We start from the raw sequence: 56,668 nt of genomic DNA, 5'->3' as shown, positions 1-56,668 counted from the left end.
GCCTCGAACACCTCGCGCACGGCCGGGGTGACGCGGTGCGGGGCGAGCCGGGCCAGGACGGTGGCCTCGTATCCGAGCCAGTCCCGCGCGTCCTTGCCGTCGAGGCCGGCGCCGATGTGCGGGCGTGCCTCCTTGAGCAGGACGTCCTCACCGGTCCGCCGGTCGTGCGCGCGGTAGACACCGCCGCGGTTGGAGTGCCGGACGGCTTCCCTGACGAGGTAGCGGCCGGCGAGCAGGACGGGCCCGCCGCGCGGGCGGCCGGGTGTGGCCGGCGCGGGCGGGTCGAAGGGTGGCACGGCCCAAGGGGGCGGTTCGAACCAGGGGTTACGGGTGTCGGTGACGAAGGTGCCGTCGGGGGCCTGCAGCCGCCCTTCGTAGAAGCCCTCGTCGCCCAGTTCGTGGGGCCGGGCGAAGCAGCCGAAGCGGTAGTGGACGAGGCTGCCCGGCCGGTAGCACCGGTCCGAGAGGATCGTGGGCCCGGCGAGGCCGAGGGTGGCGCGGTGGAGTTCCTCGGCGAGCGCGCGCAGTTGGTCGTCGTCGGCGGGGTAGGCGGTGAGGAACTTGCCCGACTGTGCCCGGGAGGCGCGGACGGAGGTGAGTTCGGCGGCGACCCGGGGCGAGACGGCGAACTTGAAGGCGCATCCGTGCGCCACCAGGACCGGAGCCGCGCGTTCCAGGACGTGGGGCGCGGACGCGGGCGTCGCCGACAGGTGCAGCTTCCAGCCCTGCGAACGGCGGTCGTGGTGCGGTGGGGTGACCATGCACCAGGTCGCGCCGTCCCGGAGGGTCCAGTCGGGGCCCTTGTCCCGCAGAGCCCGCAGAGTGATCGACTGATAGCTCAGTGCCACGGCACTGATGATGACACCGCCAGGGGCCGTTAGCGAGGGGCCGGCCCGGCCGGTTGGCAGGCAGGCGCGCATCCCTTCCGGCCCGGTGGCGCACGCCGGGGAACCCCGTCGGCTGACGGACCGTCTCCCAGCGCGACAGACCCGATCATTCCGAGGAGAACCATGCGCGCTTCGAAACCGCTCGGGCGGCTGTCCGCCGTCGCCCTCGCCTGCGCCGTAGCCCTGGGCGCGGCACCGTCCCCGGCGACGGCGGCCGCACCGGCCACGGCCGAGGTGACGTACACGGCGAAGGAGCGTCAGGAGGTGCTGGCCTACTGGACGGCCGCGCGGATGTGGAAGGTCAGCGAGAGCGTGGACCTGGGGCCGACCGGGCCGCTGACCAAGGAGTGGAAGGGCGCGCCGGTGAAGACGGTCGGCCGCCTCTTCTTCGTCAACGCCAATGGCGACGACACCTGGTGCACGGCCACGGCGGTCAGGAGCGGCAACCGCTCGGTCGTGCTGGCCGCCGGTCACTGCGTACGGCGCGGCGCCTCACCCGCCAACACCCATATGGATCTGGTCTTCGTGCCCGGCTACGCGAAGAGCGCGCAGACGCCCCACGGCGTCTTTCCCGTACGGGCCACGGTCACCCCCGCATCGTGGGCGCAGGACGCGCGCACGGACGTCGCGGCGCTGACCGTCGACCCGGTCGGGGGCAAGCGGCTGACGGATGCGGTGGGCGGTCAGCAGGTGGCATTCGACCGCGAGCCGGGCGGGCAGGTGACCGCGTTCGGCTATCCGGCGACGCGCCCGCAGCGTGGTGAGCAACTGCTCTCCTGCACGGGCCCGGCGACGGCCGCCCCGGATGACGAGCTGCGGATGCCCTGCGACATGACGGGCGGGGCCAGCGGCGGCCCGTGGCTGGCGGACTTCGACGCGAAGTCGGGCCTGGGCACGCTGGTTTCGGTCAACAGCCACGGGGACGCGCTGGAGCACAGCACCGCCATGTTCGGCCCCGTGCTGGGTGCGGCGGCGCGCGCGGTCCACGATCGGGCGCAGCGGCTCTGACGCCCGCTCACCCGGAGCCCGTCTACCGGGGGTCCACCAGGTCACCGGGGTCGGTGTTCGCCCCGCACAGCACCACCGCGACCTTCTCCCCCTCGGCCGGTGCGTAGGCGGGCGCGGGGCCCGAGAGCGCCGCGAGCGCCGTCGCCGCCGCGTGTTCGACCGCGAGGCGGCGGTCGTCCCACAGGGACCGGCGCGCGTCGACGATCGCGGCGTCCGGCACCAGGACCGAGGTGACGCCGTCGTCCTGCGCGGCTGCGAGTGCCGTCTCGGAGGCGCGCCGGGCGCCGAGGGCGTCCGCGGCGACGGAGTCGACCGGCACTTCGGTGACCCGCCCGGCCTCCAGGGCGGCGTGCAGGGCGCGGCAGTTCTCGGGCTCGACGGCGACGGTCCGCACCCCGTGGTGCCGGGCGGCCGTGGCGACCCCGGCGAACAGCCCGCCGCCGCCCACCGCGACGACGACGGTGTCGAGGCCGGGCACCCGCTCCACGATCTCCTCCAGCAGGGTGCCGGCCCCGGCGGCGATCAGCGGATGGTCGTAGGCGTGGCTCGCGAGGGCTCCCGTGGCGGCCGCGAACTCCTCGCAGGCGGCCAGGGCTTCGGCGTACTCGGTGCCGACGAGCCGGACGTCCGCGCCGTAGCCGCGGAGCCTGGCGACCTTGACGTGCGGGGCGGTGGCGGGGAGGAAGACCGTCGCCCGGACGCCCTGCCGCCGGGCGGCCCAGGCGCAGGCCAGCCCGGCGTTGCCGCCGGAGGCGATGGTGACGCCCGCGGCGGGCAGGGTGCCGGCCTCGCGGTGGGCGGCGAGGAAGTTGTGCGCGCCGCGCGCCTTGAAGGACCCGGTGTGCTGCATGAACTCCATGGCAAGCCACAGCTCGTACGCCCCGGTGGGGTCCGCCGGGGCGAGGGTGACGGGCCGGACGTGCCCGGTGGTCCGCCCGGTCGCCTGCTGGATGTCGTCGTAGGTGAGGCGGTGCACTGGGAAGTCCCCCTTGAATCGCGTGCCGGCCGTCGGGCCGATCGTTGCGTGACAGCGTACGTTACAGTGTTACAATGCCGCGACACTCCCCTTCCCTGAGCCTGGCCACCCCCGACCGCATCGCCCGCACCGCCCTCGCGGTCATCGACGAGGAAGGCCCCGCGGCCCTGAGCTTCCGCTCGGTCGCCGAGCGGCTGGGCGTCTCCCACGCGACCGTCCACCGCCGCTGCACGGATCTGGGCGGGCTGCTCGACCTGTGCACCGACCACCTCGCCGCCGAGCTGCCGGACATCCCCCCGGGCACACCGTGGGCCGAGGCCACCGAGGCGCGCTTCACCGCGCTCTACGCACTGCTGACCGCCCACCCCGGACTGGTCGCGCTGCGCGGCTCCCGGCCCTGGCTCGGTCCCCAGCTGCTCGCCCGGCTGGTCGAGCCCGCGCTCGCCGACAGCATCGCCGCCGGAATGACCCCGGAGCAGGCGTTCCACACCTACCGGCGGATGTATCTGCTCACCCTCGGCAGCGCGGCCTTCGTGGACCACGGGGATCCCAAGGCCACCGTCACCACCACGCGCACCGCCCTGGCCGCGCTCGACCCGGAGCAATTCCCGGTCCTGACCGGCCACATGGGCGTCATCCTGCCCGCCATGACCGACCACGAGGTCTTCCACGGCGCCCTGCGCCAGCTCATCGCCGCCGCCCGCCCCTGAAAGCGGCGAAAAGGGCTGGATCGGCCGTGTTCCACGCAGGGTTGGGGAAGCAAATCCGGCTGCTTTACGATGAGGGGCATGACGACAGCGCGCCCATGTTCGATCGCCGACGCACTCGGCGTGGTCGGCGAGAAGTACTCCCTGCTGGTGCTGCGCGAGGTCTTCTTCGGCGTCCGGCGCTTCGACGCGATCGCCCGCAACACCGGAGCCCCTCGTGACATCCTCGCCGCGCGGCTGCGCCGCCTGGTGGAGGCGGGGGTCCTGGAGAAGGTTCCCTACCACGAGCGCCCCGCCCGCTTCGAGTACTGCCCCACCCCCGCCGGGCAGGACCTGCGCCCCGTGCTCCTGATGCTGATGCGCTGGGGCGACCGCCACCTCGCGGACGTGCCGCCGACCGTCCTGGAGCACACCTGCGGCGCCGACCTCGACTCCGTCGTCGTCTGCCGCTGCTGCGGCGAGGAGGTCGCGAGCGCGGACCTCACGCCCCGCTTCCAGGTCCCGGGGTGGACGGCCGAGGGCGCGGCCTGATCACCGGCCGTCCTGCGGCCGCGAGGGCGCCCGGCGGCCGGGAGCGGCCCCGCTCCTGAGGCCGTTCCCCTATCCGGTGCAATGTCCTCGACCGCTCGCTTGCCGTACCCGTCCGGGGGGCATGACAGGGACCCGCCCCTCCCCTCAAGACGGGAACACCGCATGCCTCTTCCGGAACAGATCAAGCCCGGGGACGTCGTCCTGACCCGTGGGACGGAGGCCGTCTCCCGTGCGATCTGTCTCATGGACGGCTCCGAGGTCAGCCACGCCGCGCTCGCCGTCGGCGAGGACGCGCTGGCCGAAGTCGTCGGGGAGGGGCTGCGCACCGTCACGTTCGCCCAGGCCATGGACGGCCACGACCTGACGGTCGGCCGCGCCCTGACCACCCCGGCGGACACGGGCCCCGTCCTCGACGTCGCGCGCCGCTATCTGGCGGGTCACACCTCGTACGCGCACCAGCAGATCGTGCTGCTGGCCGTCCTCTGCGTCACCCGCCACATCCCGCTGCCCCTGGGGGGACGTCGGCTCGTGCGTACCGTCCTGGACCAGGCGGCGGCAGCGGTGAACGCGATGGCCGAATGCGGCCGACAGCCCATGATCTGCTCCGAGTTCGTCTACCGCTGCCACCACGAGGCCCGGCCCCGCGCCCCCTATGCCCTGAGGACGGCCGACGACGACACCCACCCCGACGGCACCCTCCTGGGCTGGGCACGCGCCCACCCGGCCGTCCCGCGCCTGCCGCTGCCCGCCGGGCCCGCAGCCGGACGGCTCGCCCCGGCGGACGCAGAGGCCGCGCTCGCCCCGCTGGTCTCCGCCTATGCCACGGCCCTCGGCAAGGCCCGACCTCCTGGCGCGGCACGTTCCCGTCCCGGCCGGTCTTTCCGACCCGAGCGACGAGGAACTGCTGTCGTCCATGGTCGCCTTCGGCACCGCCCTGCACCGCGCCGACGGTCAGGACGGATCCGGCGCGCCCCTCCCGCCCGCGCGGGCCCTGGAGAAGATCAGGGCCATGGAGGCCGAGCCGAACTTCGTCACCCCCGGCGACCTGCTGCGCAGCCCCTCGCTGACCGAGAGGCTCCGGATGCCCGCCGGGAAGAAGAGCACGGGTGAGGCGCTCAAGGGCCTGCTGAACCGCCGGTAGCAACTGCCGGCAGCGCCGTGCGCCGGGACAGCCGGGAAGGGGCAGGGGCAAAGCCGCGGATTGACCCTAGACTTGAGGAATCCTTCCCACCGTTCCCCTTGGGGGCGCCGTGAGCGTGTTCGCCGAAGCGATGCGGCAGCGGGTCCGCGAAGCCCGGGCCGCGCTGGTGGCAGCGCGGGCGGCGGCCGATGCCTATGGGACCGAAGTGGCGGAGGTGGAGCTGGAGGACGCGCTGCGGATGGCCCGTGAGCACGGCATCGACCCCGATGACGAGGAAGCCTGATCCCCCTGTCGGACCTTTCGGAGCCTCACAGGTCGTTGCCCGCGTAGGACAGGTTGAAGCTCTTGTTGGTCAGCGGGAAGTCCGGGACGATCGTGTCGGCCAGCGCGACCGGCAGCGCCGGCCAGTTGAAGAAGGACGGGTCGGCCGTCTTCACCCGGGTCAGCGTGTGGTCGCGGCCGCGCAGCTCGACGCGCGTGGTGATCGTGCCGCGCCAGCCCTCGACGATGCCGGTGCCCGCGGCGGTGGCCCCGGGCCTGCCGGGCGGGAGTTCCGCCACCCAGCGGCCGGTGATGAGCCGCTCGTTGAGCTCCTCGACGAGGGCGAGGGAGGCGTCGATCTCCTCGGCCCGTACGAGAAAGCGGGCCAGGACGTCCCCGGCGGTGTGGACGGGCACGGTGAGCGCCGGCCCGTAGTCGTGGAACGGGTGGCGGGTCCGGGCGTCGGCGGACAGTCCGCTGGCCCGCGCGACATAGCCGAGGCAGCCCAGGTCGCGGGCGGCGGCCACGTCGAGCCGGGCGGTGCCGGTGAAGCGGTCGCGGACGGTGGTGTGCCCGAGCGCGAGGGTGACGAGGTCGCCGATCTCCCGGCCGAGCACCCGCATCCGCGCCGTGCCGGGCACCGAGCACAGGGCCGCGCCGCCCGGGACGACGGCGCCGCGCAGCAGCCGGTGGCCGGTGACCTCCTGGTTCAGGCGCAGCAGCTGCTCGCGGACGTGCTGGGCGCGGGCGTTGAGGATGCCGTGGCCGACGTCGTTGCACAGGGCGCCGAGGTCGGCGACGTGGTTGTGGAGGCGCTCCAGTTCGAGGAGCAGCGCCCGGGCACGCCGGGCGTCCTCGGGCACCCGGGTGCCGGTGGCCTCCTCGACGGCCAGGCAGTAGGCGAGGGCGTGGCCGACGGCGGTGTCGCCGCTGACGCGCTCCGCGAGCGGCAGCCCGCGGTCGGGGGTGCGGCCCTCCATGAGCTTCTCGATGCCCTTGTGGACGAACCACAGGCGGGCCTTGAGCTTGATGATGGTCTCGCCGACGACGGAGAAGCGGAAGTGCCCGGGTTCGATGAGCCCGGCGTGCACCGGCCCGACGGGGATCTCGTAGACCCCCTCGCCCTCGACCTCCAGGAAGGGGTACGGGCCCTCGGGCTCGGCGAAGGGCGGCGGGGGGCCCGCGTCGGGGTGCATCGGGTACCAGCCGCGCGGCCAGTGGAAGTGGCGGACGAGGCGGTGGGGCAGGGGGTGGTCGAGGGGCACGATGCCGTGCAGGTCGCGCATCTCGCGCTCGAACCGCCCGGCGGGGAAGGACAGATGGGCCAGGGTGGGCAGTTCCGGGGCCTTCGGATCGAGGCGTACGTGCAGTTCGGTGCGGGTGTCGGGCGGGCCCGAGGCGAAGAGGTAGACGACGCGGACGGCGGGGCCGCCGGGGGCGGAGGGGCCGTCGTGGTGAGCGGCCACCAGCGCGAGGCGGTGGCCGTCGACGAGCAGGTCCGCGGCGCGCTCGGGCAGTTCGTCGGGGCCGATGTCGGTCACGGTCCGGGGCATGGGTCAGTGCCTTCCGATGATCTCGCCGGCCGCGGAGAGCAGCCGGGTGAGGGGACCGGTGGCCATCCCCAGGGCCGCGGCCGCGACGAGCCCGGTGACCAGGGGGGCCGCGGCGGCCGCCCCGAGCCGGACGGGGCCGTCGGCGACGGCCTCCGGCTCGGGCGGGGGGCCGAGGACCATGCGGGCGGTGCGGGTGACGAGCGCGGCGAAGGAGACGAGGGTGAGGACCAGGGCGACGGCGACGACCTTGCCGTGTCCTGCGGCGAATCCGGCGCGGGCGAGGCCGAGTTCGGAGGCGAAGAGGCTGAACGGCGGCAGGCCGAGCAGGGCGACCACGGCCAGCCCGAAGGTGGTGCCGAGGGCTGGGGCCTCGGCCAGCAGCCCGCGCACCCGCCCGATGCGGGCGGTGCGCCGGATCCGCAGGATGTGGCCCGACGCGCAGAACGCGACGGTCTTCGCCAGCCCGTGGCCCGCGATGTGCAGCAGGGCGGCGGAGACGGCGAGCGGGGTGCCGATGGCGGTGCCGAGGGCGATCAGGCTCATGTGTTCCATGCTCGAATAGGCCAGCATCCGCTTGTAGTCGCGCTGGGCGAGCAGCAGGATGGCGGCCAGGGCCAGGGTGAGCAGGGCGGCCCCGGCGAGCAGGGTGCGGGTGTAGCCGGTGCCCAGGGCCGCGTCCGCGATGACCTTGTAGCGCAGCAGCCCGGCGAAGGCGACGGAGAGCAGGACGCCGGACATCAGCGCGGACACCGGCGCGGGTGCCTGGCTGTGGGCGTCGGGCAGCCAGGCGTGCAGGGGGGCGAGGCCCGCCTTGGCGCCGAAGCCGAGGACGATGAGGCTCATGGCGAGCCGGGTGACGGCCGGGTCGAGCCGGTCGGCGTGCGCGGCGAGGGTGGGCCAGTCCAGGGCGGAGGCCTCGGAGATGCCCGCCTGCCGGGCGGCGTAGTAGATCAGGACGGTGCCGAGGAAGGCGAGGGCGATCCCGGCGGAACAGATCACCACATACTTCCAGGCGGCCTCGACGGAGGCCCGGGTGCGGCGGTGGCCGACGAGGAAGGCGGTGACGATGGTGGTGGCCTCGATGGCGATCCACAGGACGCCGAGGTTGGCGGCCAGGACGGCCGCGCTCATGGCGGCGAGGAAGGCGTGGACGAGCAGGTTGTAGCGGCGGGCGGCACCGGCGTCGGCCCGCTCGTGGGCGAGGTGGGCGGGATTGGCGGCGCAGGCGAGGGCCGCCACCGCGCCGACGGCGAGCAGCAGCCACACGGTGAGGGCGTCGGCGCGCAGCAGCCGCCCGTACGCCGTCACCGGTCCGCGGTCCGGGACGGTGGCGGCGAGGGCGGCCCCGCAGAAGAGGATCGTGGCCGGGGACACCAGACCGAGCCAGGTGCCGAGCGGCCGGGCCACGGTGTCGGTCCCGGTGGCGAACGGCGGTGCGGCGGGCGGGCCGTCGGTGGCGAACGGCGGCGGCCCGGGGGGTGCGGCCGGGGGTCCGCCGGTGAGCGTGGCCGGTCCCCCGGCGGCCGCGGTGGCGCCGGTGGTCCGTACGGGTTCGGCCGGTGTCCGCGGGGGCGGCGGCCGGTGCGCGAGGGCGGCGGAGTGCCGGGGGGCGTGGGCCCGGCGGTACGGCCGTACGCCGCGCAGCCCGGTGGCGGCGTGGGCGGCCGAGGTGGCGAGGGGAACCGCGATGGGGGCGGTCAGCAGCAGTGCGGTGGTGGCGTGCGTCATCAGTCGCGTAGCTCCCGCAGGTCGTCGATGCCGGTGCCGCCGAAGGCGGCCCGCATCCGGGTGGTGAGGATCTGCAGGACGAGAACGGCGAGCAGGACGTCGAAGGAGACGCCGAGTTCGACGATCAGCGGCACTCCGGACGCGGCCAGGAAGGCCGTCGCGGTGATGCCGTTGTCCAGGAGCAGGAAGCCGACCACCTGCGCCAGGGCGCGGCGCCGGGTGACCAGGGTGAAGAAGCCGATCAGGACGACGGCGAGGCCGACCGGCAGGGCACTCGTCGCGGGGGTGGGGTCGAGTTCGACGAGGGGCCGGGCGACGGCGTAGGCGAGGAGGGTGAGGAGGGCGGCGCTGAGCAGCGAGGCCGCGACGTTGACCAGGGGCTGGGTCTCGCGGGCCTCGCTGACGTCCTCCTCGTAGTGGTGGGTGGAGTGGTGGGCGGCGGGCGGGGTGCCGGCGGCGAGGGCGCGGCGGATGAGGTGGGGCAGGGCGCCGGCGCGGAGCAGGCCGATGCCGACGGCGACGGCCAGGAGGTCCCAGCGGCCCTCGTGCACGCCCAGCAGGCCGGCGACGGCGGCGAGGGCCACGCCCTGGAGGGCGAAGGCCCGGACGATCGAGGACAGTTGGCGCAGCCACAGGACCACGACGGCCGCGAGCAGGAACGCGCCGCACGCCAGGTCGAGCAGCTGGGTGTAGACGCTGTCGTTCATGTGTCCCTCACTCACTCTCCTGTGAGGAAGTACGAGGCGGTGACCGCGAGCAGGGCCAGCAGGAAGGATCCGGCGAGCAGCTCGGGGACGCGGAACAGCCGCAGTTTGGCCCAGAACACCTCGGCGGCCGCGAGGGCGGAGCCGAGCAGGGCGACCTTGGCGGTGAGCAGGACGAGGGCGAGGGCGAGGGCGGCCGGTGAGGCGGTGGTCGCGATGCCCCAGGGCGCGGACAGGGAGGCGAGCAGTCCGAGGAGGACGGCGAGCCTCATCTGGGCGCCGAGTTCGACCAGGGCGAGGTCGGGGCCCGCGTACTCCAGGACCATCGCTTCGTGGACCATCGTCAGCTCCAGGTGGGTGGAGGGGTTGTCCACGGGCAGCCGGCCGGTCTCGGCGAGGACGGCGACGGCCAGTGCGGCGGTGGCCAGGAGCCCCGCGGGGGAGGCCAGCCGCACCGGGTCGTGGATGCCGCCGGAGACGATCGCGGACAGGTTGGTGGAACCCGTCGGTATCGACAGGGCGAACACCGCGAGGAGGATGGTCGGCTCCACGAGGGCGGCGACGGTCATCTCGCGGGAGGCGCCCATGCCGCCGAAGGCGGTGCCGGTGTCCAGGCCCGCGAGGGCGAGGGCGACCGTGCCGAGGGCCAGCAGTGCCACCACCAGGATCAGGTCGGCGCTGCCGCTGACGGGGGTGACGGTGGAGGCCAGAGGGACGAGGGCGGCGACGACGGCGGTGGTCGCGACGAGCAGGAGGGGGGCGACGCGGAAGGCGGGGCCGGTGCCGATGGGGGTGATGGCCTCCTTGCGGAGCAGCTTGCGCAGGTCCCGCCAGGGCTGGGCGACGCCGGGGCCGGCCCGTCCCTCCATCCGGGCCCGCACCTGCCGCATCGTGCCGGCGAGCAGCGGCGCCCCGGCGACGACGAGGACGACCTGGGCGGTCACTGCCGCCGTGCCGATGGCTTTCACGGTGTCTCCTCCTGCGTCTCCCCCGGCGTGCCCCGCCGCGTGCCGCCGCTCACCAGCCCACCGCCAGGGCCAACAGGACGGCGACGAGGCCGAAGAACCCGTATCCGAGGTACAGGTGCACGCTGCCGGTGGCCAGGCGGCGCGCGCTCTGGCCGAGGCCGGTGACGGCGGCGAGCACGGGGCGGTAGACACGGTGCTCGATCCGGTCGGGGATCCGGCTCTGGAAGCGCACCCGTTCCACCAGATAGGCGGACTCGCGCAGCGGGGTGACGTTGACGTCCTGCTCGGGGGCGAGGACGTCGTCGAAGACGCGCTGGAGGGGTTCGGCGAACGAGGTCGCGGTGTAGGACATCCGGGCGGTGGGGGCTCCTCCGCCGCAGTCCCACAGCTTGACGTTGGCGCGGCGGCCGCGGCGGGCCGTGATCCGGATCAGGCCGGCCGCGGCGAGCAGTCCGGCCGTCAGCGCGGCGGCCACCCACAGGGGCGACATGGAGGCGGCGAGCCGGTCCAGGCGCAGTTCGAAGCCGTCGCCGGACAGCGTGGGCCCGCTCCCGAGTCCGGCGACGGCCACGGCCCGTGACAGCCCGTTGCCCAGCATGCCGGGGACCAGCGCAAGCCCGGTGCAGCCGACGGCGAGCAGGCCCATGCCGATGAGCATGCCGGGCGGGCTCTCCTTGGCGGCCGCGGCCTCGGCGCTGCGGGGCCGGGCGAAGAAGCCCACGCCGAGGGCCTTGACGAAGACGGCGGCGGCCAGTCCCGCGGAGAGGGCGATGACGGCGACGGCGAGCGGCAGCACGATGGCGGTGGAGATGCCGGGCACCGTCAGGCCGTTGATCAGGGACTGGAGGAGCAGCCACTCGCTGAGGAAGCCGTTGCCGGGCGGGAGGGCGATCGCGCCGAGGGCGGCGACGGTGAAGAAGCCCGCGGTGGCGGGCATCCGGGCGCGCAGCCCGCCCATGCGGTCGAGGTCGCGCAGGCCGGTGGCGCGGACGACGGAGCCCGCGGCGCAGAACAGCAGGGCCTTGAAGACGGCGTGGTTGGCGACGTGCAGGAGCGCGGCCGCGAGGGCGAGCGCGGCGGGCACCGGATAGCCGGAGGAGGCGAAGAGCCCGGCCGCGCCGACGCCGATGAGGACGAGGCCCAGGTTCTCGGAGGTCGAGTAGGCGAGCAGTCTCTTGAGGTCCGATGCCATGGCCGCCTGGAGGATGCCGTAGACGGCGGAGAGCGCGCCCGCCGCCAGGACGAGCAGCCAGCCCCAGCGCGGGGCGCCGCCCAGCAGGTCGAAGGCCACGCGCACGATTCCGTAGGCGCCGAGGTTGACCATGGCGGCGCTCATCAGCGCGGAGACGTTGCTGGGGGCCTCGGGGTGGGCCCTGGGCAGCCAGGGGTGCAGGGGCACCATGCCGGCCTTCGACGCGAAGGCCGCGGCGACCAGCACGAAGACCGTGCCGCGGGCGGTGGGTGACATCCCGCTCGCCCCGGCGCGCAGCGCGGTGAAGGTCTCGCCCCCGGCGCAGGCGGCGAAGAGGGCCATTCCGGCCAGCAGCAGGACGAGTCCGAGGTGGGTCATGACGGCGTACCACACCCCGGCCTCGCGGACGGAGGCGCGGTCCCGCTGGTCGGCGAGGACGAGCAGCAGGGAGGTGAGGGCCATGACCTCCCACAGGAGGAGGAACGTCGAGACGGAGGCGGCCGCGGGGACGAGCACGAGGGTGAGGGCGAACAGGGGCAGCGAGGCCTGGACCCCGCGCGAGGCGACTCCGCGCGCGTGGCCGCCCCCGGCGTAGCCGATGCCGTAGACGGCGACCGCGAGGACCACGGCTCCCGCCACCGCCATGAACAGCCCCGACAGGGCGTCGACGGCCAGATAGACGCCGGCCATCGGCAGCAGGCCGGGGAGGTGGACGGACCACCGGCCGCCGCCGGAGGCCATGAGTCCGGCGGTGAGCCCGGCGCCGCCCAGTCCGGCCGTGCACAGCCCGACGGCTATGACGCGCGCCCGTCTCGGCAGCAACGCGCCGGACAGCGCCCCCGCGCCGGCGAGCCCGACCGCGAGAACCGCCGCGGTTTCGGCACCTTTCATGCGCGGTCCCTCGCTCGAGGGGCGGCGCCCGTGGTCCGGGCCGCGCCCCCGCCGGGCGCGGTCGCGGTCACCGGCCGGTCACGGCGCGGAGCGCCGCCACGATCCGGTCGGGTCGCGGCGGGCAGCCCTCGACCTTGAGGTCGACGGGGACCACGTCGGCCACGGCGCCCTCGACGCCGTGGCCGCCGGCGAACTCGCCGCAGTTCAGGGCGCAGTCGCCGACCGCCACGACGAGCCGGGGGCGGGGCATCGCGGCGACGGTGCGCCGCAGCGGTTCTGCCATGTTGCGGGTCACCGGTCCGGTCACGAGCGCGAGGTCCGCGTGCCGGGGCGAGGCGACGAGGCGGGCTCCGTAGCGCTCGGCGTCGTAGACCGGCCCGAAGGCCGCCGCGATCTCGATCTCGCAGCCGTTGCACGACCCGGCGTCGACGCAGCGCACCTGGACCGAGCCGCCCAGGCGGCGGGCCGCGGCGGATGCGGCGGGGGCGGGCCGGGGTGGCGCGTCCTCCGCCACCCGTCCGGTTTCACGGATCTTGCGCAGCAGGCTCATCAGGGCTCCCTCGGCTCGGCGTCGATGTGCCTCACGAAGGTGCGGCGGCCGTCTCCCGCCGTCACAGCGCGATTCCGCGCCGGGAGACGGCCGCCGGTCGAAAGGGACCGGGAAGTGCCCGGGCCCGGGCCTCGCGGGTTCCGCGGCGGGCCCGGCCCGGATCACCGGTGCTCCGGACGGGGTGGTCCGGTGGGTGCGGCCTTCGGCGGCCCCGTTGCATGAGGACTGATCTGCTCCGGGAAACGGCTTGCGGGGCCGAGGAGTTACGGGGAGTTCCGGCCACTGTGACACCACGGACTGCTGGGGCGGGTGGTTCGAAACCGCTTGCCGCACACGGCAGAATCTACGAGGTCACCGGGCACCCAGGAGCACGGCGGCGAAACTCGGTGGCCGCGCGGCGGCTCCGTACGTCAGTCTGATTCCAGCCATCAGCCGAGAAGTGGGAGACCCGGTGGAGCTGTACGAATACGCGGGCCTCGACGCGGTCGGCCTGCGGGCGCTGATCCGGGCGCGTGAAGTGAGCGCGGCCGAGGTCGAGTCGGTGGCGCGGCGCGCCCTGGCCGTGGCAGGTGCCGAGCTGGGCGCGCTGACGCTGCCGCTGTTCGAGCCCGCCCTCGACCACGAGCCGGACGGTCCGTTCGGCGGCGTGCCCTTTGTGATCAAGGACAGCGGGCCGTTCGCGCGGGGTGTGCCGTTCGCGCTCGGCAGTCGCGCCGTCCGCGGCGCCGTCGCCCAGGCCGACCACGACCTGATGGCCCGCTTCCGCGCCGCCGGGCTGGTGGCGCTCGGTCAGACCACCGCTCCCGAGCTGGGCCTCAGCTTCTCGACGGAGCCGGTGCGCCACGGTCCGACGCGCAACCCGTGGGCGCGGGACCGGGGCGTCGGCGGGTCGAGCGGCGGGGCGGCCGCGCTCGTGGCCGCCGGTGCGGTGCCCTTCGCGCACGGCAACGACGGCGCGGGTTCCCTGCGGGTGCCCGCCTCGTGCTGCGGGCTCGTCGGCCTGAAGCCGAGCCGTGGCCGTACGCCGAGCGGGCCGCTCGCCGGGGAGGCCGCGTTCGGGCAGACAGTGGAGTTCGGGCTCACCCGGACCGTGCGCGACGCGGCCCACCTGCTCGACGCCGTCGGCGCACCGCCCGTCGGCGAGAAGTACGCGACGCCGCCGCCGGCCCGCCCGTACGCCGAGGAGCTGCGGGCCGACCCGGGCCGGCTGCGGGTCGCGGTCACCACGCAGGCGTGGTCGGGGGTCGCGGTCGACCCCCAGGTGGCCGCGGCGACGGAGGCGGCGGGGCAGGTGCTGGAGTGGATCGGGCACGTGGTGTCCCCGGCGAGCCCGGCCGTCGATCCGGAGGCGGTCGTCGAGGCGCTGATGCTCAGCGTGTTCGCGACGGGTGCCGCGATGCTCAGGGCGCCGCGCAGGCCCGATCCGTCGCTGCTGGAGGCGGTGTCACGGGTGGTGCTCGGCGAGACGGAGGCGGCGACCGCGCTCGATGTGATGGCGGCGGTCGACGCCCAGCACCGGGTGACGCGCCCGGTCGGTGACTTCTTCACCCGTCACGACCTGCTGCTGACGCCGACGCTCGGGCAACTCCCGGCGCCGCACGGCACCCTCGACTACGACGGCGAAGGCCACACGGCCCGCTCCTGGCTGCGCCGGATCCTCGAGTACGGGCCGTTCACCGCGGTGTTCAACGTCGCGGGGAACCCCGCGGTCAGCCTGCCGCTCGGGCAGAGCCGCGAGGGCCTGCCGATCGGGGTACAGCTCGTCGCCGCCCACGGCAGGGAGGATCTGCTGCTGCGGGTGGCGGCTCAGCTGGAACAGGCGGTGCCGTGGGAGGACCGCAGGCCGCTGGTGTTCTCCTGAAGTCCGGAGCGATCGCCGTCGAGTGCGGGTTTGCCGCGCCTGCGGCGGGCGTCCCTCAACCGTTCAGGATGGCGCCACTCGTCGCACCGCGCGGACGATAACTGCCCGCCGCCGCACGCAGGGCCAGCTCCGCGAGCGCCTCCGGCGCCCCCCGCTGGCCGCGGATTCCGGGGAAGGCGTTGACGTCGACGATCAGCGGCCCGCCCGGCACGTCGAGGAGGTCGACGCCGTAGACGTCCAGGGCGAAGACCTCCCCCGCGCGGCGCACCACGTCGAGCCAGGCCGGGGGCAGTTCGCCGACCGCGACCGGCTCGGTGCGGCGGGAGGCGGGGGTGGCCAGCTCCGAGCGGCGTACGGCGGCGAAGACCTCGTCGCCGACGACCCACAGTTTGTGGTCCCAGCCGCTGTTGGGGGTGTAGGCCTGGGTCACCACCGGCTCGTCCGGCCACTGCGCGGCCAGCGCCCGCAGCTGTTCGGCGTCGTCCACCCGGGCCACGAGGTCGTGCCGTCTGCTGTGGCGGCTCTTGACGACCAGGGGGTACGTCAGGCCGCCCCGCGCGGCCAGGCGCGGGAGAGTGGTCGCCGCCGTGGTGGCGGCGAAGGGCAGTCCCGCGGCCAGCGCGACCTCGGCCATGGCGGTGCGGTCCTGGCACTGCTCGGTCGCGTCGGCCGAGTTCAGCACGGGGGCGCCGTGCTGCTCGAGGTAGCGGGCGCAGGCCAGGGCGCACGGCGTCCGTGCCTTGAGGAGATAGACGTCGGCGAGCGCCGCGGGAGCACGCGCGGGGGACGGCAGCACGGCGTGCCGGGGGTCGAGCGCCTCCACCTGATGACAGGGCGTCAGGAGCGCGGTGGCCGCGGCCAGCAGCGGGTGGTCAGGCGCGGGCGTCAGCAGACAGATCCTCACGCGCCACCGCCCACCTGGGCGGGGGCGGGGTGAACCGCGGCGGTGTGCCGGGCGGGCCCGGCGTCGGCGAGGCGCAGGATGGCCCAGGCCACCCGGGCGACCGCGTCCGGCACCTGACGGAAGCTCGGGAAGTCGTTGACGTCGACGACCACCGGCCCGTCGGGCCCCAGCACCACGTCCACGCCGTACAGGTCGAGGCCGAAGACGGCACCGACCCGGGTGACGATGTCCGCCACCTCGGCGGAGAGCGGCACCCCGCGTTCGCGGGCGGGTTGATCCGGGTGCAGCGGTGAGCAGCGCTCGGTCGCGAACAACTCACCGTCGACGCAGTACACCTTGAGGTCGACGCCCGAATTGGGCACATACGGCTGGGCTATCAGCATGCCCGCGGGTGCGGTGCCGGGGTCGGGCAGCCGGTCCGGGGAGGGGACGAGGCGGACGGCCCGGCCGGAGCTGCCGTCGGCGGGCTTGACCACCAGGGGGTACGCGGCGGCGGGGATCCCGGCGAACTCCTCCGGGCGGGCGGCGGCGTAGGTCACGGGGACGGGCAGGCCGTGCCGCTCGGCCGTCACGGCCGCCAGCGCCTTGTCGCGCACACCGCGTATCGCGCGGGCGTCGTTGACCGTGGTGAGGCCGGCGGCCGCGGCCGCCTCCAGCAGCGTCAGGCCCGGTCCGCCGGAGACGGTCTTGAGCACCCACGCGTCGTGCGCGCCCGCGCGCACCGTCTCGGAGAGCCTGAGGAGGGAGCCGCCCGGCCGCAGCACGTCCACCTGGTGGCCCCAGGAGGTCAGTTGGCGGATCACGTCCACCGGCATGCCGTCGCGCCGGTACTGCTCCTCCACCAAGAAGCAGAGTCTCATTGGTGCATCCTCGTAATCCCCGGACGTCCGCCGATCCCGTCCGGCAGAACTGTGACGGCTCAGGATGTCATGGGTGTGCAGGTGAGAACGCCGGGGGTTGTCTCGATTCCGTAGCAAACGGCCCGCGCGGCGCGGGGATTTCTCCGGATCCGACCGACTGGTGCGGATGTCGGGCGATCCGGATACGGCGCGTTCACGAGGGGTCGCCGGGAACCGAATTCGGTGCGCGCGTACGGCGGCGGCCCGGGCCCGCCCACCGAACACGCCATGTCGTCATCCGCACACGGCGCGTACGGAGCGCGCGGGAGGCTTGAGCACCGGCCCGTGCGGGAAAGCTGTAAGGAAACGAGGCAGCAGCGCGCCATGCCCTGGATTCGACGGGCGTGGGAATTCCCGCTGTATCGCGCATCGAGAACGAGATGAACGCCGATGGACGCCCTTGCCGATACGTTTCCCGATGCGGCGGCGGTTCCTGTCGCCGCCGTCGACGGTCGAGGCACCGTCACCCTGTGGAGTCCCCTGGCCCAGCGCCTGCTCGGCTATCCCGCCGACGAGATCGTCGGCCGCCCCGCTTCCGGCCTGCTCGCCGCACCCCTGCCCGCCTCCGCGCGCACGTCACTGACCAGGGCCGCACGGTGGAGCGGCGTCGTCCCCGCCCGTCACCGGGACGGCACCACGGTGCGGATCCCGGTCCGCGCGTGCCCCGGTCCTGACGGTGACGGCGGGGTCGGCTGGCTCGTCCTGACGGCCGCCCGGGACGCGCCTGCGGCCGCGCCGGAAGAGGAAATCCGCCCGGACGGAGCCGCGCCGCTCAAGGAATGGGCCTATCTCCAGTCCCCCATCGCCACGTCGGTCTACGACAGCGAGCTGCGGCTCGTGAGCGTCAATGACGAAATGCTCGGCGTCGCGGGCCACCCGGAAGCGGAGATGCTGGGGATGCGCCTCGCCGATATCCACCCCGGCCCGCCGTTCGACGCCTTCGGCAGGATGATGGCCGAGGCGATGCGGACGGGAAAGCCGATTCGCACGGACGCCTTTTTCCGGGCGCCCGGCGAGGTCCGGGAGCGCGCCTGGGCCTCCTTCTTCACCCCGCTGAAGGACCCGGCGGGGCAGGTGCGCGGTCTCGCCCTCGCCGCCCTCGACCACACGGAGGAATACCGGGCGCGCCAACGGCTGGCCCTGGTGAACGAGGCGGGGGCGCGGATCGGGACGACCCTGGACGTGGCCCGTACGGCACAGGAGCTGGCGGAGGTCACCGCCGGGCCGTTCGCCGACTTCGTCGCCGTCGACCTCTTCGACTCGGTGCTCCACGGCGAGAGCGAGGACGGGCAGGCCGACGGCCCCGCCGGGCCCTCCGCCGCCCTGCGCCGCGTCGCCGCCCGCACCGCCCTCGACGAGCGTCCGGGCGCGGATACGGGGCCGGCCGAGGCGCACCGCTGCCCGCCGCACTCGCCGCCGGCCCGCGCGCTCGCCTCCGGCAGGCCGTCCCTGCACAGCGGCGACGACCCGGGGATCCGGGCCTGGCTGTCGGACACCTCCGCCGTGCCCGCCGCCGTCCGCGAGCGCGGCGTCGGCTCCGTGCTCGCCGTGCCGCTGAGCGCGCGCGGCACCACACTGGGCGTGGCCGTGTTCGTGCGCGCCACCGGCGCCTACGACGCCGACGACCTGCTGCTCGCCTCGGAGATCGCGGCGCGGGCGGGCGCGTGTGTCGACAACGCCCGGCGGTACGCCCAGGAGCGTACGGCCGCGCTCACCCTCCAGCGCAGCCTGCTGCCGAGCCGGCTGCCGGACCAGGGGGCGGTGGAGGTCACCTCGCGGTATCTGCCGGCCGACGCGCAGGCGGGCATCGGGGGCGACTGGTTCGACGTCATCCCGCTGTCCGGCGCCCGGGTGGCGCTGGTGGTCGGGGACGTGGTCGGCCGCGGTCTGCAGGCGTCCGCCGTCATGGGCCGGCTGCGGGCGGCGGTCCGTACGCTCGCCGACCTCGACCTGCCGCCCGACGAGCTCCTCACGCACCTCGACGACCTCGTCATCCAACTGGCACAGGGTCAGGGGACCAAGCCCGCGGCCACGGTGCGGGAGACGGGCGCGACCTGTCTGTACGTGGTCTACGACCCGGTGACGCGCCGCTGCGCCATGGCGCGGGCCGGGCATCCCGCCCCTGTGGTCGTGCTGCCCGACGGCGCGGCGCGCTCCGTGCACGTCCCCAGCGGTCCGCCGCTCGGGCTGGGCGGCCTGCCCTTCGAGGCGTTCGAGACGGAACTGCCGGAGGGCAGTCTGCTCGCGCTCTACACCGACGGACTGGTCGAGGGGCGCGACCACGGGACCGGTCCGGGAACCGTGCGGCTGCGCGAGGCCCTGACCGACCCTCCCGAGTCCCTGGAGCGGATCTGCGACGACGTGCTGGACACGCTGCTGCCCGACCGGAACGCGCGGCCCGCCGACGACGTCGCGCTGCTGCTGGCCCGCACCCGGGCGCTCGGCGGCGACCGCGTACGCGACTGGAGCCTGCCCGCGGACCGGGCCACTGTCGCCGACGCGCGCAAGCACGCGTCCGAGCAGCTGACGGCGTGGGGCCTTGAGGAGCTGGGCTTCACCACCGAACTGGTCGTCAGCGAGCTGGTGACCAACGCGATCCGGCACGCCCACGCGCCCATCCGGCTGCGGCTGATCCGTGACCATGCGTCACTGATCTGCGAGGTCTCCGACGCCAGCAGCACCTCGCCGCGGATGCGGCGAGCCCGGATCTTCGACGAGGGCGGCCGGGGGCTGCTGCTGGTCGCGCAGCTCACCGAGCGCTGGGGGACCCGCTTCACCGCGGAGGGGAAGACCATCTGGGCCGAACAGCCACTGGCGCCCGTCGGCTGAGCCGGCGGCACGGGTACGGGCGAGGACAGGGCCCGTACCCGTGCCGGTCCGGTGTGCGGCGGGTCAGCGACGGCGCATGCAGTCGCGCACCAGGTCGAGGTGGTGGGCGACGAAGGGCCTGGCCGCGCGGGCCGCTTCCTGCACCTCCTGGTCCTTCCCCGTCTTCACCTCGCCGTCGATGAGCTTGAGCACCTGGACGTGGCCGGTCTCCTGCGCCTTCAGCCAGACCTTGTCGTAGTCACGGGTGCCCGCCCGTTTCTGGATGTCCTTCATCTCCTGTTGCTGATCGGCCGTGGTCGCGGCGGGGAGGGTGACCTTCAGCCGCTTCGCCAGCGCCCTGAGCGACTCGTCCATGCGGGTGTGATCGCTGACGAGCACCTCCCCGGTCTCCTTGGTACACCGCATCACGGCGTGCCGGCCCGCGTCCTTGCCGGCCGCGATCTCCGCCATGTTGCCCTGGTGGGCCGCCGTCAGGAAGGCCTCGTCGTGCTCGCACTCCGTGGCGAGTGCCGTCCCCGCCGCTGCCGTCGCCAGGGCGAGGGCCACCACCGCGGTACCGGCCCGGTGTCGCATAAGCATCGTTGGCTGCTCCGTTCCTCGTGTGCCCGCGGCGCCCCTCGGCACCGCGGGCCGGGTTCTGGACGGGGGCGCTTGTGCCGACGCCCCTTCGGATCTGATGCCTGCCCCGGGCCGATGCGACGCCACCCGCGGGGCGATCGCAGTCCCTCCCAATGGAGCAGCGGACGCGTCAGGTGCAGGTGGAGTGGTCCGGCGGCAGCGTGCCCTCCAGCAGGAACGCGTCGATCCGCTCGTTGACGCAGGTGGCGTCCTGGGTGCCGTAGACGCTGTGACCGCCGCCGGTGTCGGTCATGGTCACGGCGGAGCCGACCGCCGCGGCCATCTTGGGCAGCCACTGGACGGGGGTGGCCGGGTCGTACTCGGTGGTGTGCATGAGGATCTTGGGGGCGCCGACGGCCCGTACGTCGTGCGAGGTGTCGTCACCCGCCTGGGGCCAGCCGGTGCAGGCGGCCATGCCCGCGGCCATGAAGGGGCCGAAGACGGGCGAGGCGCGGACGAACTCGTGGTAGGCGGAGACGACCTGCCGGGTGGTGTAACGGCCCGAGGTGTCGGCGCAGTTGATCGCGGTCATCGCCTCCTCGACCTTGCCGTGGGAGCCGTTCTCCCGTTTGCCGCCCGCCCGGTCGGCCGCCGCCCGGCCGAGCTCGGCGGCCTCGCCGGGGTGGACGTGGTAGATGATCGCGGCCAGCAGGTTGGGGGTCTCGGGCAGGCTCTCGCGGGAGCGGAGCAGGCCCATGGTCTCCTCGATGGCGCCCTCGCGGTCGAGCTTGCGGCCGCCGGGCCAGTCGATCGGCTGGTCGTCGAGCTCGTCGAAGGCCCGGGCGACGTTGGTCATGGCCTTGTCGGTGTCGGAGCCGAGCGCGCAGTCCTCGTCGCCCCGGCTGGTGCACATCTCCACGGCGTGGCGCAGCGCCCGCTGGTAGGCGGCCGTCTGGGCGAGGGTGGAGTCCTTGAGGTTGGGGGCGGGTTCGTCGACGCCGTCCATGACCATGCGGCCGACCTTCGTGGGGAAGCGGTGGGCGTAGACGGCGCCCAGCTTGGTGCCGTAGGAGAAGCCGAGGTAGTTGAGCTTCTCCTCGCCCAGCGCGGCGCGGAGCACGTCCAGGTCCCGGGCCGCGTTGACGGTGCCGACGTACGGGATGATGTTGCCCGCTGTCCGCTTGCACCGCTGGAGGGCCCGCTCCTGATCGGCGATGAAGTCGGCCATGCCGTCGGGTCCGGAGAGGTCCGGGCCGGACGCGTGCTCGGCCTCGGTCATGCCGCCGTCGCCGCCGCAGAGCACCGGGGAGCTGGCGCCTACGCCGCGGGGGTCGAAGGTGACCAGGTCGTAGCGCGTCCCGGCCTTGCTGAAGCCGTCGGGTCCGTACTCCTTGAGCTGTTTGAGGCCGGATTCGCCGGGGCCGCCGAAGTTCAGGACGAGCGAGCCGCCGTGGTCGGCCCCGCCTTTGGCGCGGTAGCGCATCAGCGCGAGGCCGATCTCGCCCTTCCGGGGGTCGGCGTAGGTGTACGGGACCTTGAGCCGCCCGCACTCCGCCGAGGCGTCGGCCTTCTCCGTCTCGTCCTTGACCGCCTTGTCCGTCTCCTTCGAGCAGGGCTTCCAGGTGATCTGCTGCTCGTAGTAGGCCGAGAGATCCGGCTCTCCCTCGGCCCGGCCCGAGGAGGCGGTGCAGCCCGCGATTCCGGGGGCGAGCAGCGTGGCGGCCGCGAGGGGGACGGTCACGTTGGAGACGCGCAGGAGACGGTTGAAGCACGAGGGTCGGCGTACGGACGTCATGTCAGGGACGGTATTTCGCGGGCCAACGGCGGGCTTTCCGGAAGGGGCGTCCGGGTGACGCGCCCGGCGTGCCGCCGGAGGGGTCAGCCGTACAGGGCCCGGTCGAGGGCGGCGAATGTCTCGTCGACGTAACTCCGGTGGCTGTCGACGATGTCCTCCGCGCGCTCGCCCGCGAGCAGCCGCCCTGCGGCCGCCATGAAGGTGGCGCGGCAGGCGGCGACGGTGAGGGCCGCGACGAGCCGGGGCCGCTGGTCGCCGACGGGGGCGCCGGTGGTCTCCGCGACCGCCGTGGCGAGGGCGTTCTCCACCTCCTCGACGCCTTCGCGGGCCCGGGCCCGCAGGGCGGGAGAGTCCAGGACGATCCGCCCGAAGAACACGAAGCGGTCGGCGACGGCCGCCAGCGGGTGCCGCTGGTCGAGGAGTCCGAGCAGCAGCCGGTGGACCGCGCCGACCGGCGTCTCGCCGTCGTGCCGCTCGCGCACGGCGCGGGTGAAGAGGTCGACGGCCTCCGGGATGCGGTCCAGGAAGAGGTCTTCCTTGCGGGGGAAGTAGTTGAAGACGGTCATCGTGGAGACGCCGGCCGCCTTGGCGACCTCCGCGACGGGCACGTTGTCGAAGCCGCGTTCGATGAACAGCGCGGTGGCCACGTCCGAGATGCGCTGCCGCGTCCGGAGCTTCTTGCGTTCACGCAGGCCGAGGGCCTGGTTCTCGTCACCCTCGGCCATGAAGTCCTCACCCATGGAAAAAATAATACCCACTCAAAACTTTTAGTCGCTATAGTTTTCCTCATGAACTACGACGTGGTGGTGGCGGGAGCCGGCCCGGTGGGGCTGATGCTGGCGTGCGAGCTGAGGCTCGCGGGGGTGGACGTGCTCGTCGTCGAGCGGCTCACCGAAGTGGACACGACCGTCAAGGCGGGGGCGATCAACTCGCCCACCGCCGAGGCCCTTTACCGGCGCGGCCTCCTCCCGGAACTGGAGGAGATCCAGCGGGAGAACCTGGAGCGCTTCGCGTCCTTCACCCGGCAGCGGGTGGCCACCGACGGACAACCGCCCGCGCGGGCACCGAAGTTCGCCGGGCACTTCGCGGGCATCATGCTGAGCGGTGACCTCCTCGACGAGGCCGACCCCGATCTCACCGCCGCGGGACCGGCAGGCGAGGTCGGCTTCATCCCCCAGATATCACTGGAACTGCTGCTCGCCCGGCGCGCGGCGGAGCTCGGCGTCGAACTGCGCCGCGGCGTGGAGCTCACCGGCCTCGACGCCGCCGACGACCACGTCACCGTCCACCTCGGCGACGAGACGGTCCGCGCGGGCTGGCTCGTGGGCTGCGACGGCGGCCGCAGCACGGTCCGCAAGCTCGCCGGATTCGACTTCCCCGGCACGGCCCCCGGCATCACCGGCCGTCAGGCGGTCGTCGAGATGGAGGGCTCCGAGCGGCTGAAGACCGGCTGGAACTGGACGCCCACGGGGACGTACGCGCACGGGCCGGTCCCCGGCCGCATCCTGACCGTCGAGTTCGACGGACCCCCGGCCGACCGGGACACCCCCGTCACCGCCGAGGAGCTGCAGACGAGCCTGCGGACCGTGTCCGGGGTGGACGACGTCACCGTCACCCGGGTGCACTCCGCCACCCGGTTCACCGACAACGCCCGCCAGGCGAGCGACTACCGCAAGGGCCGGGTCCTGCTCGCGGGCGACGCGGCGCACGTCCACTCCCCCTTCGGCGGCCAGGGGCTCAACCTCGGCATCGGCGACGCGGTCAACCTCGGCTGGAAGCTGGCCGCCACGGTGCAGGGCCGGGCACCCGAAGGACTGCTCGACACCTACACCGCCGAGCGGCACCCCATCGGAGCCTGGGTCCTGCAGTGGACGAGGGCCCAAGTGGCGCTGATGCGGCCGGAGTCGCACGCGAGCGCGCTGCGCGACGTGGTCGCCGAGCTGGCCGGGACCGTCGACGCCACCACGTACTTCGTGAAGAAGATCTCCGGGGTGTGGCAGCGCTACGACATCCCGGGCGATCACCCGCTGGTCGGGCGCAGCGCGCCGGACCTGGAACTCGCGGACGGCAGCCGGCTGGCGGACCATCTGCACGACGGGCGGGGGGTGTTGCTGGATCTCGCGGGGTCGCGGGAGGAGGTACGGGGCGCGGCCGAAGGCCGTGTCAAGGTCGTCGCGGCGCGTTCCTCGTCGGAGCTCGGCGGGCTGCTGGTGCGGCCGGACGGGATCGTCGCCTGGGCGGCGTCCGATGTGGCGGCGGCGCTGCCGGATCTCGATGCCGCGCTGGCGCGGTGGTTCGTTCCGCACGCGAGCCTGGCCTGTGCGAGCCCGGCCGCCGGTTGAGAACACCCGGCGCGGCCGCGTCAGAGCGTACCGGTGTCCGCTTCGCCGTCGTCCTCGTACTCGGGCAGTCTCAGGACCGTCACCGCGCCGCCGTCCGTCGCGTTCGCGAACGTCAGCTCCGCGTCGATGATCCTCGCCTGGCCGACCGCGATGGTCAGGCCCAGGCCGTGCCCCTTGCCGCCGGAGCCCGTCGGCTGCGTGCGGAACCGCTGCGGGCCGTGTTCGAGGAGGTAGTCGGGGTAGCCCTCGCCGTGGTCGCGGACGGTGACCACGGGGCCGTCGACGGTGAGGGTGACGGGCGGGCGCCCGTGCCGGTGGGCGTTGGCGAGCAGATTGCTGAGGACCCGTTCGAGGCGGCGCCGGTCGGTCACCACGCAGGCGTCGCGCACGACGCGCACCTCCGCGTCCAGGCCGGAGGCCCGTACGGCCCGTTCGGCCAGCTGCCCGAGCTGGTGCGCGTCGAGGTCGGCCCGCTCCGTGAGCGAGTCCAGCCGGGAGATCTCCAGCAGATCCTCGGTGAGCCGGCGCAGCGCCTGCACGCGGTCGCGCACGAGCTCGGTGGGGCGGCCCGGGGGCAGCAGGTCGGCCGACGCCTGGAGGCCTGCGAGGGGGGTGCGCAGCTCGTGGGCCACGTCCGCGGTGAACCGCTGTTCGCTCTGGAGCCGTCCCTGGAGGGTGGCCGCCATCGCGTCGAGCGCCGCGGAGACGGCGGCCACCTCGTCCTGCGGCTTGGAGGGGTCGGTGCTGCGCGGGTCGGCGACCCGGGCGTCGAGGTCGCCCGCGCTGATGCGCCGGGCCACGTCCGCGGTGCGGTGCAGCCGACGGGTGACCCGGGAGACGGCGAAGACGCCGATGAGCAGGGTGCCGCCGATGGCCAGGGTCGAGGAGCCGATGATGGCGCGGTCGAGGCCGTCGATGGTGGCGGCGCTGTGCCGGTAGTCGAGCCGGGTGGCGAGGACCCCGCCGGCCGCGGGGGTCGCGGCCCACATCGTGGCGGTGCCGTTGTCGTCACCGAGCGCGGTGCCCCGGCGGCCGTGCAGCGCCATCTCCCGCAGCTGCGTGGGCAGTCCGGGCGGGTTGAGGACGGCCTGGTGGTGCACGGGGTCGCCTGCGGAGTAGGCGCGGGCGGCGGAGTCGAGCCGCTGGAGCGCTTCGACGCGGGCCTGGTGGACGGTCTGCCGCGTGACGATGACGTGCACCAGGGTGCCGAGGACCGCGGCGACGACGCAGCACATGACGGCGAGGAAGAGCGTGAACTTCCCGTACAGCGAGCCGAAGCGGGAGATCCTGGGCAGCCGCGGCCGTGGGGCGCGGGATCCGGCGGTCATCGACGGGACCCCGTGGGACTCGGGGTGGCGGTGGGCTCGACGCGGCGGATCTCGTCGCTCTTCAGCTCCATGTAATGCCGGTGGGAGTCCCAGGAGTAGACCGAGCGCACGGCGTAGTGGGGGGTGTCGGACGGCTCCCAGACGATCACGTCCCGGCCCGCCACCTCGATGGACGAGGGCCGCACCACGGTGGCCATGATGCGGGTGAGCTCCCCCTTGACGAGGGTGTAGCAGCGCAGCCCCAGGAGGTGGTCGTCCATCTCGATGCCGACGATCAGGTCGTCGTGCCCGTCGCCCGTGAGGTCCCGCAGGACGGGGGTGCGGATCGGACAGTTCCGCTCCGTCTCCGAGCAGGAAGTGATCTTGGCGGCGGTCGCCTCGTCCAGCCCGTCGGCGCCGGTGACGTCGTGCCGGTGGGCGGCGACCTCGGCCTTGACCACGGCGTAGGCGTCCACCTTCCGGATGTCCCCGGAGGGTACGGCCGCGATGCCCGGGACGCGCGTGGCGGTGACGTCGTCGTGCTGCTCGCCCGTCGGGGTGGGGGCCGGGGTCCGCTCGGGCCAGAGCAGGGAAGGGGCCGCGACGGGCGCCGTCGTACCGGCGCTGAGCGGCTCGCCCGCCGTCGAACACCCGGCCACGGTGACCGTCAGCACCAGCACCGCGGCCGCCCCGAGCGCCCGCGGGAGTCGCCGCGGGCGCGGGCCGCTCCCGGCGGCGGGGCGGGCAGATCCGGTCACTGCTGGGTCCAGGGTCGTAGGTCGTTCGACGGCTGGCCGTCGGCGCCGGCGGGGGCGCGGCGTACACCACGATGTTAAGCGAGTGCCCCCGGTGACCGGCGGGGCCCGCCCGGCGCCCCCTGTCGCACGGTCGGCGACGCCGGGCGCGGCCCCGCCGGGCGGGCTACCGCTTGCGCCGCTTGGCGATGGTCGTCATGACCACGGGAAGCAGCAGTTCGAGCGCCCGGGCGACCGTGGCCTCCGGCAGGCCCGTCTTCTTGGCGACCGCTTTGGCGACGGGCCCGCTGATCTTGCCGAGCACGCCGGACAACAGCCCGCCGCCCAGTCCCCCGCCCAGCCCGGCGAAGCCCGCGACCCCCGCGGGAGCGCCCTCGGTGATCTCCTCGGGAAGGGCCTCGACCGTGGCCGCCACCATCCCCTTCGCGCCCTCCGCATCCGTGCCGAGCTCCCCTGCGAGCTCCTGGATCCGGTCCTCGCCGAGTTCGTCCAATACGTCCTTCTGAAGCGTCTCATCGCCCATGCTCACGACATTACGCGCGCGGGCGTGTCCCCGTCCGCAAGATCGCCAATCGCTCACCCCGGGGCATCTTGAAGCCCCGTAGGCAAGATCCTTAACCGGGCCGGCACCCGCATTCACCAGATCGGGCGGAAGTACGACTTCCCGATCTATCCGACAGGGCGTCGCGAACTAGCGTGGTCGACCATGTCGCAGCCCTTCGAACTCCCCTCCTTCTACATGCCGTATCCGGCGCGCCTGAACCCTCATCTGGAGGGGGCCCGCGTCCACTCCAAGGCGTGGGCCCGCGGGATGCGGATGGTCGAGGGCTCCGGTATCTGGGACGAGTCGGACTTCGACTCCCATGACTACGCGCTGCTGTGTGCCTACACCCACCCCGACGCCTCGGGTCCCGAGCTCGACCTGATCACCGACTGGTACGTCTGGGTGTTCTTCTTCGACGACCACTTCCTGGACATCTTCAAGCGCACCCGTGACATGCCCGGCGCGAAGGCGTATCTCGACCGGCTGCCCGCCTTCATGCCGATCCACCCGGAGGACGCCACCGAGACGCCCACCAACCAGGTCGAGGAGGGCCTGGCGGACCTCTGGGCGCGTACGGTCCCGGCGATGTCGGAGGACTGGCGGCGGCGTTTCAAGGAGAGCACCCGGCACCTCCTGGAGGAGTCGCTGTGGGAGCTCGCCAACATCGACGAGGGCCGGGTGTCCAACCCCGTCGAGTACATCGAGATGCGCCGCAAGGTGGGTGGCGCGCCCTGGTCGGCGAACCTGGTGGAGCACGCGGCGGGCGCCGAGGTGCCGGCCGTCGTGGCGGCGTCCCGCCCGATGCGCGTCCTGAAGGACACGTTCTCCGACGGCGTGCACCTGCGCAACGACATCTTCTCGTACCAGCGGGAGACCCAGGAGGAGGGGGAGCTGGCCAACGCGATCCTGGTCCTGGAGAAGTTCCTGGGCTGCGGCACGCAGGAGGCGGCCGACGCCGTCAACGACCTTCTCACCTCCCGGCTCCAGCAGTTCGAGCACACCGCGCTCACCGAGGTGGAGCCCCTGCTGCTGGAGCACCGCCTGGGCCCCGACGCCTGGGCCGACGTCTTCACGTATGTGAAGGGACTCCAGGACTGGCAGTCCGGCGGGCACGAGTGGCACATGCGCTCCAGCCGCTATATGAACGGCGCCGCGGAGACCGGTGTGCCGGAACAGGCGCCCGTCGCCGTCGCGGCCGACGTGCTGACCGGGCCCTGCGGCCTGGGCACCTCGGCGGCCCGGCTGGTGTCGTCCCTGGTCGCGTCGGCGCCCGCCCGGCTGCGGAGCTTCGCGCACGTGCCGTTCCAGAAGGTCGGCCCGCTGCCGCACCCGGACTTCGCCATGCCGTACGAGGCCCGGCTGAGCCCCCACCTGGAGGGCGCCCGGCGGCACAACGTCGAGTGGAGCCACCGCATGGGGATCCTGGAGGCCGTGCCCGGGGTGCCCGGGTCCGGGGTCTGGGACGAGGCCCGGCTCAAGGACATCGACCTGCCCCTGTGCGCGGCCGGCATCCACCCGGACGCGACGCCCGAAGAGCTGGACGTGGCGTCGGACTGGCTCACCTGGGGCACGTACGCCGACGACTACTACCCGGCGGTCTTCGGGCGCACCCCGGACATGACCGCGGCGAAGGCCTGTCACGAACGGCTCCTGCTGTTCATGCCGTTGGACCTCGCCACGATGCCCGCGCCGGAGAGCCCGCTGGAGCGGGGCCTCGCCGACCTGTGGCAGCGCACGGCCGGCCCGATGGGGCCCGACGACCGCCGGACGTTCCGGGCGGGCGTCACGGTCATGCTGGAGAGCTGGCTGTGGGAGCTGTCGAACCACAAGCAGCACCGCATCCCCGAGCCCGTCGACTACATCGAGATGCGGCGCAAGACCTTCGGCTCGGACCTCACGATGAGCCTCTGCCGGATCGGCCACGGCAACTCCGTGCCACCGGAGATCTATCAGACACGGCCGGTCAGGGCGCTGGAGTCCGCGGCGGCCGACTACGCCTGCCTGATGAACGACATCTTCTCCTACCAGAAGGAGATCGAGTTCGAGGGCGAGGTGCACAACGCGGTCCTCGTCGTGCAGAACTTCTTCGACTGCGGGGTCGACGAGGCGCTCGGCATCGTCAGCGATCTGATGGCGTCCCGGATGCGCGAGTTCCAGCACGTCGTCGCCGTCCAACTGCCCGCGCTCTTCGAGGACTTCGGCCTGGACGAGGAGGCCCGTGCGGCGCTGACCACGTACGCGGACGAGCTCAAGAACTGGCTGTCGGGGATCCTGACCTGGCACGCGGGGTGCTTCCGCTACGCGGAGGAGGACCTGCTGCGCCACAACACGAAGGCGACGCCCGCGCCCGCGGGGGCTCTGTTCGCGCCGAGCGGGCTGGGGATGTCCGCACTGCACCTGTCCGCGCCGATGCCGGTCAACTAGCCGGAGCCCGCCCGGCGTCGCTCGCGGTGCGCCCTGACCCGGCCGCGGCTCGCGCAGGCCGGGGACGGGCACCAGCGGCGGCGCCCGCCCGGGTTGGCGAAGACGCCCCGGCAGTCCGACTCGGGGCAGATCGCCAGCGCTTCCCGTTCGGGCCCCGTCAGGTGGTCCACCGCCTGCCGCGCCACCCGGCCCAGCGCCGCCCCCGCCGTCCGCGGAGGCTCCCGCGTCAGCCGCTCCCCCGCCACCAGGCGCACGGGGTCCGGCGTCGCGTCGAGGAAGCGGGTCAGCCCGGCGACCGCGCCCGTCGGCGGCGGCTCGCCGGCGGCCACCGCGAGGGCCAGCGCACGGAGCGTCTCCCGCAGCGCCTGCGCTTCCCGTACGTCGGCCGCGGACGGCGGCCGCACGGGGGACAGTTCGCTCCGCTCCAGCCACTCCCCCAGCCGTTCGGGCGTGGCGATGCGCTCGACGGGGTCCGCGCCGAAACAACGGCCGCGGGTCGCGAGCAGGTTGAGCCAGGTGGCCCCGCAGTCGAAGCGGAGGGCCAGTCGGTCGTCGTCCTTCACCCCCGCATCGTAACGCTTCACCCGTTACAGTGATCATGTAACGGGTGAAGCGTTACGACTGAGGGACCGTCGAGCGGGAGGAACGACATGGAGCTGTGGGATTTGCGATCCGGCCGGGTGAGCGCGTCATGAGCGCCGTGCGTACGGTGCTCGGCGACCTGCCAGCCGGGGAGCTCGGGGTGTGCGACGCCCACGACCACCTCTTCCTGCGCAGCCCGCTGCTGCCCGGCCAGGAGCTCGACGACCGGGACGCCGCGGCCGCGGAGCTGCGGGCGTTCCGGGAGCTCGGCGGGGGGACGGTCGTGCAGTGGACGCCCCGGGGCATGGGGCGGCGGCTCGCCGAACTGCCGGGCCTGGCCCGGGAGACTGGGGTGCACATCGTCGCGGCCACGGGGCTCCATCAGGCCGTGCACTACGGGCCGGACGTCCTGGAGCGGGTGGACGACGGTCTCATGGAGTCGTTCATCGCCGATCTGACGACCGCGCCGGTGCGCGCGGGTCTGATCAAGGTGGCCGGTGGCTTCCACGGGCTCGACGACCACGCCCGGCGGACCATGGCAGCCGCGGCCGGGGCCCATCACGCCACCGGCGCCCCGATCGCGGTGCACCTGGAGCTCGGCACCGGCGCCATGGACGTACTGGACCTGCTCTGCGGCCAGTTGGGGGTGGCACCCGGGAAGGTCGTGCTCGGCCACCTGGGCCGGTGCCCCGACACCCGGACACACCTCCGGGCGGCGCGGGCCGGTGCGTATCTGGCGTTCGACGGGCCGTCGCGCGCCCACCACGCCACGGACTGGCGGCTCTTCGACGCGCTCACCGCCCTCGCGGAGGCCGGTCACGCCGACCGGGTCCTGCTCGGCGGGGACACCACGACCGCGGCCGCCCGCGGCGGTCCCGGCATGCCGCATCTGCTGCGCGTGCTGCGCCCCGCGCTGGCGGAGGAGCTGGGCGAGGACTTCGTCCGGCAGGTCCTCGTCGGCAATCCGGCGCGGGCCTTCGCCGCCGACTGGCCGCGCTGACGGCACCTTTGGACGGCGAAAGACGGTGAAAGACGGCGAAAGGGGGGCGGCGCGCAGGCCCCGCCCCCCTTCGTTCCGATGCCGACTACTGCCTGGTGTCCACGACCGCCCGCAGCTTGCCGCTCATCGCCGCGCGGTCGAGACCGGCGCCGTCCGCGGTCTCCACGGCGAGGTCGAGCAGCCGCTCGTCCACGGCCGACCGGAGCTCCGGGTAGTCGGCGAGGAAGGCCTCGCGCGCCGCGTCCGCCGGTACGTCGCCCGCGCGCTCCATGCGGACGGTGAGCGCCTCCCGGGGGCCGCCGTTGGCCAGCACGATCTGGAGCTCACCGCTGTAGTGCAGGCGCTCCTCCGCGATGGCCACGAACCGGCGGTAGTTGAGGAAGTACGTCGCCACCCGCATCACGTCGCCGAGCCGCCCGAGGAGCTCGAACCTCGGGGAGTGGCTGCCGCAGGGGCAGCGGCCGGGAAGGGTGCGGCCGAGGTCGCCGATGACGTAGCGGCCGATGCTCTGGCCGCGCCGGGCGTGGGTGGTGAAGACCAGCCGTCCGGTCTCCCCCGGCTCCACCGGGCGGTCGGCGTCGACGTCGAGGACCTCCAGGGTGTGGAGGTCGGCGTGCAGGTGGTGGACGCTGCCGGAGCTCTCGGTGCACTGGTAGCCGAGCGGGCCGAGGTCCGTGCTGCCGTAGGTGATGGAGTGGATCACCTCGATGCCGAAGGTCTCGGTGAGGGTGCGGCGCTGCTCGGCGGTGAAGTGCTCGCCACCGTAGAAGATCTTGCGGATGCCGCCGTACGAGCGCAGCAGGTCCGCTTCCTCGTGGAGCAGCTGCCAGAGGTAGGAGGGCATCCCGAAGAGGGTGTCCGCCCGGTGGGCGATCAGCGTCTCGGCGGTCGCCCGGTGGTCGGTGCCCGCGGCCATGGGCAGCTGGACGCCGCCCAGCCGCTCCAGTATGGAGAAGAAGCTGATGAAGCTGCCGTACATCCCGCCGCAGTAGAAGAGGTTGGCGGTCCGGTCGCGGGCCGGGTCGTAGCCCGCGGCGAGCAGGCCGCGGGCGGCGGCGTGCATCTGGGTGTCGTAGTCGTCGTAGCTGAAGAGGGACAGGGCGGGGGTGCCGGTGCTGCCGCCGCTGCGGAAGTACAGCTCGGCGTCGCGCGGGTCGACGTCGCGGTTGAGCTCCTGGACGTCCGCCTTGTCCCGCAGCGGCCCGGTGGGCGGCGGGAGGACGACGGGCCGGGCCAGGTCGTCGAGGCAGGCGGTGGTGGCGAAGCGCTCGTCGGCCTGGACGGCGACGCGGCGGCTGTAGCGCTGGAGGGCGTAGACGCCGTCGTGGGGTTCGCCGGAGTAGCCCGCCGTCATGGCGCCGACGGGGGTGACGCGGGTGACGCCCGCGGCCAGGACCGTGCCGGACAGCTCGGCGATGTCCGGGCGGCTGCCCGCGATGCCCGCGGTCTGGAGGTAGCGGCGCATGGGGCGCAGGGTGGGGATGATCCGCTTGCGGGGCAGCGGCTTGATCCACACGCTGCGGTGCAGCGGGGAGGCGGTGAGGACGGGGCGGGTGTCGGCCAGGACGCGCCAGGTGCCGTCGGGGGCGGTCAACACGCGGGTCAGCCCGAGGTGTTCCTCCAGGCGGGCGATCAGCTCGGTGGTGGTGAGCTCGGCCTCCTCGGCGGGGTCGAGCGCGTCGCCCTCCGGGGCGGGCATGGCCGCGAGCGCCTCGGCGAGGCGGTCGGCGAAGGCGAAGACGTCGTCGGCGTCCTCGGTGTCGAGGTAGACGACCTGGGGGCTGGAGCACGCCTGCTGCTCGAAGAGGCAGACGTCGGCGGCGAGGGCGGCCAGGGTGTCCGGGTCCTGCCACGCGTCGCGGGTGAGGTAGGCGAAGGAGATCTTGTGCCCCCACTCCACCAGGCGGCAGCCGGGCGGCACATGGGCGGCGACGCCCTCGACCGCGGCCTCGCCGCCCCATACGGCGACGGCGTCGGCGGGTGCGCACATCAGGCGCAGCCAGTCCTGCCGGGAGGAGGAGAAGCGCAGCACGATGACGCGGTCGGCGAGGGCGCCGGTCGGGTCGAGGGCGGCGAGTTCGGCGAGCAGGTGCTGGGCGAGGAGGGTGTCGCCGCTGCTGGTCTTGAGGATGTTGACGTTGCCGGCGAGGAGGCCCTCGATCAGGCTGAGGGGGGCGACGGTGGCGGCGTTGCCGGGGGCGATGTGGGCGACGAGGCCGACGGGCGCCCAGGCTTCGTAGACCGTCTCCTTGGCGTCGGGGCGGCCCAGCCGCTGGGGTGCGGTGGAGCCGAGTTCGCGGCGGAGCTTGCGGGTGAGCGCGTCGCGGCCGAGGAAGGCGGCGAGTTCGGCGAGTACGTCGCCGCTCTCGTCGTCGGGGAGGTGCCCGGCGAGGCGTACGGACACGGGGTGGGCCGGGTCGGACAGGGCCGTGGCCAGCCGGTCGCAGGCGGCGAGGACCGTCTCGGTGTCGAGCGGCGCGGCGAGGGCCTCCTCGACGGCGGCGGGCAGCGTGGCCAGGCGCCGCTCGGCCTCGTCGTCACCGATGAAGGCGCCCTGCCAGTAGTGGTGGTTCATGGTCTCGGTCATGACATTCCCTTCATCAGTTCGGCGGCGGCCACGGCACAGCTGCGGTTGCGGCTGACACCGGCGCGGCCGTGGACGGTGAACCAGTCGGTGGCGAGCTCGCAGCCGCACTCGCCGCCGGGCCGCACGGAGGCGAGGTCGCCCATCAGGACGCTCTGGGCGGGCACGGAGGTGATGTACGGCGAGACGAGGTGCAGATAGCCGGGCTCGCCGTACGGCAGCGGTTCGAGGGTGCGCGTGGAGCGCGTGGCGATCCGGGACCACACGGGTGCGTGCAGGTTGTGGTGGTCGCACTCGATGTAGGGGATGCAGTGCTCGACGGAGCCGAAGGTGTCCCGGATCCGCTCGGAGGGGATGCCCAGTTGCCCGGTGACGCGGCCGTACAGCTCGTCCTTGCCGATGCGCTGGTCCGCGTGGCCCTTCCAGCCGCCGCCGAGGACCACCAGGGAGCCCTCGGGGAGGGTCAGGGGCGGCAGGCCCATGGCGCGCATCCGCTCCAGGGTGAACCAGAGGAACGCGGGGAAGCCCAGAATCCGTACGGGCGCGTCCTCCTCGGCGAAGCGGCGCAGCGCGGCGACGCAGCCGAAGGGGTCGAACTCGTGGCCGTTGCCGGTGTTGCGCAGGGCGTATTCGACCTGGCGGGCGGGGGCGAAGTCACAGAGGTAGTTGTCGGTGAAGGAGGTGCCGAGGTTGAGGTCGCGGGCGGGCTCGTAGCTGTACAGGAGGTAGTTGACGTCCTGTTCGGGGGTGATCCAGCCGTTGCGCTCGAAGATGCGGGCGACCATGCGCTGGGCGGAGCGGATGGTCCACCGGTCGAAGAACATCTGGGACTTCTGGCCGGTGGTGCCGGAGGAGGTCAGGTGCAGGTCGACGTCGTCCCGGGGGATGGACAGGACCTCGTGGCGCTTGAAGAAGTTGGCGTGGACGAGGGGCGCGCGGTACGGCTCGGTGGGCGCGGTGGCCTCGTGCAGCTTCCGGAAGAACGGGGACCGGTCGGTGTGCCAGGCGTTGATCTCGGCCATGGCGGCCGTGAACAGCGCGTCCTCGGCGGCGCCGGTCGCGTAGGGGTCGGCCAGGTCACACAGTTCCTGGACCCGGGGCAGCAGTTCCGGGTCGGGGGCGTCGATCGGGGCGAGATGGGGGTTCACGGGGCTCATGGGGCAACCTCGGGTGCGGTCACGGCGGGCAGATGGGCCGAGGCCCAGGCCGAGACGTAGGAGTCCAGGTAGGGCTGGAGGGGCTTCTCGACGACGACGCCGCGGAAGTCGATGTGTTCGGTGGTCCGGGTCAGCACGACGTAGTCGTGGAAGCCGTCGCCCTCGGGGCGCATCGCGGGGTAGAGGGCGCTGGGGATGAAGTCCTGGGCCAGGAAGGCCGACAGCGCGCCGTGGTGGGCCAGCGGCACCAGTGCCTCGACGTAGCCCGCGCCCGCGCGGGTGAGGGCCCGGGTGATCGGTTCGAGGTAGCCGGCGGCGGCGGCCGGATCGGGGTGGCCCGCGACGAGGGCGCAGTACCTGCCGGTGCGGTTGAGGTAGGCGTAGACCTCGAAGTCGCCGTCGTCGGGCACCAGCAGCACATTGGGGGTGTGCAGGGGGTAGAACCACTGGGCGGCGTCGGGGAATCGGTCGTGGAAGCGGCGGCGGACGAAGGCGGGGGCCTCGACCATCTCCAGTGTCACGTCCGGGGCCTCGGGCGGTGCCGGGAGCGGGTCGGTGGGCCGGGCGTCCGCGTAGCTGATGCCGAGGCTGCGCTCGACGTTCCGCAGAAGCGGCAGCAGGGGCGCGGGCACCTCGCCGACGGGGACGCGGCGGTCCAGCACGCCGGGCGAGTGACGCGCGTAGAGCGCGAGGCTCTCACGGCAGTCGAGGTCGACCGCGTTGGGCAGGATGCCCATCGGCCGGAAGCCGTTGCGCGCGACGACGCGCTGGGGACCGGCGCTGACGGTGCGGACCGTGGCGTAGACCGAGTCGAGGCGGCCGGCAGTGAGCATCCGGGCGCACAGCTCCTCGGTGAGCTGTCCGGCGAGGCCCGAGCCCCGCTGGTCGGGGTGGACGGCGAGCCCTTCGAGGCGGCCGAGGCGGCTGCCGGGTTCGCTGTGGATGGCGGCCGATCCGACGAGGCCGCCCGACTTGGCGGTCCCCGTGCTGCGGGCGACGAGCCAGAGGGTGAACGGGTCCTGGATGAGCCGGGACATCTCCGCGGGGTCGGTGCCCAGGGCCGTCGGGTAGTGCGGCCCGTAGACGGCGTAGTAGAGCTGGCGGAGCTCGGCTATGTCGGCGGGCGTGGCCTGCTCGATGGTGACGCTCACCGGGCCGCTCCCACGGCTTCCGCCTCGGGCGCGGGCGCGGTCTCCGGGGCCGGGGTGCGGTCGCGGAGCATCGCCAGCGCGCAGGCGGCGGGCACCAGTCCGGCCGCCTGGATCAGGCAGAGCGTCTGCGGGGACAGCTGGTCGCCGAGCGCGCCGAAGAGCAGGGAGGCGACGGGGAACGTCGCCCCGAGCACGGCCTGCATCACGGCGAAGAAGGCGGGCTTGTCGGCCGCGGGGACGAGCCGCTGGAAGAGCGCCACGAAGCGGACGCCGATCACTCCGACGCACCAGCCGGCCACGGCCAGGCAGCCCGCGATGACGGGCCGTTCGCCGACGATGCCGGGCAGGCCCAGCGCGACGGCCATCGTGGCCAGGCACAACGAGCCCACGACGGTGGGCCGGCCGGGCACCCGGGCGCCGGTGAACGAGCCGATCAGCGTGCCCGTGCCGAGCGATGCCTCCAGCAGGGCGACCGTGCCGCCACCACCGTGGAGCACACCCTTGGTGTACAGCGGGATGACGACGAAGACGGCGGTGGTGAAGAGGTTGGCCGCGGTGAAGCTGATGAGGATCTTGCGGACGAAGGGCAGGCCGGACAGGACCTGACGCAGCGTCCGCTGCTCCTGGGCACCCGCGCCCTCCTCCGTGTCGGCGGCCGCGGGGCGGAAGCGTGCGGTCGCGACGAGCGCGGCGGCCGTCACATACGCGGCCGCGCAGCCGACGGCGAGCCCGGCCACTCCGGCGCGGTCGACGATCAGGGCGCCGAGCAGCGCCCCGCCGAGGCTCGCCAGCGACTGGGTGGACAGCTCGAAGCCGGTGGCCGCCTCGATGTCCTCGTCGTCGACGAGTTCGGGCACGGAGGTGGTCAGGCAGGGGTCGAAGAAGGCCTGGCAGGTGGCCAGGGCGAGGGTCGCGGCGTACGCGGCCGCGAGCGGCAGGTCGCTCGCGTAGGCCCAGGCGGCCAGCGCCGTCGCGGCCACGCCCGCGCTGCCCGCGGCGGCGCGCAGGAGCGTGCGGTGGGCGATCCGGGCGATGGCGCGGGCGACCACGGGGGCCAGGGCCACGGCGGGCAGCGTGCTGACCGCCATGAACAGCCCCGAGGCGAGGCCGTTGCCGCCGCTGACGGCGTAGGCGACGAGCCACCAGGAGACGCCGACCTGGAACATCCGGACCGCGGCCTGGGTCAGCACCTGGCCCAGCCATACGGTGCCGAAGGCGCGGTTGCGCAGGACGAGCGGGAGCTTGCGGGACCGGTCCGCTGCGGGGGCGGTCATGCGGTCGGCCTCTCGTCGATGACGCGGATGAGCTTGCCGGAGCGGGAGTTGACGACGAGGTCGCGGTTGCGGACCCACTCCACCTCCATCGGGTGGACGAAACCGGCGCGCAGGCTGTCGGGGTAGAGCGGGCGCGCCGCGCACAGTCCTTCGACGACCTCCTTGGCGAGGACGTCGAGACCGGCCGGGTCGTCGTCGCCGGGCGCGGTCGCGAGGCGCAGGACGAGCCCGTCGCGGCCGTCCCAGCGGCGCACCACGAGCTGCATGCCGACGATGCGGCCCTCGCCGTCCGCCGCGGCGACGGCGTCCTGGGCGTCCTGCGAGTACAGCGACACCGGTCCGACGCGCACACCTTCCTCGGCGCGGCCGAGGATGCGGAAGTGGCCGGCTTCGGTGTCCGTCCACTCCGCGCGGTCACCGGCGGGGTAGCGGATGATCGGCATGAACAGGCGGAACAGGCTGGTCACGACGACCCGCCCGGGACGGCCCGCTTCGAGGATCGGCTCCCCGGTCGTCTCGTCGAGGATCTCGACGACGGAGTGCGGGGTGAAGGCGCGGTGGACGCGCGGGTCGGGTCCGGGCACGGGGCAGCCGAGCAGCCCGGCGTCGACGCTGGCGTAGCCCAGCGAGCGCGCCTCCGCGTTGGGGAAGGCGGCGGCCAGCAGGCGTCGCTGGTCGTCGAAGAGCGCTTCGCCGCCGAAGAACAGGAGCTCCACGTCGGGCAGCTGCTCGCCCAGGGCGACCAGGTGCTCGGCGAGGCGGCAGAGCGTGGTGGGGGTGCCCGCGACCACCTGCGCGGCGAAATCGCGCAGGGTCGGGACCGTCGACTCCAGCGGTGCGGCGCCGCCGATGGGCAGCCGGACGTTGTCGACCGGCGCGTGGGAGAGGGAGTCGAGGACGAAGAGGAAGCTGGCGTACAGCTCACCGGCGTAGAAGAGATCCGCCACGCGGTGGCCGGGCTTCAGGCCCGCGTCGACGAGTCCGCTGCCGAATGCGGTGACGAACTCCCGCCATTCCTCACGGGTGTAGCAGGAGAACTTGGGGGCGCCGGTGGTGCCGCCGGTCTTGTAGACGGACGCCTCGGTGAGCGGGCCGGTGAGCACGCGATTGTCGTGGAGTGTGTTGGCTGCCCAGAATTCTCCCTGGTCCACGACGGGAAGGGCCGTGAGGCAATCCACATCCGGCGCCAAGGACGCGTAGAGATTCGCATAGAACGGGGAGTGCTCACGGGCGTGACGTATGAGGTCCGGAAGCTGATGGACGGGCATGCGGCCTTGCCTAAAGAGAAGAAGAGGGTGTTACCGGCGGGGCGAGAGGCTGTGCGCCGCCCTCACCTATTTGAATGCTGAACGAGATATGCGCGGCATATTCGTATAGCCCGGCGCGTCACAACTGACGCGCGCTCACAATCATGGGCCACGGCAGAACGTACCGCAAAATCGGCGGTGTCCGGCAAGCCATGATTGGCCGGAAACGGCCCGTTACCGGTGGACGGAACAGGCCGCGCGCGGAAGGAGATCAGGGGCCGCCGCAGGGGCGGCCCACGGGATTTCCGCGGCGAATGGACTTCGCTTGCGCATGGGATGTTTTGTGCGGTTTGTGTGCAAGGCTGCGACAAGTGCCGCGCACAGGCCGTGCGGACCTCACGGGCCGCTTACGACGCGGGAGTAAGGAACCGTTCCGGCAGGCAGGCGTCGCACGGCCGGGCCTTGCTCGCGAGGAGCTCGTCGCGCGCCTCCGCCGTGGTGAGGGTCTCCTCGCCGCCCTTCGGCACCCAGCAGCCCGCGTGGTGCACTTCGTGCATGGTCCTGCCGGACCGGGTGTGGGAGGTGACCGGCCACAGCGCGTGCTCCAGATCCGGCCGGTAGGGCGTACGGGAAGCGGTGGTGTGCGCCTCCTCGTACGGATCCTCGGTGAGGTGCTGGAGGACCGCGCAGCGGACCCACTCCCGCGGGGGCATGCCCGCTTCGTCTGCGGCCGCCGTGATAAGGGCGAGTTCGTCGTGGCTGAAGAGCTGCTCCATGCCGCGCGACGGTAGCAGTGGCGGATGCGCTGGTGGGCGGGTTGGAGGAACGCGGCATATGCGCTTCCGCCGCACGGCTACGGGTCCCGTGGGCGGAGCGGTCGGCGGGCGCGGGCGAGAGGCGTCCGCCCATGGCCGAAATCGGCCATCCCACGCCGGGATCAAGGGATTTCACTGTCACGCCCGGCCGTGCCGCGCCGGTTCCCAGGAGCGCTCCGGTTCCCCCGAACGGGTCGTCGGCACCGCTGACAGGGTCACCCGCCGGGGCCCCGCGCCGGACCCCGGCCCTCAGTCGCCGGACGGGCCCCCGACCGCCGCGAAACGGAACGGAGTTGTACCGACATGACGGGTGAAATGGCGATTCAGATGGGATTGGTCGTAGAAGCCGACGGCGGTGGCGACCTCCGCCGGTCGCCGCCCGGAGAGCAGGAGCGAGCGCGCCCGCTCGATCCGCCTGCCCGTCAGATAGGCGTGCGGCGGCAGCCCGTAGGTCTGCTTGAAGCAGCGGATGAGGTGCGTGGGGTGGGCGCGCAGGATCCCGGCCGCCTCCTGGAGCGAGACCCCCGCGCGTATCCGCGAATCGAGCAGGTCGCGCAACTGCCCTGCCAGGCGCCCCGCTTCGCGGCCCGGCCCGGCGGGGCGAAGGGCGGCGAGCCGGTCGAGGTGGCCGTGGAGCCGCTCCCGGATGAAGGAGAGCCGGGACTCCGCCTCGAAGGCGTCCCCGGCGTGGGAGAGGGCCGCGTGCAGCCCGTGGATGCGCCGCCACAGCGGGCCGTCACCGAGGACGGGCAGCCCGACCGCCGGTCCGGTGAACCGCTCGGGGAGGACCGTCGTGTCGAGGTAGAGCACGCGCTTGCGGAACCCGGCGGCCGTGACGGTCCGCCCGTCGTGCGGGACCCCGGGCGGCAGCAGCGCGACGGCGCTCGTCCCGGTGGCGCCGTGACGACGGCGGTCGAGCGCGAACTCGACCGAGCCCGCGTCGATGATCATCAGCGCCCAGGTGTCGTGGGTGTGGGCCGGATAGGCGTGGTCGACGAATCGGGCGTGGAACACCTCGGCGATGCCGGGCACGGCCGGTCGCCAAGCGTTGATCTTCGTACGGGGACGATCTCCGATCATGCAAGGAACGTACAAGACCGCAAGTGACCGGTCCCGGCACCCTCGAGTCACCGGCCGGAGCACCGGCCACGAGCCAGGAGGAAGCACCATGACCACGACCACCCGGGCCGTGAACATCGCCGCGGAGCTCGCGGCCTTCCACGACCACTGGGCACAGCGGAAGGTGGCCGGTCTGAACGACTACGAGGTCAAACTCGCGAAGGTCCAGGGTGAGTTCGTCTGGCACACCCACGACGACACGGACGAGCTGTTCCTGGTCGTCAGCGGCCGCCTCACGATCCAGCTCAGGGACGGGGACGTCGTCCTGGAGCCCGGTGAGCTCTTCGTGGTGCCGCGGGGCACGGAACACTGCCCGAAGGCCGAGGAGGAGACGTCCATCCTGCTGCTGGAGCCGGCGGGCGTGCTCAACACCGGCTCGACGGGCGGGCCTCGGACGCGACTTCCCGTGCCGTCGAGCCGGCAGGACTGAGAGCACGCCCCCGGCGGCGAGTGAGGAGACACAGCGCGTCAGCGCGGTGGCAGGACGTCGTCGACGAGCACGGGAAGCTCGCGCACCCGTATCCCCGTCGCGTGCCGCACCGCGTTCGCCACCGCCGCCGCCGTGCCGACCACGCCGATCTCACCCACCCCCTTTGCCCCGAGGGGGTTGACCACCTCGTCCGTCTCGTCGACCGTCTCCACGGTCACCTCGCCGATGTCGGCGTTGCAGGCGATGTGGTAGCCGCCGAGATCGGTGTTGGTGAACCGGGCGAGGGCCGGGTCCACCTGCGTCTCCTCCAGCAGCGCGTGACCCGCGCCCCAGATCATGCCGCCCGCCAACTGGCTCCTGACCGTACGGGGGTTGATGATCCGTCCGCAGGCGAAGACGCCGACCATCCGGCCGAGCCGTATGCGGCGCGTTCCAGGGTCGACGAGGACCTCCACGAACTGGGCGCCGTGGCTGAACATCGCATGGGTGGCGCTGACCGCGCCCGCCTGCGCGAATCCGCGCGCTTCGGCGTCCAGTCCCCGGCGGGCCGCCTCGGCGTCGAGTTCTGGCGGCGCCCACGCCGCCTCGGCCTCCAGCACCCCGCCGGGCGGATCGGCGACGGTGCCCGTCGCCGGGAGCCGGTCGCGCACGGCCCGGGCCGCGGCCCGCACGGCCGAGCCCGCCGACCCGGTGGTCATGGAGCCCGCGGACATCGGCCCGGCGGGCAGGCCGCTGTCGCCCAGCCGGACGGTCACGCCGGTGACCGGCAGGCCCAGTTCCTGTGCGGCGATCTGGGCCAGCACGGTGTACGCGCCGGTGCCCAAGTCGTGTGCGGCGACGAGGACTTCCGCGCGGCCGCCGGCGGTGAGCCGCACGCGGGCACGGGAGGGGGTCCGGAGGACGGGGTAGCAGGAGGACGCGCACCCCCAGCCGATCAGCAGACCGTCGCGGTCGCGCATGGAGCCCGGCCGGGGGTCGCGCCGGGACCAGCCGAAGAGCTCGGCGCCGCGCCGCCGGCACGCCTCCATCGAGCGGCTGCTGAAGGGCAGTCCGGTGACGGGGTCCCGCGCGGGTTCGTTGCGCAGCCGCAGTTCGAGCGGGTCCGTGCCCAGGGCTTCGGCGAGTTCGTCCAGCGCGCTCTCCAGCGCGAAGGCGGCGGGGAACTCCGCGGGGGCCCGCATGAAACCGGGTGTGTTGACGTCCGTGGGCACGACGTACTCGCGGGTGCTGATGTTCGGGGAGGTGTAGAGCCGGGCTGTGGACTCGGCCCCGGGCAGCGGCAGGACGTCGGCCCGGGAGTTCTGCCACCAGGTGTGGTGCTCGTAGCCGAGCAGGCGGCCGTCCCGCGCGGCGCCGAGCCGGACCCGGTGGCGCGTCTGCGGGCGGAACGATCCGACGGTGAACATCTGCTCCCGCGGCACGATCAGCTTCACCGGCCGCCCCAGGCTGCGCGCGGCGGCCGCCACGAGGACCGTGTGCCAGAGCACCGACGCCTTGCAGCCGAAGCCACCGCCGACGTACGGGCTGAGGACCCGTACGCTCCCGACCGGCAGGCCGAACATCAGGGCCAGGGCGGCCCGGGTGCTCTGGACGGACTGGGACGGCACGTGCGCCGTCAGCACGCCGTCGCACCACGCCGCGGTGGTGGAGTACAGCTCGATGGGGTTGTGGTGCATCGCGGGCGTGGTGTACTCCGCCTCGACGACGAACGGCGCCTCGGCCAGCGCCCGTTCGGTGTCCCCGACCTCGATCGACAGGTCCTCGCACAGCCGGGCGCCGGCCATCTCCTCCGCCAGCGTGGCGTGGGCGGGCCGGGGCTCGTACTCCGCCGTGACGCGGTGCGCGGCCTCCTCCGCCGCCTCCACCGAGTCGGCGACGACGAGGGCGACGATCTGGCCCGTGTAGTGGATCTCGTCGGAGGCCAGCGGATTGACGCTGGACTGGAACTCCTCGCCGGCGCCGAGGAACCCACCGGGCGGCAGCTTCGCCTCGGGGCTGCGGTGGGTGATCACCAGCCGTACGCCGGGCACGGCCTCGGCGGCCGCCGTGTCGAGGGCGACGATACGGCCGCGGGCGACGGTGCCGGTGACGAGCGCGGCGTGGGCGGCGTCCGGCTCGGGGACGTCGGCCGCGTAGCGCACGGCGCCGGTGACCTTGGCGAGCGCGTCCGCGCGCACCACGGGAGCTCCCACGACGTCCTTCACCGGTGCCGCTCCTTCCGACTCGCGATCATGAGGGCTTCGGCCACGACGCGCGGGCCGAGGCGCAGTTTGACGGCGTTCCCGCCGAGGGCGCGCGCACCGGCGAAGGCGGCCCGCCCGGCGCGGCGCGCGGCCGCCCCGGTCAGCGGGCGGCCGGTCAGCTCGGCCTCCGCCTCCCTGCTGCGCCAGGGGCGGGTGGCGACTCCGCCGACCGCGATCCGCGCGTCCACCACGGTGTCGCCGGCCATTTCCAGGGCGACGGCGGCCGAGGCGACGGCGAAGGCGTAGCTCGCCCGGTCCCGCACCTTGAGGAAGGTGGAGCGGCGGCCCGCCGGGGTGGCGCGCACGGTGATCGCGGTGACGATCTCGCCGGGGCGCAGCACCGTCTCCCGGTCGGGGCGGTCGCCGTAGGGCCGGTGCAGCTGCTCGAAGGGCAGGGTGCGGCGGCCTTCGGGGGACACGAGCTCGATCTCGGTGTCGAGGGCGGCGAGCGCGGTGCCCCAGTCCCCCGGATAGACGGCGACACAGGCGTCGGACGCGCCCAGCACGGCGTGTTCGCGGTTGACGCCGGTGAGAGCGGCGCAACCGGTGCCCGGTGCGCGCTTGTTGCAGGGCGAGACGCCGTCGCGGAAATAGGCGCACCGCGTGCGCTGCAGGATGTTCCCGCCGACGGTCGCCACGTTGCGCAACTGCTGCGAGGCGGCCTGCCGCAGGCTTTCGGTGAGCACGGGGTGGTCCCGTGCCAGGTCCGGGTCCTCCGCCACGTCGGCCATCCTGGCGAGGGCGCCGAAGCGGAGTACGGGGCCGCGGGTGTCGGTCGTGCGGAGCTCGGCGAGGCCGCCGAGGTCGACGAGGCGCCGGGGCCGCATGATGTCGAGCCGCATCAGGTCGACGAGGGTGGTGCCGCCGGCGAGGACGGCGACGCCGGGTTCGCGGGCGGCCCGTACCGCTTCGTCGAGGGATCCGGCGCGGCTGTAGGCGAAGGGGCGCACGGCTACATCTCCTCGGCGGCCGCGGCGACGGCGGCGACGATGTTCGGGTAGGCGGCGCAGCGGCACAGGTTGCCGCTCATGTACTCGCGGATCTCGTCGTCGGTGCGCGCGTGGCCTTCGCGTACGCAGGCGTCGGCCGACATGATCTGGCCGGGGGTGCAGTAGCCGCACTGGAGGGCGTCGTACTCGATGAAGGCGCGCTGGACGGGGTGCAGGGCCTCGCCCGCCAGCCCTTCGACGGTGACGACGTCACTGCCGGCCGCGGTGACGGCCAGGATCAGGCAGGAGAGCACGCGCCGCCCGTCGAGGTGCACGGTGCAGGCGCCGCAAGTGCCGTGATTGCAGCCGGGTTTGGCGCCGGTCAGGTTCAGGTGGCCGCGGAGCAGGTCGAGGAGGGTCGTGCGCGGGTCCGCGGGCAGGTCGTGGTGCTGTCCGTTGACACGTAATCGGAGCGGAGGGGTGGCGGGGCGTCCGCCCTCCGTGGGGTCCATGACATCTCCCGTATGGGTGGGGCGCGTTGGGTCGCCTCGGGCCCATCAGGCTGTCATGAACGGTGCGTTGCGGCTAGGGACGTGCTTGGGGGATCGGGGTGCGCGATTCAGCCCGTGGGGGCACCTCCCAGCGGTAGCTGGGGGAATTTGAGGACGCTCCCGGAGGGAGCTCCCGCCGCAGGCGGCAACGGTGGGACGGCCGGAGGTCCGCCCAGGGATGCGATCACCCGTGATCGGCGCTGCCATGGAAGCATGGCCACCTTCAGGCCGGTCACAGGCGCGGGGCGACTGCACCTCGTGTTCGAGTCCGCCTGCGACCGCTCGCCGTCGGCCACGGCGCTGGAGTGCGAGCGGCACAGGCTGACCTACGCCGAGCTCGACGCCCGCGCCAACCGGCTCGCGCACCACCTCCGCGGCCTCGGCATCGGCCCGGGGTCGCGGGTCGCGCTCCTGGTGCCGCGGTCGGTGGAGATGTACGCGTCCCTGCTGGGGGTGGGCAAGGCCGGTGCGACGTTCGTGCCGATCGATCCGGACTCCCCACCGGACCGGGTCGCCTACATCACCGAGGACGCCGACGTCGACCTGGTGCTGACCGCGTCCGATGCCGCGCAGGGGACCGCGGGGCTCGCCCGCCGCGTGCTCGGCCTCGACGCGTGCGCGCGGGAGCTCGCAGCGGCACCCCGCACTCGCCTGCCGCCGGGCCGGGAGGAGGACGACCCGCTCGCATACATCATGTACACCTCCGGTTCGAGCGGCAGACCCAAGGGCGTGCAGATCACCCAGTCGAGCATCTGCAACTTCCTGCGCGTCGTCCCCGGGCTGTACGACGTACGGCCCGAGGACCGGGTCCATCAGGGCATGACGATCTCCTTCGACTTCTCCATCGAGGAGATCTGGCCGACGTGGGCGGTCGGCGCGACGCTCGTCGCGGGCCCGTCCGGCTCGGGGCGGTTCGGCGCCGAGCTCGCGGACTGGCTGGAGGAGCGCGGGATCACGGTGCTGTACTGCGTGCCGACGCTGCTGGCGACGATCCCCCGCGACCTGCCGCGCCTGCGCGGCATCATGGTCGGCGGCGAGGCGTGCCCGGCCCGGCTCGTGGAGCGGTGGAGCAGGCCGGGGCGACGCATCCTCAACACCTACGGGCCGACCGAGGCCACCGTCACGGCGACCTGCGGGGAGCTGCTGCCGGGCCGGCCCGTGACCATCGGCAGACCACTGCCCACCTACACGGTGGTGCTGCTCGACGAGCGGCGCGTGCCCGTGCCCGACGGCGCGGTCGGGGAGATCTGTGTCGGCGGCCCCGGTGTCGCCCGTGGTTACGTCGGGCGGCCGGAGCTGACCGCCGACCGGTTCGTCGAGCACCCGCTGGCCCCGGGGGGCGGCAGGCTCTACCGCACGGGCGACCTGGGCCGCAGGGCCGCGGACGGGGAGTTCGAGTACCTGGGCCGGGCCGACGCCGAGGTGAAGGTGCGGGGGCACCGGGTCGACCTCGGCGAGATCGACAACGTGCTGCTGGAGGACCCCGGCGTGGCCGAGGCGGCCACCACTCTGGTGCCCGCGCCGGGCGCCGAGGGCGGCACCGGCGAGCTGTCCGCCTACGTGGTGCGCTCGGTGGACGGTTCGGACACGGACGAGGCGCTCGTCTCCCGGCTGCACGAGCACGCGCGGCGCAGGCTGCCCGCCTATATGGTGCCGTCCTTCCTCGACATCCTCGCCGAGCTGCCCGCCATGCCGAGCGGCAAGGTGGACCGGCGGCGGCTGCCCGCGCCGACCGGCCGCCGCCTGGCAGGCGGCGGCCAAGTGGTGGCACCACAAGGCGAGTTGGAGGAGCAGGTACGGGACGCCTGGGCCGAGGCATTCGGCGTCGGGCCCGCGTCGCTGTCGGCGGAGGCGGACTTCTTCACCGATCTCGGCGGCCACTCCCTGCTCGCGGCGCGCGTCGTGTCGCTGCTGCGCGGCCGGGGCATCGGCACGCCGACCCTGCGCGACCTCTACGCCAACCCGACGGTGCGCGGCCTCGCGGCCCTGCTGGGCACGGCGCCGGACACCGCGCAGCCTGCCGGGCCGCCACGGCCGGAGCCGATCCGCCACGGCGGCGGCCGGATCGCGGCCGCGGGGGCGGTCCAGGCGGGGGTGATCTATCTGCTGCTGCTCTCCTTCACACTGCCGCTGGCCTGGGTGCTCGACCGGAACGGGGGCCAGCTCTCCTTCCGGTCGTCCGTGCAGGCCGGGGTCGGCGTGCTGATCAGCTATTTCTGTGTGCGCTGGATCGTGCCGGTCGTGCTCGCGCGCCCGCTGGCGGCGGGCATCCGGCCGGGCCGCTACCGGCTGTGGGGCATGACGTACCTCCGGCTGTGGGCGCTGGGCCTGCTGCTGAGCGTCAGCCCGCTGCCGGTGCTGAGCGGTTCGCCCATGATGGCCGCGTATCTGCGCCTGCTCGGCGCGCGCGTCGGGCCCCGTACCACGATCGCCACGAACGCCGTGGCCGTGCCCGCGCTGCTGCGCATCGGCGGGGATTCCTCGGTCGGTTACGGCGCCACCCTGCGGCCGTGGCGGGTGGCGGACGGGTGGGTGACGGTCGCGCCGATCGAGATCGGCCCGCGGTGCTACGTGGGCGCCAACGCGGTGCTCGAACCCGGCGCCCGCATGGAGGCCGGGTCGGGGCTCGGCGAGCAGTCGGTGATCGGCCAGGGCGAGGCGATCCCCTCCGGCGCGCGCTGGGCAGGGTCGCCGCCGGGCCCGACCGACGCGCTGGCCCCCGAGGTGGAGGCCATGCTGCGCGCCGACGGCGACGTGGGCCAGTGGCGGCCGCGCCACTTCGCCGCGGCGCTGCTGGGTCTCACGGCCCTGGAGACCGTCGTGCCGGCGGTGATCATGCCGGGCCTGGTGCTGGTCTGGTGGGCCCTGCTGGCCTGGGACAGCTGGGCGGCGCTCCTCGTCTCGGCGCTGTCGGGCCCGGTGTACGTGCTGACCGTGTGCTGCGTGGTCGCCGTGGGCAAGCGGCTGGTCCTGCCGACGGTGCCGGTCGGTGTCCGCCCGCTGCGGTCCGCGCTGGGCGTGCGCAAGTGGATGGCGGACAAGCTGCTGGAGTTCAGCCTGACGTTCACCAACTCGCTCTACGCCACGCTCTACACCGTGCCGTGGCTGCGGCTCCTCGGCGCGCGGATCGGCCGGGGCGCCGAGGTCTCCACCGCCGCGCACCTGGACCCGGACCTGCTCACCCTCGGCGACGGCAGCTTCGTCGCGGACATGGCCAGCGTCGGCGCCGCCTCCTTCGCGGCCGGGCGGGTCTCGTTCGGGCCCACCGAGGTGGGCCGGCGGGCGTTCGTCGGCAATGCCGCGTTCGTACCGGCGGGCACCCGGACGGGCCCGGGTTCCCTGGTCGGCGTGGGCACCGTACCGCCGCTGGACGGCGTGCCCGCGGGCACCTCGTGGCTGGGGTCGCCCGCGATCCACCTGCCGGTGCGCCAGAGCAGCGGTTCGTTCCCCGAGGACCTGACGTTCGCGCCGACCCGGAAGGCGGTGCGCCGGCGGCTGGGCATCGAGTTCTTCCGCGCCACCATGCCCGCCTCCGTGCTGGGCACGAGCGCCTTCCTGTACGTGCTGACGCTGTCCGACGTGGTCCGCCTGCCGGGCCTGGCGCTTCCCGTCCTCGCGTCGCCGGTCCTGCTGATGAGCGCGGGGCTCGCGGTGATCGCGTACTGCGCGGTGGTCAAGCGCCTGGTCGCCGGGGTCTACCGGCCGCGGGTCGAGCCGCTGTGGAGCTGGTTCGTACGGCGTACGGAGTTCGTGACCGGCCTCTTCGAGGCGGCCGCCGTACCGGCCGGGGTGGGCACCCTGACCGGGACCCCGTTCCTGCCGCCGGTGCTGCGCTGGTTCGGCGCCCGCATCGGCAGGCGCACCTGGATCAGCACCACCTACCTCACCGAGTTCGACCTGGTGGACATCGGCGACGACGCCGCGGTGGGCACCGGCGTATCGTTGCAGACACACCTGTTCGAAGACCGTGTCATGAAGATGTCGACGGTCACCGTCCAGGCGGGCACCAGCATCGGCACCCGGGCGATCGTGCTCTACGACGGTGTGGTCGGCGAGGGCGTCTGGCTCGACGCGCTGTCGCTGCTGATGAAGGGCGAGTACCTCTCGCCGGGCACGAGTTGGCGCGGCATCCCGGCCCAGGGCGTGAACCACCGGGACGCCCGCCGTGAGCCCGCGCCCGGACCCCGCCGCCGGTAGCCGCCGCTTCGGCACGGGGCGATGAGGCACTCATGGCACCCAACGGCATCCTCGACTCGCTCCGCCGGGCCTTCGGCACCCGGAGCACCCCCGACCGCGCTCCCGGCCACGCCCCCGTCCCGGCCGCCGGGCAGCGCCCGCTGGCGCTGGTCTACCGCGGACCGGCCACCCTGCCCGGCTGCCCCGAAGCGGTGGCCGAGCTGCTCGCCGCCGGGCCGTGGGACCTGGACATCCGCTACACCGGCCCGCGCGAGGCGGTGCCCCTGTCGGCCGAATCGCTGGCGCGGGCCTGGGTGTACGCCCAGCCGGGCGGCGGCACGCTGTCCCACGCCTTCCGGCACCTCAGGCGGCAGCGCGACGCGATCCGCGGTTACGTCCACGGCGGCGGCCGCTATCTGGGCTTCTGCCTCGGCGGCTATCTGGCCGGGGCCACCCCGGGGTTCGGCCTGCTGCCCGGCGACACCGACCAGTACATCGGCTCGCCGGGCGCCACGGTCCACGACGAGAGCAACACCCTGGTCGACGTGGACTGGCGCGGCCTGCGGCGCACCCTGTTCTTCCAGGACGGCCCGCAGTTCCTGCTCGACAGCGGCGCGGACGCGACGGTCCTGGCCACCTACACCAACGGCACGGTCGCCGCGCTCGTCACCCCGTTCGGCGCGGGCCGCGTCGGGGTCGTGGGGCCGCACCCGGAGGCCACCGACGACTGGTACACCGACGTCGGCCTCCCGGTCCACCGCACCCACGACCTGGGACTCGACCTCGCGGGCGCGGTGCTGGAGGGATGACCGCGCCGCGGAGGCGACCCGGGCGGTCCCGGGCGTGAGGGCTCCCCGGGCCTGTGGCAGGCTGCGCGCAGAGGCCCGGCCCGTCGGAACGCCGGGTCGAAGGCTCAGGAAAGCGCGGCAAAATATGGATATGTCGAATCATTCGGGCCGGGCATCCGCCCCCGCCGTCCACCGCGAGGCGATCGCGGCGGACACCGCGCGGATGGTGGCCATGGTCAAGGGCGCGAACCTGGCAACGCCGGTGCCCGGCTGCCCCGGCTGGACGCTCGCCGACCTCGTCAAGCACACCGGCAGCGTGCAGCGCTGGTTCTCCGCCCTCCTGCGCCAGTGCGTCCAGGAACGGCCGCAGAGCCGTGACGTGGAGCTGGATCTCCCGGACCGCGAGGACGGCTACGCCGATTGGCTCACCGCGAGCGCCGACGTGGCGGCGAGCGCGTTCACGACCGTCGACGCGGATGCGCCGATGTGGGCGTGGGGCGCCGATCAGCACGCCAGGTTCTGGGTGCGGCGGATGATGATCGAGACGCTGGTCCACCGCACGGACGCGGAAGCCGCCGCCGGCGTCCCGTCCGTGATCGACAGCGCCCTCGCCACGGACGCCGTGGACGAGTTCCTGGTCAACCTGCCGTACGCGGCCTTCTTCGCCCCCAAGGTGGCCGACCTGCGGGGCGACGGCGAGACCCTGCGCTTCCACAGCACCGACACCGGCGGCGACTGGCTGGTCCGCCTGCGCCCCGACGGCTTCGGGCTCGAACCGGACGCGGCCGACGCGCACGCCGACGCCACCGTCCAGGGCACCGCGGCGGACCTGCTGCTGCTCGTGTACGGCCGCCGGGACCGCTCCTCGGACGCCTTCGAGGTGTCCGGGAACGAGGACCTGCTGACACGCTGGTTCGCCAACTCCGCGTTCTGAGGCGCCGGGACGGGCAGTGTCACGTCGGCGCCGACGACCGGAAGGAAGGTCCGTGAACGCTTTCCGTGGCACTCTCGTCTCCCTCACCACCGTGGTCGCCCTGACCGCCGCGACAGGGCCCGCCCCGGCGGGCCCGCCGCCCGACCCGCCCTCGGCCGGGGCCCCCGGCCTCGGTGACCCGTTCTTCCCCCTGGACGGCAACGGCGGTTACCACGCCCTGCACTACGGCCTCACCCTCGACTACACACCGGCCGACACCCATCTCGACGGTCGGGCGGTGGTCACCGCGCGCGCCACCCAGAACCTCTCCCGCTTCGACCTGGACCTGTCCGGGCTCACCGTCCGGTCCGTGCGGGTCGGCGCGGCGCCCGCCGCGTTCCACCGCGTCGGCCAGGAGCTGATCGTCACCCCGCGCACCCCGCTGCACCGCGGCGAGGTCTTCGACGTCACGGTGGCCTACGACGGCTCCCCGCAGGCGATCAACGTGCCCGGGGATCCGTACGACGGCTGGAACATCACCGACGACGGCGCCTTCGTGGCCGGCGAACCGCAGGGCAGCCGCACCTGGTTCCCGCTCAACAACCACCCGCTGGACAAGGCCGCGTTCGACTTCACCATCACCGTGCCCGAGGGCTACACCGCGGTCGCCAACGGCACGCTCGCCGGACAGCGCACCCGGCAGGGCCGCACCACCTTCCGCTGGCACAGCCCCGAGCCGATGGCGGGCTATCTCGCCACGGCCACCATCGGGAAGTTCAGCACCGACAGCTACCGCACGCCCTCGGGGCTGCCGGTCTTCACCGCGGTGGACCCGCGCGAGGCGGCCGCCTCGGCCCCTGTGCTCAAACGGCTGCCGGAGGTCGTCGACTGGGAGAGCCGGCTCTTCGGCCCCTACCCGTTCGGCGCCGCCGGCGCGATCGTGGACCACGCGCCACAGATCCCGTACACGGCCCTGGAGACGCAGACCAGACCGCTGTACGCCCACGCGCCCGAGATCGTCACGCTGGTGCACGAGACGGCGCACCAGTGGTTCGGGGACTCCGTCAGCCTCGCCCGGTGGCAGGACGTGTGGCTCAACGAGGGCTTCGCCACCTACGCGGAGTGGCTGTGGGCCGAGCAGCACGGCGGGATCCCCGCCCAGCAGGCGTTCGACGCCTATTGCGCCAAGCCGGCGAACGATCCCATATGGGCCTTCCCGCCCGCCGCCCCCGGCGACTTCAGCCACCTCTTCGACGCCCCCGTCTACGACCGCGGGGCGATGGCGCTGCACGCGGTCCGCACCGTCGTCGGCGACCGGGCGTTCTTCCGCCTGCTGCGCGCCTGGGCCGGGCGGCACCGCGACGGGCACGGCACGACCGAAGAGTTCACCTCCCTGGCCCGTACGGTCTCCCCCAGGGACCCGGGGCCCGCCCTCGCCACATGGCTGTACGGCAAGGGCAAGCCGGTTCAGTCCTGCTCGCCCGCCACGACGAGCCGGTAGCCGTAGTCGTACGTCCGCAGCGTGCGGAGGTGTCCGTACCGGGCGTCCCACGTACCGCGCGCGAGGTCGGTCCGCAGCCGCCGGACCCCGCGCGCGGCGGCCGCGGGCGGCAGCTGGGCGAGGATGGACATCCCCGCGCGGACGGCGGGGTCGAGGAACGCCTCCGGCCGGTTCCAGTAGGCGCCGACGAACCCGTCGGTGCAGTCGGCGGGCACCGGTACGGCCTCGACCGCCCATACGCTCAGGTGCTCTCCGATGTCGGCGACGGCGGGGGCGTGGGCCTCGCTGGGCAGCGCGAGCGTCTCGGGGAAGTAGCGGGTCAGCCAGAACCGGCGGCCGATCTCCGGTTCGGTCATGAGGATGACCTGCCGCCGGGCCACTCTGCGCAGCTCGGCCAGGCCCGCGGCCACGTCGTGCCACAGGTGCACGGTGAAGGTGGCGAGCGCCGCGTCGAAGGCGGTGTCGCCGAAGGGCAGGGCCTCCACCACGGCCCGTACGGCCGGGGCGGCGCCGGGCGGCCGCTGGGCCAGCATCGCCGCGGCGGGCTCGACCGCGACGACGGTGCGGTCGTCGGGCTCGTAATTGCCGGTCCCCGCTCCCACGTTGAGCAGGGTCCGGGCGCCCCGCAGAGCGCTGCGGACGCGTGCGGCGATGCGCGGGTCGGGGCGGCGCGTGCGGGCGTATCCCGGGCCGATGCTCTCGTAGAGCGTGCCGTCGGTCATGCCCGCCTCCCTCCCTGGGTCCGAAGGTCACCGTCGTTCGACGGCCGGGCGCGGGGCACCGTAGCCGGGGACGAGGCCGCCGAGAAGCCCCGGCGCCGCCCGACGGCCCTCTTTCGGCCGCGTGTTTCGAAACAGAGGTCCGGGGAGAGGTTCTTGCAGGTCCTTGGCGTTTGACGGAACGAAGGCAGGCAGATGGCGCAGTCGGTGATCCGCAATCCCGCCGATGTGTGGATGCTGGTGCGGGCGCACCCGATGCCCCTGAAGCGCTCGACCGGGGAACTGGCCGCCGCGCTCGGGGAGATCCACGGGCCGCGGTTCGCCGTCTGGCACACCGACGAGCTGCTCTTCGGCGTGCGCGAGGGGAGGCTGTTCCTGCGCACGCTGGCCGGCCTGGACGTGCCCGCGCCGAGCGTGGTCTGCGTGCGCCAGGTGCCCGGCACCCAGCACCACGACCGCGAGGTGACCCTCCTGCGGCACCTGGAGCGCATGGGCGCCGTGCTCCTCAACCCGCTGGAGGCCCAGCTCACGTGCCACAACAAGTTCTGGCAGCTGCAGGAGCTGGCCCTGGCCGGGCTGCCCGTGCCCGATTCCCTGTCGTACGCCACCGCTCCCCTACCGGGTGTCGTCCGCAGCGCCGCTCCCGACATGCCGTGCGTGGTCAAATCCGTCAACGGGCTGGGCGGCAACGGGGTGTTCCTCGCCCAGGACACCCGCATGCTGCACGACGTGGCCGGAAGCCTCGCGCAGGAGGTGCCCTACCTCTTCCAGGAGTACGTGGCCCCGTCCCACGGCCGTGACCTGCGCGTGGTCGTCGTGGACGGCGAGCCGGTCGCCGCGGAGGTGCGCACGTCCCGGGACGGGGCCCTCGCCTCCAACCTCGCGCGGGGCGGCCGCGCCGAACTCTGCCACGGCCGCTACCCCGAGGCCGAGGCGCTGGCGGTCCAGGCCGCCAAGAGCGTCGGCCTCGCCATCGCGGGGGTGGACCTCCTCTTCGGCGCCGACGACTCCTACACCGTCTGCGAGGTCAACGCCGTCCCGGCCTGGCGCCCGGCGATGACGGGGGTGGTCCCCGCCATCGCCGCGTGCGTGGCCCGGCATGCGGCCGCACGGAGATGAGGCCGGTGACTACCGGCGCACCGCGTGCAGTTTCCACATGGGGGCCAGCGCCCTGCCCGCGTCGTCGGTGCGCAGCGCACCGGGCTCGACACTGATACCCGCCTTCTCCAGGTCCGCCTGGTGTTCCTGGAGGTACTGACGCGTGAAGGCCGTGGCATAGTCCATGAGCTCGATCCCGCTGATCTGCCAGTGCTCGTCCAGGTGTGCGTGCAGGTCGTCCTGGGAGACGGTCATCACGGGCAGGCTGAAGCCGGGCCACGTGACGTCGGCGAAGCAGAAGAGGTGCAGCTGTGCGCCCGGGCGGGTCACGCGGTGCAGCGCAGCGGAGTACGCGGTGCGCTGGACGCCGTCGAGGCAGTGGTAGAGCGCGCTGTCGACGACGGTGTCGAATTGCTGCTGGACGCCGTCGAGGGTGGTGGCGTCGGCCTGGACGAACGTGACGTCGAGACCGCGGGAGGCGGCGCGCGCCCGCGCCTGCTCCAGCGCCCCGGACGCGGCGTCGAAGCCGGTCACCCGGTGGCCGCGCCCGGCGAGGTAGAGCGCGTTCTCGCCGAGCCCGCAGCCCGCGTCGAGGATGTCGCCGGACAGCCGCCCGCTCTCCTCGAGCGCGACCAGGACCGGCTGCGGTCCGTCGATGCCCCACGGCACCACGTCGAGGACGAAGCCGGTCCCCGGCAGCGCGGCTCCCCCTCGGTAGAAAGCGTTGAAGTCGATGTTTCCGGGGGAGAACGCCCCGTCGTCGGATCCGTTCGGCATGTGCGCCTCCATGGCCGGTGACTTCCGGGCACACGCGTGCCCGCGAACACCCCTCGGACTCTACGCCGCCAAGGACCCATATTTCAACGCCCGTTGAACCATGCGTGTATGCCGATCGGGGCAAGGTGACCACCGGCGCGCCGTGGACGGCCGTCAGCGCGGGCCGTCGCCGAACGGCAGGGGGAGGCGTCGCATGCGCAGCCGCGGGTGGCCCGGTTCGCCAAGGACGATGCCGGTGCCGGTCCAGCCCTCCTGGAAGGCGCGCTCCAGTTCGCCGGTGGCCGAGCATGCGACGGTCCTCTCCGGCAGGCCTCCGGGGGCCGCGGGCCATCGGGCCGGGCTGGGCCGGTAGAGCAGGAACCGCAGCCTGCCGCCGAACTTTCTTACAAGAGCTACGGGTTGGAAGCCCGCCTCCAGCAGTGTGCGCACACCGTGCGGATTGGCCGGTGAACTGGTGGCGAACAGATGCCGGATGTCGGCGTCCGCCAGCTCGGCGAGGGCGCGCGTGTTCATCAGCCGGGCCAGTCCGAAACCGCGCCACTCGGGCAGCACCGCGACGGTGTCCCAGTGACCGACGCGGTGGTACTCGGCCGGCGGCAGCGCGGTGTCCTTCGCCAGGTTGAACTCGCGATCGCGGGGGAAGTAGACGATCCGGTACGCGACGGTCTCACCGTCACGCACGACGCCGTAGCAACGGCCGCCGTCCGCAAGGCAGTACGCGATGAACTCGGGCGTGCTGGTCTGGAAGACGGACGGGTCGGGCAAGGCCGAGCCGACCCTCTCCTGGAGGTCGAGCAGCAGCCCGAGATCCCCGGGACCGAGCCGGCGGACGTCGAAGGTCATGCCGCTGTCGCCGGGCTTCACGTGTGGCGCCCCGGGCGGCGGCCGGGGATCGCCTCCTTCGACCTCGACGCCCCGTTGCCCATCACAGCTATGCGCATCACCCAACTCCCCCTGGAACCATGTGCAATGCAGCCCGACAGCACGCTAACCGCCCCCGGGTGCACAGGCAAGATCAAGAATGCGGAGCGCCGTGCTCAAGAAAGCACGGCGCTCCTTTCACAGCATCAGACGGTGATCTGGACCGCCTCCAGCCGGAGCGAGGCTCCCGTCGTGCCGACGGTCACCGAGTTGCCGCTCTGCCAGCCCATCCAGCCGTAGTTCTGCACATGGGCCTGGGCGCTCACCGAACCCGAGCGGGGGCTGAGCCAGAGGGCTTCCATGCGCCGCGACTCGCCCGTGGTGCCCACGGTGACGTTCTGCAGATCGCCGCCGCAGCGTATGCCCTGCCACCCGATGTCGGCGGCGTGTGCCTCCACACAGATCCCGCCGACACCGGACGTCGAGACCTCCAGCGCCTCGATGGCCCTGCTCTGCCCCGTGGTACCCGCCACCTGGCCGTTGCAGACGGGGCTCTGCCAGCCGATGCCGGCGACGTGGGCGCGGTAGCAGACCACGCGGCCGTCCGGTCTCGCCTGTGCGCCGCGCTCGCCCACCATGGCCTTCACCGCGTCGGCCGCGGTGCGCGCCGTCCCGGTGCTCCCCGCACGCTCCTGTGCGTGCGCCGTCCCCATGCCCGCCGTGCCGAGCACGGCCGCGACGGAGAGAGCGAGCATTGCCTTCGCGCTCCTGGTGACAAAGCCGTTCACAGCGGTTCCCTCCTGTTGACTGACTGGTCGTCACCATGTCTAGCGCGTCACGGTCCGGGACGTGACCGTGTGGACGGCAATGGCCGGGAAGGAACGGCGAACCGTCCATCCGAGGCCGTTCCATGACACACCGTCAGCCAAGGAAATCCGCGTCGAAGAAGTTCCGTACGTGCTCCAGGCCCTCGACCAGCGCGTCGACCTCGCCGGGGGTGGAGTACAGATAGAACGACGCTCGGGTGGTCGCGGGAATTCCGTACCGCAGGCAGACGGGCCGTGCGCAGTGGTGTCCCACGCGGACCGCGATGCCCTGTTCGTCCAGTACCTGGCCGACATCGTGGGGGTGGATGTCGCCGAGGGTGAAGGAGATCGTCGCTCCGCGGTCCTCGGCCGTGGTCGGGCCGATGATGCGCAGGTCGGGGACTTCCTGGAGCCTGCGGACCGCGTATTCGGTGATCGCGTGCTCGTGGCGGGCGATGTTGTCCATGCCGATCGAGGTGAGGTAGTCCACCGCGGCACCCAGGCCGACGGCCTGGGCGATCGGGGGCGTGCCGGCCTCGAACTTGTGCGGGGCGGGGGCATACGTCGAGGAGTGCATCGAGACGGTCTCGATCATCTCGCCGCCGCCGAGGAAGGGCGGGAGGTCTTCGAGG

At 73.5% G+C, this 56,668-nt stretch carries 48 protein-coding genes (1 of these 48 cut by a window edge); 16 read left to right on the top strand and 32 right to left on the bottom strand.

All coding sequences use genetic code 11. The annotated features are described in order from the left end of the window. Positions 1-761, bottom strand: the start of a protein-coding gene (gene lanL, locus ABD269_RS10020; protein WP_425572866.1) for a class IV lanthionine synthetase LanL. 1,807 nt of this gene lie to the left of the window's left edge; 761 of the gene's 2,568 nt are visible here — the first part of the coding sequence; its start codon is at positions 759-761; the stop codon falls past the left edge of the window. A gap of 249 nt (positions 762-1,010) precedes the next feature. On the opposite strand from lanL, the gene ABD269_RS10015 reads away from it, so the two are divergent. After that, a complete protein-coding gene (locus tag ABD269_RS10015) occupies positions 1,011-1,895 on the top strand; it encodes a trypsin-like serine peptidase (protein WP_344117417.1) in 885 nt (294 codons plus the stop codon). A gap of 22 nt (positions 1,896-1,917) precedes the next feature. On the opposite strand, the gene ABD269_RS10010 is transcribed toward ABD269_RS10015, so the two are convergent. Beyond that, entirely contained in the window at positions 1,918-2,871 is a 954-nt protein-coding gene (locus ABD269_RS10010; protein WP_344117416.1) for a threonine/serine dehydratase, read from the bottom strand. A gap of 74 nt (positions 2,872-2,945) precedes the next feature. Between ABD269_RS10010 and ABD269_RS10005 the strand changes: the two genes are divergently transcribed. The 4 genes from ABD269_RS10005 to ABD269_RS09990 all read left to right on the top strand — a co-directional run bounded on the left by ABD269_RS10005 (position 2,946) and on the right by ABD269_RS09990 (position 5,533). Beyond that, a complete protein-coding gene (locus tag ABD269_RS10005) occupies positions 2,946-3,581 on the top strand; it encodes a TetR/AcrR family transcriptional regulator (RefSeq protein ID WP_344117415.1) in 636 nt (211 codons plus the stop codon). Positions 3,582-3,659: 78 nt separating this feature from the next. Next, a complete protein-coding gene (locus tag ABD269_RS10000; protein WP_116210144.1) occupies positions 3,660-4,109 on the top strand; it encodes a winged helix-turn-helix transcriptional regulator in 450 nt (149 codons plus the stop codon). A 162-nt stretch (positions 4,110-4,271) separates the two neighbouring features. Beyond that, positions 4,272-5,219 carry a hypothetical protein gene (locus ABD269_RS09995; protein ID WP_344117413.1) on the top strand — a complete coding sequence of 316 codons (948 nt, stop codon included), beginning with the start codon at positions 4,272-4,274 and terminating at the stop codon, positions 5,217-5,219. 140 nt (positions 5,220-5,359) lie between these two features. Further along, complete coding sequence (locus tag ABD269_RS09990; RefSeq protein WP_344117412.1) at positions 5,360-5,533, top strand: hypothetical protein; 174 nt, start codon at positions 5,360-5,362, stop codon at positions 5,531-5,533. 25 nt (positions 5,534-5,558) lie between these two features. Here ABD269_RS09990 and ABD269_RS09985 read toward each other — a convergent pair whose 3' ends face one another. The 6 genes from ABD269_RS09985 to ABD269_RS09960 form a co-directional block, all read right to left on the bottom strand. Continuing rightward, on the bottom strand, positions 5,559-7,064 hold the full coding sequence (locus tag ABD269_RS09985; protein ID WP_301890003.1) for a hydrogenase large subunit: 1,506 nt from the start codon (positions 7,062-7,064) through the stop codon (positions 5,559-5,561). Positions 7,065-7,067: 3 nt separating this feature from the next. After that, entirely contained in the window at positions 7,068-8,792 is a 1,725-nt protein-coding gene (locus tag ABD269_RS09980; RefSeq protein WP_344117411.1) for a proton-conducting transporter transmembrane domain-containing protein, read from the bottom strand. Further along, complete coding sequence (locus ABD269_RS09975) at positions 8,792-9,499, bottom strand: hypothetical protein (protein ID WP_344117410.1); 708 nt, start codon at positions 9,497-9,499, stop codon at positions 8,792-8,794. Before ABD269_RS09975 ends, ABD269_RS09980 begins: the two co-directional genes overlap by 1 nt. A gap of 11 nt (positions 9,500-9,510) precedes the next feature. Further along, the gene (locus ABD269_RS09970; RefSeq protein WP_301890000.1) at positions 9,511-10,464 is read right to left on the bottom strand and encodes a respiratory chain complex I subunit 1 family protein; all 954 of its coding nucleotides are present in this window, start codon (positions 10,462-10,464) and stop codon (positions 9,511-9,513) included. A 49-nt stretch (positions 10,465-10,513) separates the two neighbouring features. After that, complete coding sequence (locus ABD269_RS09965; RefSeq protein WP_344117409.1) at positions 10,514-12,547, bottom strand: proton-conducting transporter transmembrane domain-containing protein; 2,034 nt, start codon at positions 12,545-12,547, stop codon at positions 10,514-10,516. A gap of 67 nt (positions 12,548-12,614) precedes the next feature. Beyond that, positions 12,615-13,097: an NADH-quinone oxidoreductase subunit B family protein gene (locus tag ABD269_RS09960; RefSeq protein WP_344117408.1), complete on the bottom strand. Its 483-nt coding sequence runs from the start codon at positions 13,095-13,097 to the stop codon at positions 12,615-12,617. Positions 13,098-13,548: 451 nt separating this feature from the next. Here ABD269_RS09960 and ABD269_RS09955 point away from each other — a divergent pair, with 451 nt between their 5' ends. After that, positions 13,549-14,958 (top strand): amidase, encoded by a 1,410-nt coding sequence (locus tag ABD269_RS09955; RefSeq protein ID WP_344117407.1) that lies wholly within the window; start codon positions 13,549-13,551, stop codon positions 14,956-14,958. A 55-nt stretch (positions 14,959-15,013) separates the two neighbouring features. Here ABD269_RS09955 and ABD269_RS09950 read toward each other — a convergent pair whose 3' ends face one another. Next, entirely contained in the window at positions 15,014-15,862 is an 849-nt protein-coding gene (locus ABD269_RS09950; protein ID WP_344117406.1) for an ATP-grasp domain-containing protein, read from the bottom strand. Further along, positions 15,859-16,722 (bottom strand): ATP-grasp domain-containing protein, encoded by an 864-nt coding sequence (locus ABD269_RS09945; RefSeq protein WP_344117405.1) that lies wholly within the window; start codon positions 16,720-16,722, stop codon positions 15,859-15,861. The genes ABD269_RS09950 and ABD269_RS09945 overlap by 4 nt, the downstream gene beginning before the upstream one ends. 429 nt (positions 16,723-17,151) lie before the next feature. On the opposite strand from ABD269_RS09945, the gene ABD269_RS09940 reads away from it, so the two are divergent. Further along, a complete protein-coding gene (locus tag ABD269_RS09940) occupies positions 17,152-19,590 on the top strand; it encodes a SpoIIE family protein phosphatase (RefSeq protein WP_344117404.1) in 2,439 nt (812 codons plus the stop codon). Between the two features lie 63 nt (positions 19,591-19,653). Here the strand turns inward: ABD269_RS09940 and ABD269_RS09935 are convergent, their stop codons facing one another. From ABD269_RS09935 to ABD269_RS09925, 3 genes are all read right to left on the bottom strand, one after another. Continuing rightward, positions 19,654-20,169, bottom strand: a complete 516-nt coding sequence (locus ABD269_RS09935; protein WP_344117403.1) for a DUF4142 domain-containing protein — start codon at positions 20,167-20,169, stop codon at positions 19,654-19,656. A 169-nt stretch (positions 20,170-20,338) separates the two neighbouring features. Further along, positions 20,339-21,943 carry an alpha/beta hydrolase gene (locus ABD269_RS09930; RefSeq protein ID WP_344117402.1) on the bottom strand — a complete coding sequence of 535 codons (1,605 nt, stop codon included), beginning with the start codon at positions 21,941-21,943 and terminating at the stop codon, positions 20,339-20,341. A gap of 83 nt (positions 21,944-22,026) precedes the next feature. Further along, positions 22,027-22,683, bottom strand: coding sequence for a TetR/AcrR family transcriptional regulator (locus ABD269_RS09925; RefSeq protein ID WP_344117401.1), 657 nt, complete (start codon positions 22,681-22,683; stop codon positions 22,027-22,029). A 48-nt stretch (positions 22,684-22,731) separates the two neighbouring features. On the opposite strand from ABD269_RS09925, the gene ABD269_RS09920 reads away from it, so the two are divergent. Further along, positions 22,732-24,285, top strand: a complete 1,554-nt coding sequence (locus ABD269_RS09920) for an FAD-dependent oxidoreductase (protein ID WP_344117400.1) — start codon at positions 22,732-22,734, stop codon at positions 24,283-24,285. A gap of 20 nt (positions 24,286-24,305) precedes the next feature. On the opposite strand, the gene ABD269_RS09915 is transcribed toward ABD269_RS09920, so the two are convergent. From ABD269_RS09915 to ABD269_RS09905, 3 genes are all read right to left on the bottom strand, one after another. Beyond that, entirely contained in the window at positions 24,306-25,613 is a 1,308-nt protein-coding gene (locus tag ABD269_RS09915; RefSeq protein WP_344117399.1) for an ATP-binding protein, read from the bottom strand. Next, positions 25,610-26,350 carry a hypothetical protein gene (locus ABD269_RS09910; protein ID WP_344117398.1) on the bottom strand — a complete coding sequence of 247 codons (741 nt, stop codon included), beginning with the start codon at positions 26,348-26,350 and terminating at the stop codon, positions 25,610-25,612. The genes ABD269_RS09915 and ABD269_RS09910 overlap by 4 nt, the downstream gene beginning before the upstream one ends. A gap of 163 nt (positions 26,351-26,513) precedes the next feature. Then, complete coding sequence (locus ABD269_RS09905; RefSeq protein ID WP_344117397.1) at positions 26,514-26,870, bottom strand: DUF937 domain-containing protein; 357 nt, start codon at positions 26,868-26,870, stop codon at positions 26,514-26,516. Positions 26,871-27,053: 183 nt separating this feature from the next. On the opposite strand from ABD269_RS09905, the gene ABD269_RS09900 reads away from it, so the two are divergent. Further along, a complete protein-coding gene (locus ABD269_RS09900) occupies positions 27,054-29,315 on the top strand; it encodes a family 2 encapsulin nanocompartment cargo protein terpene cyclase (protein WP_344117396.1) in 2,262 nt (753 codons plus the stop codon). Here ABD269_RS09900 and ABD269_RS09895 read toward each other — a convergent pair. Then, entirely contained in the window at positions 29,312-29,878 is a 567-nt protein-coding gene (locus ABD269_RS09895) for a CGNR zinc finger domain-containing protein (RefSeq protein ID WP_344117395.1), read from the bottom strand. The genes ABD269_RS09900 and ABD269_RS09895 overlap by 4 nt on opposite strands. A 128-nt stretch (positions 29,879-30,006) precedes the next feature. Here ABD269_RS09895 and ABD269_RS09890 point away from each other — a divergent pair, with 128 nt between their 5' ends. Beyond that, entirely contained in the window at positions 30,007-30,897 is an 891-nt protein-coding gene (locus ABD269_RS09890) for a phosphotriesterase family protein (protein WP_344117394.1), read from the top strand. Between the two features lie 85 nt (positions 30,898-30,982). On the opposite strand, the gene ABD269_RS09885 is transcribed toward ABD269_RS09890, so the two are convergent. The 7 genes from ABD269_RS09885 to ABD269_RS09855 all read right to left on the bottom strand — a co-directional run bounded on the left by ABD269_RS09885 (position 30,983) and on the right by ABD269_RS09855 (position 40,205). Further along, positions 30,983-33,484: an acyl-CoA reductase gene (locus ABD269_RS09885; protein ID WP_344117393.1), complete on the bottom strand. Its 2,502-nt coding sequence runs from the start codon at positions 33,482-33,484 to the stop codon at positions 30,983-30,985. Then, the gene (locus ABD269_RS09880; RefSeq protein WP_344117392.1) at positions 33,481-34,638 is read right to left on the bottom strand and encodes a LuxE/PaaK family acyltransferase; all 1,158 of its coding nucleotides are present in this window, start codon (positions 34,636-34,638) and stop codon (positions 33,481-33,483) included. The genes ABD269_RS09885 and ABD269_RS09880 overlap by 4 nt, the downstream gene beginning before the upstream one ends. Next, the gene (locus ABD269_RS09875; RefSeq protein ID WP_344117391.1) at positions 34,635-35,789 is read right to left on the bottom strand and encodes a GNAT family N-acetyltransferase; all 1,155 of its coding nucleotides are present in this window, start codon (positions 35,787-35,789) and stop codon (positions 34,635-34,637) included. Before ABD269_RS09875 ends, ABD269_RS09880 begins: the two co-directional genes overlap by 4 nt. Then, positions 35,786-37,063 (bottom strand): MFS transporter, encoded by a 1,278-nt coding sequence (locus tag ABD269_RS09870; RefSeq protein WP_344117390.1) that lies wholly within the window; start codon positions 37,061-37,063, stop codon positions 35,786-35,788. Before ABD269_RS09870 ends, ABD269_RS09875 begins: the two co-directional genes overlap by 4 nt. Further along, the gene (locus ABD269_RS09865; protein WP_344117389.1) at positions 37,060-38,331 is read right to left on the bottom strand and encodes a phenylacetate--CoA ligase family protein; all 1,272 of its coding nucleotides are present in this window, start codon (positions 38,329-38,331) and stop codon (positions 37,060-37,062) included. The genes ABD269_RS09870 and ABD269_RS09865 overlap by 4 nt, the downstream gene beginning before the upstream one ends. 386 nt (positions 38,332-38,717) lie before the next feature. Continuing rightward, entirely contained in the window at positions 38,718-39,086 is a 369-nt protein-coding gene (locus tag ABD269_RS09860; RefSeq protein ID WP_344117388.1) for a DUF6233 domain-containing protein, read from the bottom strand. A gap of 288 nt (positions 39,087-39,374) precedes the next feature. Beyond that, positions 39,375-40,205: a helix-turn-helix domain-containing protein gene (locus tag ABD269_RS09855; protein ID WP_344117387.1), complete on the bottom strand. Its 831-nt coding sequence runs from the start codon at positions 40,203-40,205 to the stop codon at positions 39,375-39,377. 88 nt (positions 40,206-40,293) lie between these two features. Here ABD269_RS09855 and ABD269_RS09850 point away from each other — a divergent pair, with 88 nt between their 5' ends. Beyond that, on the top strand, positions 40,294-40,674 hold the full coding sequence (locus ABD269_RS09850) for a cupin domain-containing protein (protein ID WP_344117386.1): 381 nt from the start codon (positions 40,294-40,296) through the stop codon (positions 40,672-40,674). Between the two features lie 38 nt (positions 40,675-40,712). On the opposite strand, the gene ABD269_RS09845 is transcribed toward ABD269_RS09850, so the two are convergent. The 3 genes from ABD269_RS09845 to ABD269_RS09835 are packed head-to-tail and all read right to left on the bottom strand — an operon-like array spanning position 40,713 to position 44,358. Beyond that, positions 40,713-42,878, bottom strand: a complete 2,166-nt coding sequence (locus tag ABD269_RS09845) for a xanthine dehydrogenase family protein molybdopterin-binding subunit (RefSeq protein WP_344117385.1) — start codon at positions 42,876-42,878, stop codon at positions 40,713-40,715. Next, on the bottom strand, positions 42,875-43,867 hold the full coding sequence (locus tag ABD269_RS09840; protein ID WP_344117384.1) for an FAD binding domain-containing protein: 993 nt from the start codon (positions 43,865-43,867) through the stop codon (positions 42,875-42,877). Before ABD269_RS09840 ends, ABD269_RS09845 begins: the two co-directional genes overlap by 4 nt. A 2-nt stretch (positions 43,868-43,869) precedes the next feature. After that, a complete protein-coding gene (locus ABD269_RS09835; RefSeq protein ID WP_344117383.1) occupies positions 43,870-44,358 on the bottom strand; it encodes a (2Fe-2S)-binding protein in 489 nt (162 codons plus the stop codon). Positions 44,359-44,610: 252 nt separating this feature from the next. Between ABD269_RS09835 and ABD269_RS09830 the strand changes: the two genes are divergently transcribed. The 4 genes from ABD269_RS09830 (at position 44,611) to ABD269_RS09815 (ending at position 51,775) form a co-directional block, all read left to right on the top strand. Continuing rightward, positions 44,611-48,594: a Pls/PosA family non-ribosomal peptide synthetase gene (locus ABD269_RS09830; protein ID WP_344117382.1), complete on the top strand. Its 3,984-nt coding sequence runs from the start codon at positions 44,611-44,613 to the stop codon at positions 48,592-48,594. 32 nt (positions 48,595-48,626) lie between these two features. Next, positions 48,627-49,382: a BPL-N domain-containing protein gene (locus ABD269_RS09825; protein WP_344117381.1), complete on the top strand. Its 756-nt coding sequence runs from the start codon at positions 48,627-48,629 to the stop codon at positions 49,380-49,382. Between the two features lie 130 nt (positions 49,383-49,512). After that, entirely contained in the window at positions 49,513-50,295 is a 783-nt protein-coding gene (locus ABD269_RS09820; RefSeq protein ID WP_344117380.1) for a maleylpyruvate isomerase family mycothiol-dependent enzyme, read from the top strand. A 52-nt stretch (positions 50,296-50,347) separates the two neighbouring features. Continuing rightward, positions 50,348-51,775, top strand: coding sequence for a M1 family metallopeptidase (locus tag ABD269_RS09815; RefSeq protein WP_425572865.1), 1,428 nt, complete (start codon positions 50,348-50,350; stop codon positions 51,773-51,775). Here the strand turns inward: ABD269_RS09815 and ABD269_RS09810 are convergent. After that, positions 51,742-52,497, bottom strand: a complete 756-nt coding sequence (locus ABD269_RS09810; protein WP_344117379.1) for a class I SAM-dependent methyltransferase — start codon at positions 52,495-52,497, stop codon at positions 51,742-51,744. The two genes, ABD269_RS09815 and ABD269_RS09810, sit on opposite strands and share 34 nt — an antisense overlap. Positions 52,498-52,689: 192 nt before the next feature. Here ABD269_RS09810 and ABD269_RS09805 point away from each other — a divergent pair, with 192 nt between their 5' ends. Continuing rightward, complete coding sequence (locus ABD269_RS09805) at positions 52,690-53,613, top strand: ATP-grasp domain-containing protein (protein WP_344117378.1); 924 nt, start codon at positions 52,690-52,692, stop codon at positions 53,611-53,613. A 9-nt stretch (positions 53,614-53,622) separates the two neighbouring features. Here ABD269_RS09805 and ABD269_RS09800 read toward each other — a convergent pair whose 3' ends face one another. The 4 genes from ABD269_RS09800 to ABD269_RS09785 form a co-directional block, all read right to left on the bottom strand. Further along, the gene (locus ABD269_RS09800; protein WP_344117377.1) at positions 53,623-54,369 is read right to left on the bottom strand and encodes a class I SAM-dependent methyltransferase; all 747 of its coding nucleotides are present in this window, start codon (positions 54,367-54,369) and stop codon (positions 53,623-53,625) included. A 153-nt stretch (positions 54,370-54,522) separates the two neighbouring features. Next, positions 54,523-55,233, bottom strand: a complete 711-nt coding sequence (locus ABD269_RS09795) for a GNAT family N-acetyltransferase (protein WP_344117376.1) — start codon at positions 55,231-55,233, stop codon at positions 54,523-54,525. A 203-nt stretch (positions 55,234-55,436) separates the two neighbouring features. Beyond that, complete coding sequence (locus ABD269_RS09790) at positions 55,437-55,985, bottom strand: hypothetical protein (RefSeq protein WP_344117375.1); 549 nt, start codon at positions 55,983-55,985, stop codon at positions 55,437-55,439. A gap of 166 nt (positions 55,986-56,151) precedes the next feature. Further along, on the bottom strand, positions 56,152-56,668 hold a 517-nt coding region (locus ABD269_RS09785), incomplete at its 5' end, for an aminotransferase class V-fold PLP-dependent enzyme (RefSeq protein ID WP_344117374.1).

Origin of the sequence: Streptomyces blastmyceticus (genome assembly GCF_039521185.1) — a bacterium.
Classification (GTDB): domain Bacteria; phylum Actinomycetota; class Actinomycetes; order Streptomycetales; family Streptomycetaceae; genus Streptomyces; species Streptomyces blastmyceticus.
The sequence above is the reverse complement of the archived record's forward strand: the minus strand, read 5'-3'. Positions and strand labels throughout refer to the sequence as shown.

Bases quoted from the DNA above. Each gene is read 5' to 3' on its own strand.
- ABD269_RS09810 (WP_344117379.1), bottom strand. From the start codon at position 52,497: ATGACCGACGGCACGCTCTACGAGAGCATCGGCCCGGGATACGCCCGC.
- ABD269_RS09835 (WP_344117383.1), bottom strand. From the start codon at position 44,358: ATGGACCCCACGGAGGGCGGACGCCCCGCCACCCCTCCGCTCCGATTA.
- ABD269_RS09805 (WP_344117378.1), top strand. From the start codon at position 52,690: ATGGCGCAGTCGGTGATCCGCAATCCCGCCGATGTGTGGATGCTGGTG.
- ABD269_RS09825 (WP_344117381.1), top strand. From the start codon at position 48,627: ATGGCACCCAACGGCATCCTCGACTCGCTCCGCCGGGCCTTCGGCACC.
- ABD269_RS09925 (WP_344117401.1), bottom strand. From the start codon at position 22,683: ATGGGTGAGGACTTCATGGCCGAGGGTGACGAGAACCAGGCCCTCGGC.
- ABD269_RS09905 (WP_344117397.1), bottom strand. From the start codon at position 26,870: ATGGGCGATGAGACGCTTCAGAAGGACGTATTGGACGAACTCGGCGAG.
- ABD269_RS09880 (WP_344117392.1), bottom strand. From the start codon at position 34,638: ATGAGCCCCGTGAACCCCCATCTCGCCCCGATCGACGCCCCCGACCCG.
- ABD269_RS09935 (WP_344117403.1), bottom strand. From the start codon at position 20,169: ATGCTTATGCGACACCGGGCCGGTACCGCGGTGGTGGCCCTCGCCCTG.
- ABD269_RS09980 (WP_344117411.1), bottom strand. From the start codon at position 8,792: ATGACGCACGCCACCACCGCACTGCTGCTGACCGCCCCCATCGCGGTT.
- ABD269_RS09960 (WP_344117408.1), bottom strand. From the start codon at position 13,097: ATGAGCCTGCTGCGCAAGATCCGTGAAACCGGACGGGTGGCGGAGGAC.
- ABD269_RS09995 (WP_344117413.1), top strand. From the start codon at position 4,272: ATGCCTCTTCCGGAACAGATCAAGCCCGGGGACGTCGTCCTGACCCGT.
- ABD269_RS09915 (WP_344117399.1), bottom strand. From the start codon at position 25,613: ATGACCGCCGGATCCCGCGCCCCACGGCCGCGGCTGCCCAGGATCTCC.
- ABD269_RS09920 (WP_344117400.1), top strand. From the start codon at position 22,732: ATGAACTACGACGTGGTGGTGGCGGGAGCCGGCCCGGTGGGGCTGATG.
- ABD269_RS09975 (WP_344117410.1), bottom strand. From the start codon at position 9,499: ATGAACGACAGCGTCTACACCCAGCTGCTCGACCTGGCGTGCGGCGCG.
- ABD269_RS09965 (WP_344117409.1), bottom strand. From the start codon at position 12,547: ATGAAAGGTGCCGAAACCGCGGCGGTTCTCGCGGTCGGGCTCGCCGGC.
- ABD269_RS09945 (WP_344117405.1), bottom strand. From the start codon at position 16,722: ATGAGACTCTGCTTCTTGGTGGAGGAGCAGTACCGGCGCGACGGCATG.
- ABD269_RS09855 (WP_344117387.1), bottom strand. From the start codon at position 40,205: ATGATCGGAGATCGTCCCCGTACGAAGATCAACGCTTGGCGACCGGCC.
- ABD269_RS10015 (WP_344117417.1), top strand. From the start codon at position 1,011: ATGCGCGCTTCGAAACCGCTCGGGCGGCTGTCCGCCGTCGCCCTCGCC.
- ABD269_RS09985 (WP_301890003.1), bottom strand. From the start codon at position 7,064: ATGCCCCGGACCGTGACCGACATCGGCCCCGACGAACTGCCCGAGCGC.
- ABD269_RS09850 (WP_344117386.1), top strand. From the start codon at position 40,294: ATGACCACGACCACCCGGGCCGTGAACATCGCCGCGGAGCTCGCGGCC.
- ABD269_RS09870 (WP_344117390.1), bottom strand. From the start codon at position 37,063: ATGACCGCCCCCGCAGCGGACCGGTCCCGCAAGCTCCCGCTCGTCCTG.
- ABD269_RS09800 (WP_344117377.1), bottom strand. From the start codon at position 54,369: ATGCCGAACGGATCCGACGACGGGGCGTTCTCCCCCGGAAACATCGAC.
- ABD269_RS09820 (WP_344117380.1), top strand. From the start codon at position 49,513: ATGTCGAATCATTCGGGCCGGGCATCCGCCCCCGCCGTCCACCGCGAG.
- ABD269_RS09865 (WP_344117389.1), bottom strand. From the start codon at position 38,331: ATGCCCGTCCATCAGCTTCCGGACCTCATACGTCACGCCCGTGAGCAC.
- ABD269_RS09930 (WP_344117402.1), bottom strand. From the start codon at position 21,943: ATGACGTCCGTACGCCGACCCTCGTGCTTCAACCGTCTCCTGCGCGTC.
- ABD269_RS09885 (WP_344117393.1), bottom strand. From the start codon at position 33,484: ATGACCGAGACCATGAACCACCACTACTGGCAGGGCGCCTTCATCGGT.
- ABD269_RS09890 (WP_344117394.1), top strand. From the start codon at position 30,007: ATGAGCGCCGTGCGTACGGTGCTCGGCGACCTGCCAGCCGGGGAGCTC.
- ABD269_RS09830 (WP_344117382.1), top strand. From the start codon at position 44,611: ATGGCCACCTTCAGGCCGGTCACAGGCGCGGGGCGACTGCACCTCGTG.
- ABD269_RS09860 (WP_344117388.1), bottom strand. From the start codon at position 39,086: ATGGAGCAGCTCTTCAGCCACGACGAACTCGCCCTTATCACGGCGGCC.
- ABD269_RS09940 (WP_344117404.1), top strand. From the start codon at position 17,152: ATGGACGCCCTTGCCGATACGTTTCCCGATGCGGCGGCGGTTCCTGTC.
- ABD269_RS10000 (WP_116210144.1), top strand. From the start codon at position 3,660: ATGACGACAGCGCGCCCATGTTCGATCGCCGACGCACTCGGCGTGGTC.
- ABD269_RS09900 (WP_344117396.1), top strand. From the start codon at position 27,054: ATGTCGCAGCCCTTCGAACTCCCCTCCTTCTACATGCCGTATCCGGCG.
- ABD269_RS09790 (WP_344117375.1), bottom strand. From the start codon at position 55,985: ATGCTCGCTCTCTCCGTCGCGGCCGTGCTCGGCACGGCGGGCATGGGG.
- ABD269_RS10005 (WP_344117415.1), top strand. From the start codon at position 2,946: ATGCCGCGACACTCCCCTTCCCTGAGCCTGGCCACCCCCGACCGCATC.